General features: G+C 70.7%; 58 protein-coding genes (1 of these 58 running past the window's edge). 26 read left to right on the top strand and 32 right to left on the bottom strand.

The genetic code is table 11. The annotated features are described in order from the left end of the window. From BCF44_RS10555 to BCF44_RS10530, 6 genes are all read right to left on the bottom strand, one after another. Positions 1–191, bottom strand: partial view of a LacI family DNA-binding transcriptional regulator gene (locus BCF44_RS10555; protein ID WP_342775584.1) — the 5' portion only. It extends 838 nt beyond the left edge of the window; only the first 191 of its 1,029 coding nucleotides appear in the window; the start codon lies at positions 189–191; its stop codon lies beyond the left edge, outside the window. 48 nt (positions 192–239) lie between these two features. Continuing rightward, on the bottom strand, positions 240–1,319 hold the full coding sequence (locus BCF44_RS10550) for a GNAT family N-acetyltransferase (RefSeq protein WP_116173992.1): 1,080 nt from the start codon (positions 1,317–1,319) through the stop codon (positions 240–242). 52 nt (positions 1,320–1,371) lie between these two features. Next, positions 1,372–1,722 carry a hypothetical protein gene (locus BCF44_RS54705; protein ID WP_147328456.1) on the bottom strand — a complete coding sequence of 117 codons (351 nt, stop codon included), beginning with the start codon at positions 1,720–1,722 and terminating at the stop codon, positions 1,372–1,374. A 114-nt stretch (positions 1,723–1,836) separates the two neighbouring features. After that, positions 1,837–2,880 (bottom strand): ABC transporter substrate-binding protein, encoded by a 1,044-nt coding sequence (locus tag BCF44_RS10540; RefSeq protein WP_116173990.1) that lies wholly within the window; start codon positions 2,878–2,880, stop codon positions 1,837–1,839. Next, positions 2,877–3,740 carry an ABC transporter permease gene (locus tag BCF44_RS10535; RefSeq protein WP_211352971.1) on the bottom strand — a complete coding sequence of 288 codons (864 nt, stop codon included), beginning with the start codon at positions 3,738–3,740 and terminating at the stop codon, positions 2,877–2,879. The genes BCF44_RS10540 and BCF44_RS10535 overlap by 4 nt, the downstream gene beginning before the upstream one ends. Then, positions 3,715–4,554 (bottom strand): ABC transporter ATP-binding protein, encoded by an 840-nt coding sequence (locus tag BCF44_RS10530; protein WP_116173989.1) that lies wholly within the window; start codon positions 4,552–4,554, stop codon positions 3,715–3,717. Before BCF44_RS10530 ends, BCF44_RS10535 begins: the two co-directional genes overlap by 26 nt. 139 nt (positions 4,555–4,693) lie before the next feature. Here BCF44_RS10530 and BCF44_RS10525 point away from each other — a divergent pair, with 139 nt between their 5' ends. Further along, positions 4,694–6,271, top strand: a complete 1,578-nt coding sequence (locus BCF44_RS10525; RefSeq protein ID WP_246014932.1) for a sensor histidine kinase — start codon at positions 4,694–4,696, stop codon at positions 6,269–6,271. Continuing rightward, a complete protein-coding gene (locus BCF44_RS10520; protein WP_116173988.1) occupies positions 6,268–6,924 on the top strand; it encodes a response regulator transcription factor in 657 nt (218 codons plus the stop codon). Before BCF44_RS10525 ends, BCF44_RS10520 begins: the two co-directional genes overlap by 4 nt. A gap of 1 nt (position 6,925) precedes the next feature. Here the strand turns inward: BCF44_RS10520 and BCF44_RS10515 are convergent, their stop codons facing one another. After that, a complete protein-coding gene (locus BCF44_RS10515) occupies positions 6,926–7,336 on the bottom strand; it encodes a hypothetical protein (RefSeq protein ID WP_147328455.1) in 411 nt (136 codons plus the stop codon). A gap of 43 nt (positions 7,337–7,379) precedes the next feature. Between BCF44_RS10515 and BCF44_RS10510 the strand changes: the two genes are divergently transcribed. Beyond that, positions 7,380–8,207: a serine hydrolase domain-containing protein gene (locus tag BCF44_RS10510; protein WP_116173986.1), complete on the top strand. Its 828-nt coding sequence runs from the start codon at positions 7,380–7,382 to the stop codon at positions 8,205–8,207. On the opposite strand, the gene BCF44_RS10505 is transcribed toward BCF44_RS10510, so the two are convergent. The 4 genes from BCF44_RS10505 to BCF44_RS10490 all read right to left on the bottom strand — a co-directional run bounded on the left by BCF44_RS10505 (position 8,187) and on the right by BCF44_RS10490 (position 11,366). Beyond that, entirely contained in the window at positions 8,187–8,663 is a 477-nt protein-coding gene (locus BCF44_RS10505; protein ID WP_246014931.1) for an ANTAR domain-containing protein, read from the bottom strand. The genes BCF44_RS10510 and BCF44_RS10505 overlap by 21 nt on opposite strands. A gap of 153 nt (positions 8,664–8,816) precedes the next feature. Beyond that, positions 8,817–10,082, bottom strand: coding sequence for a nitric oxide synthase oxygenase (locus BCF44_RS10500; RefSeq protein ID WP_116173985.1), 1,266 nt, complete (start codon positions 10,080–10,082; stop codon positions 8,817–8,819). A gap of 168 nt (positions 10,083–10,250) precedes the next feature. Continuing rightward, entirely contained in the window at positions 10,251–10,667 is a 417-nt protein-coding gene (locus BCF44_RS10495; RefSeq protein ID WP_116173984.1) for a hypothetical protein, read from the bottom strand. Positions 10,668–10,784: 117 nt separating this feature from the next. Beyond that, positions 10,785–11,366 carry a bifunctional DNA primase/polymerase gene (locus tag BCF44_RS10490; protein ID WP_116173983.1) on the bottom strand — a complete coding sequence of 194 codons (582 nt, stop codon included), beginning with the start codon at positions 11,364–11,366 and terminating at the stop codon, positions 10,785–10,787. A 128-nt stretch (positions 11,367–11,494) separates the two neighbouring features. Here BCF44_RS10490 and BCF44_RS10485 point away from each other — a divergent pair, with 128 nt between their 5' ends. The 4 genes from BCF44_RS10485 to BCF44_RS10470 all read left to right on the top strand — a co-directional run bounded on the left by BCF44_RS10485 (position 11,495) and on the right by BCF44_RS10470 (position 15,393). Further along, a complete protein-coding gene (locus BCF44_RS10485) occupies positions 11,495–12,919 on the top strand; it encodes an aminotransferase-like domain-containing protein (protein ID WP_116173982.1) in 1,425 nt (474 codons plus the stop codon). Next, positions 12,916–13,317, top strand: a complete 402-nt coding sequence (locus tag BCF44_RS10480) for a hypothetical protein (RefSeq protein ID WP_116173981.1) — start codon at positions 12,916–12,918, stop codon at positions 13,315–13,317. Before BCF44_RS10485 ends, BCF44_RS10480 begins: the two co-directional genes overlap by 4 nt. 87 nt (positions 13,318–13,404) lie before the next feature. After that, positions 13,405–14,106, top strand: coding sequence for a hypothetical protein (locus BCF44_RS10475; protein ID WP_116173980.1), 702 nt, complete (start codon positions 13,405–13,407; stop codon positions 14,104–14,106). A gap of 39 nt (positions 14,107–14,145) precedes the next feature. Continuing rightward, the gene (locus BCF44_RS10470; RefSeq protein WP_170217458.1) at positions 14,146–15,393 is read left to right on the top strand and encodes a lipase/acyltransferase domain-containing protein; all 1,248 of its coding nucleotides are present in this window, start codon (positions 14,146–14,148) and stop codon (positions 15,391–15,393) included. On the opposite strand, the gene BCF44_RS10465 is transcribed toward BCF44_RS10470, so the two are convergent. After that, on the bottom strand, positions 15,390–15,998 hold the full coding sequence (locus tag BCF44_RS10465) for a TetR/AcrR family transcriptional regulator (RefSeq protein ID WP_379798218.1): 609 nt from the start codon (positions 15,996–15,998) through the stop codon (positions 15,390–15,392). The two genes, BCF44_RS10470 and BCF44_RS10465, sit on opposite strands and share 4 nt — an antisense overlap. 105 nt (positions 15,999–16,103) lie before the next feature. Between BCF44_RS10465 and BCF44_RS10460 the strand changes: the two genes are divergently transcribed. Further along, positions 16,104–17,228, top strand: a complete 1,125-nt coding sequence (locus BCF44_RS10460; RefSeq protein ID WP_116173977.1) for an acyl-CoA dehydrogenase family protein — start codon at positions 16,104–16,106, stop codon at positions 17,226–17,228. Beyond that, positions 17,225–18,331, top strand: coding sequence for a CaiB/BaiF CoA transferase family protein (locus BCF44_RS10455; protein WP_116173976.1), 1,107 nt, complete (start codon positions 17,225–17,227; stop codon positions 18,329–18,331). Before BCF44_RS10460 ends, BCF44_RS10455 begins: the two co-directional genes overlap by 4 nt. Positions 18,332–18,426: 95 nt before the next feature. On the opposite strand, the gene BCF44_RS10450 is transcribed toward BCF44_RS10455, so the two are convergent. Continuing rightward, positions 18,427–19,329 (bottom strand): LLM class flavin-dependent oxidoreductase, encoded by a 903-nt coding sequence (locus BCF44_RS10450; RefSeq protein WP_116173975.1) that lies wholly within the window; start codon positions 19,327–19,329, stop codon positions 18,427–18,429. A 3-nt stretch (positions 19,330–19,332) separates the two neighbouring features. Continuing rightward, positions 19,333–19,770 carry a winged helix-turn-helix transcriptional regulator gene (locus BCF44_RS10445; RefSeq protein ID WP_116173974.1) on the bottom strand — a complete coding sequence of 146 codons (438 nt, stop codon included), beginning with the start codon at positions 19,768–19,770 and terminating at the stop codon, positions 19,333–19,335. A 159-nt stretch (positions 19,771–19,929) separates the two neighbouring features. On the opposite strand from BCF44_RS10445, the gene BCF44_RS10440 reads away from it, so the two are divergent. After that, positions 19,930–21,207, top strand: coding sequence for a GGDEF domain-containing protein (locus tag BCF44_RS10440; protein WP_116173973.1), 1,278 nt, complete (start codon positions 19,930–19,932; stop codon positions 21,205–21,207). Between the two features lie 296 nt (positions 21,208–21,503). Here BCF44_RS10440 and BCF44_RS10435 read toward each other — a convergent pair whose 3' ends face one another. The 5 genes from BCF44_RS10435 to BCF44_RS10415 all read right to left on the bottom strand — a co-directional run bounded on the left by BCF44_RS10435 (position 21,504) and on the right by BCF44_RS10415 (position 26,715). After that, positions 21,504–23,990: a lantibiotic dehydratase gene (locus BCF44_RS10435; protein ID WP_116173972.1), complete on the bottom strand. Its 2,487-nt coding sequence runs from the start codon at positions 23,988–23,990 to the stop codon at positions 21,504–21,506. After that, complete coding sequence (locus tag BCF44_RS10430; protein ID WP_147328454.1) at positions 23,983–24,912, bottom strand: thiopeptide-type bacteriocin biosynthesis protein; 930 nt, start codon at positions 24,910–24,912, stop codon at positions 23,983–23,985. Before BCF44_RS10430 ends, BCF44_RS10435 begins: the two co-directional genes overlap by 8 nt. A 118-nt stretch (positions 24,913–25,030) precedes the next feature. After that, positions 25,031–25,744, bottom strand: coding sequence for a hypothetical protein (locus BCF44_RS10425; protein WP_116173970.1), 714 nt, complete (start codon positions 25,742–25,744; stop codon positions 25,031–25,033). A gap of 27 nt (positions 25,745–25,771) precedes the next feature. Continuing rightward, positions 25,772–26,302, bottom strand: coding sequence for a DUF3558 family protein (locus BCF44_RS10420; RefSeq protein ID WP_170217456.1), 531 nt, complete (start codon positions 26,300–26,302; stop codon positions 25,772–25,774). Continuing rightward, positions 26,233–26,715 carry a pyridoxamine 5'-phosphate oxidase family protein gene (locus BCF44_RS10415; protein WP_116173969.1) on the bottom strand — a complete coding sequence of 161 codons (483 nt, stop codon included), beginning with the start codon at positions 26,713–26,715 and terminating at the stop codon, positions 26,233–26,235. The genes BCF44_RS10420 and BCF44_RS10415 overlap by 70 nt, the downstream gene beginning before the upstream one ends. 127 nt (positions 26,716–26,842) lie before the next feature. Here BCF44_RS10415 and BCF44_RS10410 point away from each other — a divergent pair, with 127 nt between their 5' ends. Both BCF44_RS10410 and BCF44_RS10405 read left to right on the top strand, forming a co-directional pair. Then, the gene (locus tag BCF44_RS10410; RefSeq protein WP_246014930.1) at positions 26,843–28,228 is read left to right on the top strand and encodes an FAD-binding oxidoreductase; all 1,386 of its coding nucleotides are present in this window, start codon (positions 26,843–26,845) and stop codon (positions 28,226–28,228) included. 31 nt (positions 28,229–28,259) lie between these two features. After that, the gene (locus BCF44_RS10405) at positions 28,260–29,504 is read left to right on the top strand and encodes an SAM-dependent methyltransferase (RefSeq protein WP_116173968.1); all 1,245 of its coding nucleotides are present in this window, start codon (positions 28,260–28,262) and stop codon (positions 29,502–29,504) included. Positions 29,505–29,570: 66 nt separating this feature from the next. Here BCF44_RS10405 and BCF44_RS10400 read toward each other — a convergent pair whose 3' ends face one another. Further along, on the bottom strand, positions 29,571–30,485 hold the full coding sequence (locus BCF44_RS10400) for a nitrilase-related carbon-nitrogen hydrolase (RefSeq protein WP_116173967.1): 915 nt from the start codon (positions 30,483–30,485) through the stop codon (positions 29,571–29,573). Positions 30,486–30,939: 454 nt separating this feature from the next. On the opposite strand from BCF44_RS10400, the gene BCF44_RS10395 reads away from it, so the two are divergent. Genes BCF44_RS10395 through BCF44_RS10385 form a run of 3 tightly spaced genes read left to right on the top strand, consistent with a single transcriptional unit; the run spans position 30,940 to position 33,704 of the window. Then, a complete protein-coding gene (locus BCF44_RS10395; protein ID WP_116174288.1) occupies positions 30,940–31,794 on the top strand; it encodes a glycoside hydrolase family 16 protein in 855 nt (284 codons plus the stop codon). A 36-nt stretch (positions 31,795–31,830) separates the two neighbouring features. Beyond that, positions 31,831–32,772 carry a glycosyl hydrolase family 18 protein gene (locus tag BCF44_RS10390; protein ID WP_246014929.1) on the top strand — a complete coding sequence of 314 codons (942 nt, stop codon included), beginning with the start codon at positions 31,831–31,833 and terminating at the stop codon, positions 32,770–32,772. Then, entirely contained in the window at positions 32,769–33,704 is a 936-nt protein-coding gene (locus tag BCF44_RS10385) for a chitinase (RefSeq protein WP_246014928.1), read from the top strand. The genes BCF44_RS10390 and BCF44_RS10385 overlap by 4 nt, the downstream gene beginning before the upstream one ends. Positions 33,705–33,978: 274 nt before the next feature. On the opposite strand, the gene arfA is transcribed toward BCF44_RS10385, so the two are convergent. Genes arfA through BCF44_RS10365 form a run of 4 tightly spaced genes read right to left on the bottom strand, consistent with a single transcriptional unit; the run spans position 33,979 to position 38,297 of the window. Continuing rightward, positions 33,979–35,478, bottom strand: coding sequence for an arabinosylfuranosidase ArfA (arfA, locus tag BCF44_RS10380; RefSeq protein WP_116173966.1), 1,500 nt, complete (start codon positions 35,476–35,478; stop codon positions 33,979–33,981). Between the two features lie 7 nt (positions 35,479–35,485). Continuing rightward, positions 35,486–36,265: a carbohydrate ABC transporter permease gene (locus BCF44_RS10375; protein ID WP_116173965.1), complete on the bottom strand. Its 780-nt coding sequence runs from the start codon at positions 36,263–36,265 to the stop codon at positions 35,486–35,488. Further along, positions 36,262–37,104, bottom strand: coding sequence for a carbohydrate ABC transporter permease (locus BCF44_RS10370; RefSeq protein ID WP_116173964.1), 843 nt, complete (start codon positions 37,102–37,104; stop codon positions 36,262–36,264). Before BCF44_RS10370 ends, BCF44_RS10375 begins: the two co-directional genes overlap by 4 nt. Continuing rightward, entirely contained in the window at positions 37,101–38,297 is a 1,197-nt protein-coding gene (locus BCF44_RS10365; RefSeq protein WP_211352970.1) for an extracellular solute-binding protein, read from the bottom strand. Before BCF44_RS10365 ends, BCF44_RS10370 begins: the two co-directional genes overlap by 4 nt. Before the next feature lie 100 nt (positions 38,298–38,397). Here BCF44_RS10365 and BCF44_RS10360 point away from each other — a divergent pair, with 100 nt between their 5' ends. The 6 genes from BCF44_RS10360 to BCF44_RS10335 all read left to right on the top strand — a co-directional run bounded on the left by BCF44_RS10360 (position 38,398) and on the right by BCF44_RS10335 (position 44,506). After that, the gene (locus tag BCF44_RS10360) at positions 38,398–39,420 is read left to right on the top strand and encodes a LacI family DNA-binding transcriptional regulator (RefSeq protein WP_116173963.1); all 1,023 of its coding nucleotides are present in this window, start codon (positions 38,398–38,400) and stop codon (positions 39,418–39,420) included. Between the two features lie 120 nt (positions 39,421–39,540). Further along, positions 39,541–41,001: an ABC transporter substrate-binding protein gene (locus tag BCF44_RS10355; protein ID WP_116174284.1), complete on the top strand. Its 1,461-nt coding sequence runs from the start codon at positions 39,541–39,543 to the stop codon at positions 40,999–41,001. After that, entirely contained in the window at positions 41,001–41,942 is a 942-nt protein-coding gene (locus BCF44_RS10350; RefSeq protein WP_116173962.1) for an ABC transporter permease, read from the top strand. Before BCF44_RS10355 ends, BCF44_RS10350 begins: the two co-directional genes overlap by 1 nt. Beyond that, on the top strand, positions 41,939–42,754 hold the full coding sequence (locus tag BCF44_RS10345) for an ABC transporter permease (RefSeq protein ID WP_116173961.1): 816 nt from the start codon (positions 41,939–41,941) through the stop codon (positions 42,752–42,754). Before BCF44_RS10350 ends, BCF44_RS10345 begins: the two co-directional genes overlap by 4 nt. Beyond that, positions 42,735–43,697 carry an ABC transporter ATP-binding protein gene (locus tag BCF44_RS10340; RefSeq protein ID WP_211352969.1) on the top strand — a complete coding sequence of 321 codons (963 nt, stop codon included), beginning with the start codon at positions 42,735–42,737 and terminating at the stop codon, positions 43,695–43,697. Before BCF44_RS10345 ends, BCF44_RS10340 begins: the two co-directional genes overlap by 20 nt. Beyond that, entirely contained in the window at positions 43,694–44,506 is an 813-nt protein-coding gene (locus BCF44_RS10335; protein WP_116173960.1) for an ATP-binding cassette domain-containing protein, read from the top strand. Before BCF44_RS10340 ends, BCF44_RS10335 begins: the two co-directional genes overlap by 4 nt. Here the strand turns inward: BCF44_RS10335 and BCF44_RS10330 are convergent. Beyond that, positions 44,496–45,413 (bottom strand): serine hydrolase, encoded by a 918-nt coding sequence (locus BCF44_RS10330; protein WP_116173959.1) that lies wholly within the window; start codon positions 45,411–45,413, stop codon positions 44,496–44,498. The genes BCF44_RS10335 and BCF44_RS10330 overlap by 11 nt on opposite strands. A 146-nt stretch (positions 45,414–45,559) precedes the next feature. Here BCF44_RS10330 and BCF44_RS10325 point away from each other — a divergent pair, with 146 nt between their 5' ends. Then, positions 45,560–46,348 carry an alpha/beta hydrolase family protein gene (locus BCF44_RS10325; protein ID WP_116173958.1) on the top strand — a complete coding sequence of 263 codons (789 nt, stop codon included), beginning with the start codon at positions 45,560–45,562 and terminating at the stop codon, positions 46,346–46,348. Here the strand turns inward: BCF44_RS10325 and BCF44_RS10320 are convergent. Further along, positions 46,341–47,096: an SDR family oxidoreductase gene (locus BCF44_RS10320; RefSeq protein WP_246014927.1), complete on the bottom strand. Its 756-nt coding sequence runs from the start codon at positions 47,094–47,096 to the stop codon at positions 46,341–46,343. The two genes, BCF44_RS10325 and BCF44_RS10320, sit on opposite strands and share 8 nt — an antisense overlap. 135 nt (positions 47,097–47,231) lie before the next feature. Here BCF44_RS10320 and BCF44_RS10315 point away from each other — a divergent pair, with 135 nt between their 5' ends. Further along, positions 47,232–47,843 (top strand): class I SAM-dependent methyltransferase, encoded by a 612-nt coding sequence (locus BCF44_RS10315; protein ID WP_379797951.1) that lies wholly within the window; start codon positions 47,232–47,234, stop codon positions 47,841–47,843. Then, the gene (locus BCF44_RS10310) at positions 47,833–48,423 is read left to right on the top strand and encodes a DedA family protein (protein ID WP_116173955.1); all 591 of its coding nucleotides are present in this window, start codon (positions 47,833–47,835) and stop codon (positions 48,421–48,423) included. The genes BCF44_RS10315 and BCF44_RS10310 overlap by 11 nt, the downstream gene beginning before the upstream one ends. On the opposite strand, the gene add is transcribed toward BCF44_RS10310, so the two are convergent. From add to BCF44_RS10290, 4 genes are all read right to left on the bottom strand, one after another. After that, positions 48,370–49,386, bottom strand: a complete 1,017-nt coding sequence (add, locus tag BCF44_RS10305; RefSeq protein WP_116173954.1) for an adenosine deaminase — start codon at positions 49,384–49,386, stop codon at positions 48,370–48,372. The genes BCF44_RS10310 and add overlap by 54 nt on opposite strands. Beyond that, positions 49,387–50,043 (bottom strand): response regulator, encoded by a 657-nt coding sequence (locus BCF44_RS10300; protein ID WP_211352968.1) that lies wholly within the window; start codon positions 50,041–50,043, stop codon positions 49,387–49,389. A 70-nt stretch (positions 50,044–50,113) separates the two neighbouring features. After that, positions 50,114–51,289, bottom strand: coding sequence for a sensor histidine kinase (locus BCF44_RS10295; RefSeq protein ID WP_246014926.1), 1,176 nt, complete (start codon positions 51,287–51,289; stop codon positions 50,114–50,116). A gap of 19 nt (positions 51,290–51,308) precedes the next feature. Further along, the gene (locus BCF44_RS10290) at positions 51,309–51,797 is read right to left on the bottom strand and encodes a hypothetical protein (protein ID WP_116173953.1); all 489 of its coding nucleotides are present in this window, start codon (positions 51,795–51,797) and stop codon (positions 51,309–51,311) included. A 139-nt stretch (positions 51,798–51,936) separates the two neighbouring features. Here BCF44_RS10290 and BCF44_RS10285 point away from each other — a divergent pair, with 139 nt between their 5' ends. Next, complete coding sequence (locus BCF44_RS10285; RefSeq protein WP_116173952.1) at positions 51,937–52,386, top strand: NUDIX domain-containing protein; 450 nt, start codon at positions 51,937–51,939, stop codon at positions 52,384–52,386. 126 nt (positions 52,387–52,512) lie between these two features. Continuing rightward, on the top strand, positions 52,513–53,532 hold the full coding sequence (locus tag BCF44_RS10280; RefSeq protein WP_116173951.1) for a DUF4192 domain-containing protein: 1,020 nt from the start codon (positions 52,513–52,515) through the stop codon (positions 53,530–53,532). Positions 53,533–54,155: 623 nt separating this feature from the next. On the opposite strand, the gene BCF44_RS10275 is transcribed toward BCF44_RS10280, so the two are convergent. Both BCF44_RS10275 and BCF44_RS10270 read right to left on the bottom strand, forming a co-directional pair. Next, on the bottom strand, positions 54,156–55,178 hold the full coding sequence (locus BCF44_RS10275) for an LLM class F420-dependent oxidoreductase (protein ID WP_116173950.1): 1,023 nt from the start codon (positions 55,176–55,178) through the stop codon (positions 54,156–54,158). Continuing rightward, positions 55,175–55,660: a nuclear transport factor 2 family protein gene (locus tag BCF44_RS10270; protein WP_246014925.1), complete on the bottom strand. Its 486-nt coding sequence runs from the start codon at positions 55,658–55,660 to the stop codon at positions 55,175–55,177. Before BCF44_RS10270 ends, BCF44_RS10275 begins: the two co-directional genes overlap by 4 nt. Positions 55,661–55,829 lie beyond the last annotated feature (169 nt).

Raw genomic sequence — 55,829 nt, 5'->3', positions numbered from 1 at the left:
GTGACGAGGGTCCGGGCGGCCTGGTTGGGCTGGTAGCCCAGCTCCAGCACGGCGGAGTTGACCGACTCCAGGGCCGAGGGGCTCACCTTGGGCGAGCCGTTGAGCACCCGGGACGCGGTCGCCCTGGACACGCCGGCCTTGGCCGCCACATCCTCCAAGGTGGGACGGGAGTTGGGGCGGTGCACGACCACGTCTGCTCCTCACGAGCCGCCACAGACTGGCGGCTTTCGTCAAGAAGCTTAACGCGAGAAGGGGTCCGTGGAAGCGCTCACACGGGTTACTGAACCGGTTCTGCGGAGTGTCACCGCCACCCTGAGCAACCCGTCCTCCACCCGCTGTCGCGAAGCGAGGCCGGCCCGGGCGGCCGTTCGGACGAGCGCGTCCTCGGCCGGCAGGCACCAGCCCACGAGCTCGTCGAAGTCTCCTCCGCGTGCCACGGCGGCCAGGTGCGTCAGCAGCGCGGCGCCGACGCCACGGCGCTGCCAGGCGTCCTCGACGAGCAGGGATACCTCGGCGACGCGGGGAGTGGTGGTGCCGATCAGCTGCCCGATTGCGATGACCTCGCGGCCGGCCAACGCCACGAAGGTGGTACCTCGTGGCGGGCTGAGCAACCGGTGCAGCCATCGACGCGGCACGGTCCGCACGCCGGCGTGGTAGCGGGCGAACAGGGTCCGCATCGAGCAGCGCTGGTGCAGGGCGGCGACTGCGTCGGCGTCGGACGGCTGCCCGAGCCGCAGCACGAGCCCGGCGCCGTCGGACGTGACGACGGCCCTGGGCGTCGGCACACCGGCCGTACGGAGCACCTCCAGCAGCGCGAACGCCCGGGCCAGCTCGGAGTCGGTGAAGGGTGCCCACTCTCGGCGTACGAGAAGGGCGCCGCCACCCGGAAAGCTGACCACGAACTGGTGAGGGTCGAGCGCCGACACACCCCAGCCGGCCATTTCCGGGCCGGATGTCACCGGAGAGACGGAATCCGCGCCCAGCACGGACCGCAGCGCCGACGCCAGCTCGGCGGGATCGGCCAGCACCCGGCCGGCGGCCCGCAGCGCGGCCGCCCGGTCGTCGACGAGGTCGTGCATCTCGGCGGGGGCGATGGACACGTCCCGGGCGCCCTCGCCGTGCACCAGCGACACGATGTCCGCCGGCTGCAAGCGGTCAGGAGCGGCGACGACGAGCTCGTCGACCACGCCGTCGGGCACGGGCAGCACGGAAAGCGCCAGCACGTTGCAGTTCTGGTCGGCCAGCCGGACCGTCAACCGGGCCAGCACGCCCGGGCTGTCGACCAGCCGCACTCGCAGTCGCCATGTGGAAGTGGCCATGACCCCACCCTGCCCGCGCGCTGTTTCCGACCGGTTTCGGTGGCGTGAGACCTCAGTGGGTGCAGAAGATCAGGCACGTCGTGGTGGTGGTCGCCGGCGGCGGCGCCGTGGTCGTCCGCGGCGGCGGCACGGTGGTCTTCGTGGTCGGCGGCGGGTTCTTGGTCGGCGTGTTCTGGTGGGTGTCCACCGGCGCCGTCGTGGTCGTCGTGGTCGTGGTGGTCGGCGTGACCGTGACGACCACGGTGGACACCTGGGTGCTCACCGTGGCCGGCACGGACGACACGACGGTCGGCGCCGGGTCCGCCTTGGCATCCAGCTCGTGCAGGTAGGCGCCGAGTAAACATCCGACGAGCGCCGACGCGCCGACCGCGACGGCCGACGACGCCACCAACGCGCGAACCACCGATCCTCCCTTGCACCCCAGGATTGAGCCGACAGTGCGCCGAGCGGAGTTACCGCTTGGTACGTCACGACTCCCCATAAGCTAGTCGGCCGGTCAAGTCCTGGGCTGAAGGCGTCAGGGCGTCGCCTTGGCCACGAACTCGGTGGTGTAGGTCTCAGTCAGCCGCACGCTGTCCTGCTTGCCCTTGACGTTGGGGGAGAACTGGCTCAGCACCTTGAGCACGTTCGCGGCCCCGTCGGCAGGCATCTTGCCATCGCTGTTGAACATGGACTTGGTGTCCGAGATGGCCTTCTCGTACAGGGACTTGTCGCTGCCGGCGTAGTCGGCGGGCATCTTGGCGGCGATCTCCGCCCCCGAGTGCGACCCGATGTACTGGAGCGTCTTGACCAGCGCGTTGGCCAGCTTCTGCACGACCGGCTTGTGCGCGTTGACGTAATCGCAGCTCATGTACAGCGAACTGGCCGGGTACAGCCCGCCCAGCGCCGCCGTGGTGCCCTCCTCGGTGCGCATGTCCAACATCACCTTGCCCTTGCCGGTGGCCACCAGCTGGGCGACGGTCGGGTCCGTCGTCATGCCGGCGTCAATTTGGCCGTTTTCCAGCGAGGCGACAAAAGTCGAGCCGGCGCCCGCCTTCACCTCCGTGTAGTCGGTGCCGGCGTGCAGACCCTGCCGCTGTCCCAGGTACTGGGTGAGGAAGTCGGTGGACGAGCCGAGGTCGGTCACGCCGAGCTTGCGGCCCTTGAAGTCGGCCGCGGACTTGATCGTGCCGGCCTGCGCCGGCGACACCATCTCGACCTCGCCGGGGATGTTGGCCAGCTGCACCACGCTCTCCAGGCACTTGCCCTTGGTCTGGAGGTCGATGGTGTGGTCGTAGAAGCCGACCACGCCCTGCACGTCGCCGGAGATCAGCGAGTTCTCGGCGCTGACGCCGGCCTGCTGGGTGGCCAGATCGACGGTGACGCCCTGCTCCTTGAAGTAGCCGAGCTGGTCGGCCAGCTTGGCCGGCAGGTAGATGACCTTGTCGATGCCGCCGACCATGATCCGCACGTGGTCGGCGCCGCCGGCCGACGCGGTGTCCGTGCGGGAGTCGCGGCACGCGGCCAGGCCGAGCACGGTCGCGGCGGCGACGACCAGCGTGACAGGGGTACGCAGGTTCATAGCTGGGCTCCTTGCTCGTGCGCCGCGGTCGGCCGCCACTTGAGCAGCCGCTTCTCGAGTGCGGTGAGGATCGCCTCGGCCAGCAGCGCCAGCACGGTGATGACGATCATGCCGGCGTAGATGCCGGGGGTGTCGAAATTGCCCTGGGAACGGGAGATGAGCAGGCCGAGGCCGGTTTCCGCGCCGACGACCTCGCCGACGACGGCGCCGATCAGGGCGAAGCCGAAGGCGGAGTGCAGCGAGGCCAGGATCCAGGACGTCGCGCTGGGCAGCACGATCGTGGTCAGCACCTGGAGCTTGCTGGCGCCCAGCACCCGGGCGTTGTTGATCAGGTTCCGGTCCACCTCGCGGGCGCCCTGGAAGGCGTTGAAGAAGACCGAGAAGAACACCAGGATGAAGGCCGTCGCGATCTTGGACTGCATGCCGAGGCCGAACCAGATCACGAACAGCGACGCCAGCACGATGCGCGGCACGGCGTTGAGCGCCTTGATGAACGGCGCGCAGATGTCCGACAGCAGCGGGCTGCGGCCGAGCAGCACGCCGAGCACGATGCCGGCCAGCGCCCCCAGCACGAAGCCGAGCACGGCCTCCTGCATGGTGGCGGCGATGTTCGTCCAGATCGAGCCCTGGCTGGTGCCGACGGTGAACCAGTCGACCAGCTTGGACCACACCTGGCTGGGCTTGGAGTAGAAGAACGGGTCGATCCAGTACGTGGCGGCCAGCTCCCAGCTGCCCAGCCAGGCCGCCACCAGCACGACCCGGATCGACCACACCTTGATGCGGCGGTTGCGCGCCGCGGTGGCGGCGCCGGTCAGCTCCCGGGCCGGCGGCGCGTCAACCGGCGACAACACTGCGCTCACGGGCCTTGTCCACCTCTTCCCGCAACGATTCCCAGATCTGCCGGTACATGAGCTGGAACTCCGGCGTCATCCGGATCTCCTCGACCAGCCGCGGCCGCGGCAGGTCCACCTCGAAGCTGGCCTTGATCGTCGCCGGGCTCGCCGTCATCACGATCACCTTGTCCGCCAAGGCGATCGCCTCGTCCAGGTCGTGGGTGACGAAGATGACCGAAGACCTGCTCGCAGGGTCGAGCGTTGATCCATCGGCGTTGGAGCCCGACCACAGGCGCAGCAGCTCGTCCTGCATCAGGGCCCGCGTCTGCACGTCCAGGGCGCTGAACGGCTCGTCCATCAGCAGGATCGACGGCTCGTTGACGAGCGTCGCCGCCAGCGCGACGCGCTTGCGCATGCCGCCGGAGAGCTGGTGCGGGTAGTAGCCCGCGAACGTGCCCAGCCCCACCTTGTCCACCCAGGCCCGGGCCTTCTCGCGGGCCTTGGCCTTGGTCATGCCCCGGTAGCGCGGGCCGGCGGCCACGTTGTCCAGCACGGAACGCCACGGCTGCACGGCGTCGTTCTGGAACATGTAGCCGATGCCGTCGGGGATGCCCAGCACGGGCTCGCCCCGTACCAGGGCGACGCCGCTGGACGGCGGTTCCAGGCCGGAGACCAGGGACAGGGTGGTGGACTTGCCGCAGCCGGTGGGCCCGACCACCGCCACGAATTCGCCCGGCTGCACGGACATGGTCAGTTCGCGGACGGCGGTGTGCACGCCGCCGGTGGCGCCGCGGAAGCGTTTGGTCGCGGCCCTCAGTTCGATGACGGGTCCGGTCGTCATTGGCCAGCTCCTCTCATTGGCGCAGGACCGTAGGTGGCCGGCGTCACGGTGCGAACCCTTGTCGCGGTTGTTCGTCCATCGCGCGTTTCCCGTGTTTCGCACGTTCTGCTCACGGGGGTCGGCGGCGTAGGGTCCCGCCATGGCGCCGCCCCGGATGCGGTTCGCCCGCCAGGTGCTGCTGCTTCAGATCGGCGTGGTCGTGCTGGTCGTCGGAGTGGGGTTTGCCCTGGTCGGGTGGCTGCTGTACAGCAACTTGACCGATCAATACGAGCAGCGGGCCCTGGCCGTGGCCCGCTCGGTCGCGGCCGACCCGGTCGTCGGCGACGCCGTCGGCGCGGCCGACACGAGCGGTGTCGTGCAGACGCGCGCCGAGGCCGTGCGGGTCCGTACCGCGGCGCTGTTCGTGGTGGTCACGGACCGGAAGGGGATCCGGTACTCGCACCCAAACCCTGACGAGCTGGGGGAGGAGGTGAGCACCGACTTCAGCGAGGTCGTGGCCGGCAAAGAGGTCTGGAACATGGACGAGGGCACGCTCGGGTATTCCGCGCGGGGCAAGGTGCCGTTGAGAGACCACAGTGGAGCGATCGTCGGCGAGGTGAGTGTCGGCTTCGACGCCAGCACGATCTGGGACGCTTTGCTGAAGGCACTTGGGTACTGCGCGGCCGGTTTGGTCGGGGCGCTGGCTCTGGGTGTTGCCGGTTCGGCGTTGCTCAACCGGTTGCTGAAGCGGCGGACCCTCGGCCTGGAGCCGCACGAGCTGTCGGAGCTGGTGCAGCAGCGGGAGGCCGTGCTGCACGGCATCGGCGAGGGGGTGCTGGCCGTCGATCCCGCCGGTCGCGTCTCCGTCTGCAACGACGAGGCGGCGCGACTCCTTGGCAGCGCGCCGTCTCCGGGCACCGCTATGTCCACTTTGGAGCTGCCGGCGCGGATCGGCGAGGCGGTGGCGGACGGTTCGCCGGTGGACAACCTGATCGCGGTGGCCGGGGACCGGGTGCTGGTGGCGACCTGTCGTCCCGTCCGGCGGGACGACATCGACCTCGGTATGGTGCTGACGCTGCGGGATCGGACGGATCTGGAGACCCTGACCCGGGAGTTGGACTCGGTGCACCGGCTGACGGACGCGTTGCGGGCGCAGCAGCACGAGTTCGCCAACCGCCTGCACACGCTGTCCGGGCTGTTGCAGACCGGCCACCACAACGAGGCCGTCGACTATCTCCAGGCGCTGTCGGACACGCCGATCGTGCCGCTGGGGCCCTCGGCGGTGCCGGATCCGTACCTCCAGGCGTTCGTGTCGGCGAAAGGCGTTGCCGCCGCGGAGAAGGGCGTGACGCTGGAGGTCGGCGAGGCGAGTTGGGTGCCGACGAAGGTGATCGCGCCGGTCGAGGTCACGACCGTGCTCGGCAACCTCGTCGACAACGCCGTGGAGGCGGCGCGGGTCGGCGCCCGGCGGCCCGCCCGCGTCGAGCTGGACCTGGTCGCCGACGGCTCGACCCTGCACGTCTCGGTGGCCGACAGCGGCGACGGCGTGCCGGAACGCCTGCGTGACAACGTGTTCCTGGAAGGTGTGTCCACGAAGGACGGACCCGGCCACGGCCTCGGTCTCGCCCTGACCCGGCAGGCCGCCCGCGCCCTCGGCGGCGACGCCCGGCTGGCCGATCCCGGCGGCCCCGACCACGGCGCCGTGTTCGCCGCGACCCTGCCGGAGGTGTTGGCGTGATCAGAGTCCTGGTCGTGGAGGACGATTTCCGCGTCGCCCAGGTGCATTCGGCGTTCACCGAGCGCGTGCCCGGCTTCGTGGTGGTCGGCTCGGCCCGCACCGCCGCCGAGGCGTCGGCGCTGATCGACGACCTGAGACCGGACCTGGTGCTGCTGGACACGTACCTGCCGGACCGGTCCGGGGTCGACCTGCTCGCGGAGATCTCCGTCGACACGATCATGCTCACCGCCGTCTCGGAGGCGGCGTCGGTCCGCGCCGCCTTCGCCGCCGGGGCGTTGAACTACCTGGTGAAGCCGTTCACCGCCGAGCAGCTGGCGGAGCGGCTGATGGCGTATTCCCGGTACCACAACCAGTTGTCGCCGGGGCGGGCGCTGACGCAGGAGGAGATCGACCGCGCCGTCCGCACCCTGCACGACGGCGATCATCCGCACGCCCCGAAGGGACAGTCGCCGGTGACCGCCAAGCTGGTCGCCGACGCCCTGCGCACCGCCGACGGCGCCTGCTCGGCCGCCGAGATCGCCGCCGGCCTGGGCATCGCCCGCGCCACCGCGCAGCGCTATCTGGCGGCGCTGGCCCAGGAGGGCGCGGCGACGATGAGCCTGCGCTACGGCCTGACCGGCCGCCCCGAGCACCAGTACGAGTGGCGCGCCTGAACTACTCGGCGGTGGAACCCTCGATCGTGTTCATCAGACCCACCGACGACACGACCTGCGCCAGCATGCACGTAGTCGACGGGTCGCTGAGCTTCGGCGTGTAGATGACCTCCACGACCTGCCCGGTGACGAGCTGCGCGGCGAACCCGCACATGGGGCCGGCACTCTCCATACGGGACGGCGGCACGCCGAGCTTCGCCGCGGTGGCCTTCGTGCGGGGAACCTGTGTGGGCAGGGAGGAAGGCCCGCCGGTGGCGCCGGTCAGCAGCACGTCGACCACGGCGGACGAGGCCTGGTACTTGCAGGTGGCGCCGGCGGAATTGCTGCCCTGCTCAGGGTTCTTGTCCTCCAGGTCCCGGGCGTGGCACACGGCGCGGCAAGGGTTCTTGCCGCTGGCAAAACGCGAGGTCACGCCCGTGCCGAGCGCTACTCGACCGGGTGACATACTCGCCGTCATGGATTCGCTGTCGACGATCGACACCTGGTCGGCCGAGCACGCGGCGGTCGCCGTGGTCGACGCCGACGGCACGGTCCTGGGCACGTACGGGCCGCTGGACCACCGGTTCGCGCTCGCGTCGGTGACCAAGCCGCTGGTCGCGTACGCGGTGCTGATCGCCGTCGAGGAGGGCGCGGTCGAGCTGGACGACCCCGCCGGCCCGCCCGGGGCCACCGTCCGGCACCTGCTCGCGCACACGTCCGGGCTGGCCTTCGACGACCGCCAGACGGTCGCCGCGCCCGGGACCCGCCGCGTCTACTCCAGCGCCGGCTTCGAGGTGCTCGCCGACACCGTCCAGGCCGCCACCGGCATCGCGTTTCCCCAGTACCTCAAGGAAGCCGTCTTCGAGCCGCTGAAGATGACGTCCGCCGAACTGGTCGGCCCGGCCGGCTCCGGCGCGGAGGCGTCGTGCGCGGACCTGATCCGGTTCGCCGTCGAACTCCAGGCGCCGACGCTCGTCGCGCCGGAAACGCTCGCGGCGGCCACGAGCGTCGTTTTCCCGAATCTCGATGGTGTGTTGCCGGGATTCGGCAATCAGCGGCCGAACGACTGGGGACTCGGATTCGAGATCCGCTCCCGGAAATGCCCGCACTGGACCGGCGACCGCAACTCGCCCGCCACGTTCGGCCATTTCGGCGCCGCCGGCACGTTTGCATGGGTCGATCCGGCGGCCCGTGTGGCGACTATCGCGCTGACCGACCGGCCGTTCGAGCAGTGGGCCACCGAGGTGTGGCCGCCGTTCAACGACGCCGTGCTGGCCGAGGTGTCAGCTCTCCGCGGCCAGTAGCCGCTCGCACAGCTGCCGGCTGGCCGCGACCACGTCGTCCCGCCGGCGATCCCAGTCGGGCGTGCCCTCCGCCTTGACCAGCTGCTGGTGCGCCCGCACCAGCAGCCCGGTGGCGTCCAGCAGCTCTGGACCCTGACCGGCGCCGACCAGCGTCGCCGCCCGGCGCGGCCCCAGCTCGGTGGACAGGTCGACCACCTGCTGCGCGAGCGTGTGCAGCTTGACGTTGTACTGCTGGGAAAGCTCGACCAGCAGCTGGAATCCCTGCTGCGGCCCCTGTTCCCCGACGGCCGCGAGCAGGCCCGTCGCCTGCGCGATCACGGTCCTGGTCCGCAGCGCGCGGCGCAGCCCGTCGATCTCGCTCTCCAGCTCGGCGATCCGGGCGCGCAGCCGGTCTTCCCCGGATGGCGGTGCGACGGTCACGCCCGCCCCGCTGTCGATCTCGCCACTGGTCCGCACCTCTCGCCGTCGTCTGCACAGCGCGAGGACACGGAGCGGCCGCCAGGGAACCAGCGAGCAAGCCCGGGCGCGAATCCGCGCCTCGCGTGGAGCTTGCGGCTGGTGTCTCAACCGCGATGACGATCACCGTAGCATCGGCGGCCGGCGGTCGATTCAGGGCACGGGAACCGGCGTGCGCCGGGTGAACCAGCTCAGCCGCCGGATCCGCGGCAGCTTCGGCGGTTCGGGCGCGACCGGCTCGGGGAATGCCCGCGGCGCGCCGGTGGTGCCGCGCAGCCGGGCGTCGTCGTCCAGCACGAACTCGGGGCGCAGCCGCTCGGTGTCGTAGTAGCGGTGGAACACCGGCGTGAGCGCGCCGGACATCGGCGGCACGATCCAGCTCCAGTCGGCCGGGCACGTGCGGCCGGCGTCCTCCTCCTTCTGGAGGTGGGTGAGGAAGCGGGCGGATTCGGTGTGGTGGTCGGTGATCGTCACCTCGGCGCGTCCGAACGAGTGCAGCACGGCCCGGTTCAGCTCGACCAGCGCCCGGTCCCGCCACAGCGTCTGGTCGCTGGAGGTGTCCAGGCCGAGCCGATCGGCGACCTCCTTGACCATGTCGTACCGGTCGGCGTCGGCGAGGTTGCGGGCGCCGATCTCGGTGCCCATGTACCAGCCGTTGAACGGCGCGGCCGGGTAGGAGACGCCGCCGATGGACAGCCTCATGTTGCTGATCGCCGGCACCGAGTGCCAGCGCAGCCCGAGCCCCGCGAACCAGCCGTGGTCGGGGTGGCCGAGCTCCACCTCGTGGATCGCGGCCCGCGGCAGCTCGTGCAGGGTGACGCCCTCCTCGGGCGTCTCGACGACGAGCGGCAGCACGTCGAACCGCGTGCGCTGCGCCGGCGGCTGCCAGCCGAGCCGGGTCACGACGTCGGTGAACTCCAGGTACCGCGGGTCGCCGATCACGCTGCCGGTCTCCGCGTCCCAGTAGCCGGCGTACCGGATGAGCTGCTCGTTCCAGATCCGTGGCGCGGGCTGTTTCGGCGTCTCGGGGGCGAAGATTGTGACGGTGGGCCGGATCCGGCCGCCGTTGGTGGCCGACCGCAGGTGCTCGGCGCACTGCGCGGCGATCGCGCCGGCGTCGCGGACCCTGCGCATGTCCCGCACCCGCAGGCTCTGCCAGTAGAGGCGTCCGATGCAGCGGGCGCTGTTGCGCCACGCCACCCGCGCGCCGAAGGCCAGCTCGCCCTCGGTGTGCCGGTACGTGCCGGTGTCGTCGATCTCGGCCAGCACCTGGGTCAGGCGCGGCTCGACGGGGCCGGCCTTGGGGTGCTCGCCGTGGAACAGGCGGAGGAACTCCTCGGCCTCGGCCCGGATGTCGCCCGCCGGCTCCGGTTCCGGGGCATGGCCGTGGGCGACGGGGCAGCCAGTGGGGGCGGTCATGGCGAGTGAACCTATGCCCGGGTCACGGGTCACAAGCACCGCCAGAACGGTTACCAACTTGATGCCGGAAAATCAGCCGTTCCGGGGATCAGTGACGTTCCGTGCGCGGTCTCGGCCCTTCCCTCGGGTGACTTGAGCGCTGGATCGTGTAGTTGACAAAGGCCGTGATCACTGCATGCGCAGGATTTCCTCACGCAGGTCGTCCAGCGCCATGGTCAGCGCCGCCGCCTGCTCGGCCTGCGCCGCCACCCGCGCCAGCACCAGGCTCGCCCCGCACAGCCCGGCCGCGATCACCGCGCCGGTCAGGTGCCAGGTAGGCGCGTCGCCCGTGCACGCGAACATCGGCGACGGCTTCGGCGCCGCGCAGGTGGTGAACGGCACCGTCGCCAGCGCGATCGCCGCGGCCGCGGTGCCGCCCAGCAGGGCCGAGCCGAACGTGCGCATCAGCGGGAACGCCGCGTTGCCGGTGCCGACGGCGGCCACCACGAACAGCAGCGGCACCGGCGACGGGAACGGCCCGGCCGCGGCGGCCGCCACCATCAGGCCGGCGATCACCACCTGCCCGACGGCGATCGACCGGTTCATGACTTCGCCTGCCGTGTCACCCGGTGCACTCTGCCCCCAGCGGCAACACAAAGCCAGTGCCTACGGTTGCGATGGTGCAAATGGTTCCGCGAGGCCGCGCCGGCGCCTGGACCGCGGCTAAGACACAGCGTCCAGGGCCTTGGCCAGGTCTTCGTGCGCGAGGATCCCCCATTCCGCCTGTTCCGGCGGCAGCGCCCAGTGCATCGGTCCGCGTCGGGTGGGTGTGGGCGGCGCCGGCACCCAGCCGCCCTCGCCGCGGATGCGAGCGTTCATCGCGGTCAGCCGGTCGTCGGCGGGCAGTCCGGGGTTCACCCAGAACAGCCGCACGCCGCGTTCCCGCCACACCGCGATCGGCGTCGGTGTGCCGTGTTCGACCAGCGCCCCCTGTACCCGGACGGCGGCCGGCTCGGGGAGTTCGACCACGTCGAACACCGCGCCGGTGGGCAGGGCCACCGCGAACGAGAAGAGCCGGTACCAGCTGGCCACGACGTCGGGGTCGGAGCTGGCGCGGCCCTGCCAGAGCCGCCACACGGGGTGCGGACCGTCCTGCACACAGTCCGCCTGCACACAGGCGTACCGTGTGCCGTCGAAGAATGCGGCCGGCACAACCGGCCATCCCTGCGCCGCGTAGCACAGCGCGGCCTGCCTGAGGGTCCGCTGCTGTCCGGGATCGGCCGGACGCAGCCGGGACCCGCTCACGACCCGGTCTCGGCGCGACCGGTGGACACCATGATCATCTCCTCGGGGTTGGCGATACCGTCATGGTCAAGACTCGCCCGATTACGGCCGCCTGGGTGAGTCCAATTCAGTGAAAGTGGACACCGTTCGTGGACAACCCCAGAATCGGCGAGACCGCGTTGGCCCGGCTGTTGGACGGCTGGTGCACGGACGCGCGCGAGTCGCTGCACCGGCAGCTCGCCGCCGCGCTGACCGCGTTGATCTCCTCCGGCGAACTGCCGCCGGGCACATTGCTTCCGTCCGAACGGGCACTCGCGAGCACACTCGCGGTCAGCCGCGGCACATTGGTCACCGCTTACACCACACTGCGCTCACTGGGTTTACTGGATTCGAGGCAGGGCAGCGGAACCCGCGTCCGCGGCAACTCGCAGCCCCGGCTGCCCGGCTCGGCCGCCCGGCTCAACCCGTTGAGCGACACGGCCGACAGCGCCGTCGCCGACCTGTCCAGCGCCGCACTGCCCGGCCAGGACTGGGTTGCCGAGGTGGTCGGCGCGGTCAGCCCGCAGGATCTGCGGCACTGGGTGCGCGGGCACGGCTACTACCCGGCCGGCCTGCCCGCGCTGCGCGCGGCGATCGCCAACCACTGCACCGACGACGGACTGCTGTCCGACCCGGATCAGGTGCTGGTGACAAGCGGTTCGCAGCAGGCGTTGCAGCTCATCGCCACCGCGATGCTCGCGCCCGGCGACGAGGTCCTGGTGGAGGATCCGACGAACTGGGGCGCGCTGGACGCGTTCCGGGAACGCGGCGCGCGGCTGCGCACGATCCCGTTGCGTGACGACGGCCCGGACGCGGACGTGTTGGTGCGGCTGCTGCGCAGCCGTCGGCCGCGACTGTTGTACCTGGTGCCCACCGTGCACAATCCCGTCGGCGTCACCATGCGTCCCGCCGTGGCCAAGGTGATCGCCAGCGCCGTGGCGGAGACCGGCACCACGCTGATCGAGGATCTGTCCTCTGTGGACACCTTGTTCAAGGGTCCGCCGCCGCCGTCGATGGCCGCGCTCGCCCCGGACGCGCCGGTGCTGTCCATCGGGTCGCTGTCGAAGCTGTTCTGGGGCGGCATCAGGGTCGGCTGGATCCGGTCCACTGTGGACTTCGTCCGGCAGCTGGCCACCTACCGGTCGTCGGCGGACATGGGCAGTTCGGTGCCGAGCCAGCTGGCGGCGCTGCGGCTGCTCGGCTATGTGCCGCGGGCGCGGCGGGCGCGGGCCAGGGAACTGCGGGCCAGTTACGAATGGACGGCGGAGCTGCTGGTCACGCACCTGCCGGACTGGACGTGGGTGGAGCCGGACGGCGGCGCGTCGCTGTGGGTGCGGCTGCCGGAGCCGAACGGCCTGACGGTGGTGGAATCCGCGCGGCGCGCCGGCGTGCTCCTCACGCCGGGATCGGTGTTCTCCGCGGCCGACGGGCAGATGGACCGGATACGGTTGTCCTACGCCGCCGGGCCGGACACCGTGTTGGAAGGCGTGCAGCGACTGGTATCGGTGTGGCGGGGCGGGCGGAGACTGCGATGAGCGACGCGGCGGCGCGGTTACGGGAATTGATCAGCCACTACGACCGCCTGCTGATGGGCCAGGACGAAATCGTCACCCCGGAACGCGTGGAATTGGCGCGAATGACCGCGGCCGCCGGGCGGCTGCTGTTTCGGCACAAGGGCTGGGACGACAGCCATCCGGTGGCGCGGACGCTCGCCGCGGCCGACGCGTTCGTCGCCGGTCCGAGCGACGACACATATTCGGAATACGTCCGGGTGGCAACGAACTCGTATCCGTTCGGGGCCGGCGACGGCTGTTTCAAGCTGCCCGGATACGACAGCTGTGAACCGGGTTCCGGCTGCACGACCGGCGCCGGTTCGCTGTGGTCCATCGCCTCGGTGATCGGTCACGAAACGACCCTGATCGTAATGTCCTGACGGGTCAGGGAATTCCCCATGCAACCGGCTGGCGGTGGCGGCGTCCTCTGGTGGACAATGATTCCTGACAGGGGGAAAAGAACCGTGATGATCAAGCGCCTTTTTCTTGCCGTGCCCGCCGGACTGCTCGCACTGACGGCCTGCTCGCCGTCGGTCGCGACGCCTCCGCCGCCGGTGGTCACCACGACCGCCGCCAGCGCCGCCGCGCCGACCACGACCACCACCAGCGCCACGCCCGCGAGCACAACGACCGCCACCGCGACCCCCGTGGCCTCGGACAACGGATGCAAGCCGAACCCGGCGACCGCGCCGGTGCCCACCGCGGATCCGTACGGGTCGGTGCCGGCCGCGGACCAGGTGCGGGTCAGCCTGAGCGGCGCGCCGTCGGGCACGGTCAAGGTCGACGGCGCGCCGGTCGAGGTCGACATGACGGTGTGCAACAACTCGCCGGTCTCCTACCCGAACGTCGGTTTCGTGCTCGTGCTGGACCACTGCACGTGCGTCGCCGGCCCGTTGCCGTTCGCCCACGGCGTCGTGCAGCGCTACGACCCGGCCACGCTCAAGTACGTCGACGTGCCCCTCTCGTACGCGGGCGGCGGCATGGACTTCCTCAGTGCCTACACCGCCCAGCAGCCGCTGCCCAAGGGCAAGTCCGTCACCTTGCGCTACTGGTTCGTCTTCGCCCAGGACACGATCAGCGGCAAGGGCGGGGTGCGGGCCGACGTCGTGACGCCGGACGGCCCGCACGACATCGGCGGTGCCAAGCTTTCCTTCACGGTCAGCCACTGAGCACCGCTCGCGATGCCGGCCGCCGCTAGGTTGGCGGGTATGAACCTGAGGTTCCTGCTGCGCGCGGGCGTCGCCGCCGCCCTCGCGCTGACCGTGCTGCCGGGCGTCGCGGCGGCATCCGCATCGGGGCGGACGCCGGTCGTGCTGTTCCCGGCGTTCCACCTCACCAAGCTCCAGGTGACGGTGCGAGACCAGACCACCGACCCGAACTGCCCGCGCTCGGGCAGCTTCCAGGACTGGTTCCAGAACCCGCAGACCAGCGCCTTCAGCCAGGTCTGCCAGGACGAGCTGGAAACCCTGCGCTACGACCCGAATCCGACCAAGCCGATGCCGCTCCGGTTCGCCGAGCAGCCGGGCGTCAGGGTCAGCGTCATCGACTACGGCAGGACCGACAGCGCCCCGTTCTACGAGCAGCTGTACAAGACGCTGGAATCCGCCGGCTACCAGCGCGACAAGGACATCCGGGTGGCCGGCTACGACGCGCGGCTCACCCCCGACCTCGGCGGATTCCTGGCGCGGGCCGTGCGGTTGGTCGAGCAGACGTACCACGACAACGGCAACCGGCCGGTGCAGTTGGTCGGGCATTCCAACGGGCCGCTGTACGCGCAGTACCTGCTCACCCACACCAGCCAGGCGTGGCGGGACACGTACATCCACGGCTTCACCCCGCTCGCCGGCAACTTCCCGGGCCAGGGCCTGCTCTATTCGGTGTTGTTCACGGGTCTGAACGTGCCGGATTTCGGCTATCCCAAGACGGTCGACAACGCCGTGAGCAGCGCTCGGATGTACCTGACCGCGCCGTCCACGTACATGAGCGCCTCCGATCCGGCGGTGTTCGGCGACCGGGAAACCGTCATCAAGGACACCTCCACCGGCCGCAGTTACACGCCGCGCGACTGGCCCCGTCTGCTCTCGGACGCCGGTCTCACCGCCGAACGGCAGATCGCCCAGTACTACATCGGATTCGTCAAATTCCGAACGCCACGGTATTTCCCGGACGTGGACGTGACCGCGGAGAAGGGCTCCGGGCTGCCGACCATCGTCGGCGCGACGCTGCCGAACCTGAAGGTGGGGCAGCTGGTCGACCAGAGCCAGTTCATCTTCCTCAGCGGCGACAGCAATCAGGAGGACATCACCAACAACGCCAACCGGGTGTGGTCGGCGATGAAGTGCCACAGCTACGTGCTCAGCGACAACCCCGGCGTGGACCACTTCTCGCTGCCGAGCAACCCGAACGTGCTGAACCGGCTGCTGGCGACCCTGAAGGCCCCCAGCCACCACTGCTAGGCGCCGTAGGTCTTCACCGCGATGGTCTTCCACTCCTGGAGGAGCTGGTCCTGGCGGGCCGGATCGCCGCCGATCATCGCGTCCAGGGCGAGACCCCGGATCAGGTTCACGGTCAGCCACAGCGGCAGATCGCGCTGGTCCGGGGTCACCTGGTCGCCGAGCATGTCGCGGAACAGCTCGGACGTGCGGCGGGCCAGCGCCTTGTCGATGGGGTGCATCGCCGCGCGCAGCTCGGGGTCGGTGCGGGCGGCCACCCACAGCTCCATCACGGCCGTCGAGAGCGACCCCGAGTAGCCCTGCCAGAGCAGGTCGATGCCCATCGCGACCCGGTCCGGGCCGGGCAGCGAGGCCGGCGGCTGCTCGCTCATCCGGGCCAGCAGCTTGGTCACCAGGTGCTCGATGGCGTGCGCCATCAACTCCGCCTTCGTGGCGAAATGGTGCTGCTGGGCGCCCCGCGACACGCCGGCACGGCGGCAGATCTCGTTGGTGGAGGTGCGGGCGTAGCCCAGCTCGACCAGGCAGTCGATGGTGGCGTCCAGCAGCAGCTCCCGGGTGCGTTCGGTGCGCTCCTGCTGGGTCAGTCGTGGCCTGGTCACACGGCCGATGCTAGCGAGGTCTTCACAAACAATCCAGGCTGCCGGTAAGTTTACCGGCAGCCCTGATTGTTTCTTCGGGAGGTCAGCACCGTGCCCCAGCACCGCTCGTCCTGGATGACCGAGGACCTCGACCAGCTGCGCCGCCTGGCGCGGGACGTCTTCGCCAAGGAGCTGACCCCGCACCAGGAGCGCTTCGCCGAGCAGCACTCGGTCGACCGCGACCTGTGGCGGCGGCTGGGCGAGCTGGGGCTGGTCTGCATCAGCATCCCCGAGGAGTACGGCGGCGGGGGCGGCACCTTCGCGCACGAGACCGTGCTGCTGGAGGAGCAGGCCCGGGCGCTGGACAGCTCCTGGGGCAACAGCGTGCACAGCGGCATCGTCGCCCACTACCTGCTCAACTACGGCACCGAGGAGCAGAAGCACCGCTGGCTGCCGCGGCTGGCCAGCGGCGACCTGGTCGGCGCGATCGCCATGAGCGAGCCGGGGGCCGGCTCCGACCTCCAGTCCGTGCGGACCCGAGCCGTGCGCAGCGGCGACGAGTACGTGATCAACGGGGCCAAGACGTTCATCACCAACGGCTCGCAGGCCGACCTGGTCATCGTCGTCGCCAAGACCGACGCCGACCAGGGCGCGCACGGCATCTCGCTGATCGTGGTGGAGACCGAGCTGGTCGAGGGCTTCCGCCGCGGCCGGGTGCTGGACAAGCTGGGGCTGGCCGGGCAGGACACCTCCGAGCTGTTCTTCGACGACGTGCGGGTGCCGGTGTCCAACCTGCTCGGCGGGCAGGAGGGGCAGGGCTTCGTGCAGCTGATGCAGCAGCTGCCGCAGGAGCGTCTGATCATCGCCGTGGCGGCCGTCGCCGGCATGGAGATGGCGCTCGAGCTCACCCTCGACTACGTCAAGCAGCGGCAGGCCTTCGGCCGGGAGCTGATCAAGTTCCAGAACACCAAGTTCGAGCTGGCCGAGTGCGCCACCGAGGTGGCCGTGGCGCGGGCGTTCATCGACCAGTGCGTCGAGCGGCACCTGGTGGGGAAGCTGGACGTGCCGACCGCCGCGATGGCCAAGATGTGGGCCAGCGAGCGGCTCTGCCGGGTCGCCGACCGCTGCCTCCAGCTGTTCGGCGGCTACGGCTACATGAAGGAGTACCCGATCGCGCGGATCTGGGCGGACGCGCGGGTGCAGAAGATCTACGGCGGCACGAACGAGATCATGAAGGAAATCATCGGGCGGTCGTTGTGAGCGGCCCTCTCACCGGCCTCCGGGTCATCGAGCTCGCCGGGCTCGCGCCGGCCCCGTTCGGCTGCATGGTGTTGGCGGACATGGGGGCCGAGGTGATCCGGATCGACCGGCCGGGCGCGCCGCCGGCGGTGCCGAACGATCCGCTGACCCGCGGCCGTCGCTCGGTGTCGCTGGACCTCAAGAAGCCGGCGGCCGTCGACGCCGTGCTGCGACTGGTGGAACGCAGCGACGTCCTGGTGGAAGGGTTCCGGCCCGGTGTGACGGAACGGCTGGGCATCGGGCCGGCCGACTGCCACGCGCGCAACCCCCGCCTGGTCTACGCGCGGATGACGGGCTGGGGCCAGCACGGTCCGCTCGCCGACTCCGCCGGGCACGACATCGACTACATCGCGGTCGCCGGTTCGCTGGAACCCATTGGGCAGAACGGGGGTCGCCCGGTTCCACCGCTCAACCTCGTGGGCGACTTCGCCGGCGGCGGGCTGCTGATGGCCACCGGCGTCCTGGCCGCCCTGTACGAACGCGAGCGCTCCGGACGCGGCCAGGTGATCGACGCCGCGATGGTCGACGGCGCCGCGCTGGTGGCGACCTTCGTGCACGGCATCAAGGCTGCCGGCGCGCTGTCGTTGCCACGCGGGGGAAACCTCCTCGACGGCGGCGCGCCGTACTACGACACGTACGTCACGGCCGACGACAAGTTCGTGGCGATCGGCGCGCTGGAGGAGAAGTTCTACGCCGAACTGGTGACGCTTCTGGAGCTCGATCCCGCTGCGCTGCCGGCCAATCGGCACGATCCCGCCAACTGGCCGGCGCTGCGCGCGCACATCGCCGAGGCCGTGCGGCGGCGCACCCGTGACGAATGGGCGGCGCTGTCGGTCGGCAGCGACGCCTGCCTCGCGCCGGTGCTGGCCCCCGACGAGGCCGCCGACCACCCCCACAACAAGGCGCGGGAGAACTTCGTGGAGCTGGCCGGCGTCGTGCAACCCGCGCCCGCGCCACGGTTCGACCGCACCCCGTCGGGAACGCCCGGCCCGCCGGCGTTTTCCGGCGAGCACACGGCGGAAGTGTTGGGGGAGTTGGGGTTGACGGTAGACGACGTCAGCTGACCGCCGCCACTTTTGTGCCACATGCGCTTCCTACTTGTCACCAGGGCGCAAATAGGAAGCGCATGTGGCAAAAGAGGGCGGCGTCGGGCCGGGGCTCAGTTAAGCTGCGGGAGCACCTCCGCGACCAGCCGCTCCATCTGCTCGTGCTCGTCGAACATCGGGTTGAGCAGGATCGTCTCCGCCCCCGCGTCGGCGACCTCGCGCAGCCCGCGCACGACGTCGTCGGGGGTGCCGTAGACCGCCACGGACGTCAGGTCGCCGAGCGGGAATCCCGCGTACAGTGCGCCGAGGGCCTCGCCGATACGGTCCCGAGCCCGCGCGGCGTCGTCGTCCACGGCCAGGTACACCCGCTTGGCGATCTTGAAGTCGGGACGGTCGAACTCGGCCATCGCCTCGCGGGCCACCTTCACCTGGTCCACGAACCGGGCGGTGGTCGAGGATCCGGCGCCGATGAAGCCATTGCCGAGCTTGACGGCGCGGCGCACCGCCTTGGGGTGATTGGCGCCGAACCAGATCGGCGGGTGCGGCGACTGCACCGGCTTCGGCTCCATGTGGGCGTCCTTGAGCTGCCAGAACTGCCCGTCGACGGTCACGGACTCCTCGGTCCACAGCCGCTTCATCAGGTCCAGGTGCTCGGTGAAGCGCGTGACCAGGTGTTCGGGGCCGGAGTCGAACGCCGCGAACGGCCGGAACTTGCCGCCGGTGCCCACGCCGACGTCGATCCGGCCGCCGCTGAGCTGATCGAGCGAGGTGATGGACTTGGCCAGGTGCACCGGGTTGCGCAGCGGCGTCACGAACACCGCGCAGCCCAGCCGGATCCGCTCGGTGCAGGCCGCGGCGTAGGCGAGCAGCTCCAGCGGGCTGATCACCGGTTTGCTGCCGATGATCTGCTCCTGCGTCCACGCGCCGTCGAAGCCGAGCTCCTCGGCGCGGGTCAGGAAGCGCCGCACCTCGCGCGGGTCGACGGCGAACTGCGGGATGGCGACGGCGAAGCGCATGGCCTACCTCTCGACGGGTCGTCCACCGAGCCGCACCGCCCGGCTGTCCCCAAGTTCTACCTCCTGGCGGCAGTGCGCGCAGACGACCTGGGGGCGCAGCTCGTGACCGCAGCTGTGTTCCCACACCGTGGGCGGCGGGCCGGCGGTCACGTGGTCGTTGCCCCACGCCATCAGCGTCAGCAGCACCGTGTGCAGGCTCTGGCCGACCTCGGTGGGGTGGTACTCGTAGCGCGGCGGGTGCATCTCGTACTGGCGGCGCTCCAACAGGCCGACCTCCACCAGCTTGCGCAGCCGGGTCGCGAGGATGTCCCGGCTGGCGCCGGTCTGCTGCACGATCTGGTCGAAGCGCCGGTTGCCCAGCAGCACCTCGCGCAGCGCCAGCAGCGTCCAGCGCTCGCCGATCACCTCGAGGGCGTTGGCGATCGAACACTCACGGGCCATGGTCCGAGCCTACCTTGTGGGTCTGGTTTTCCAACCTGCGCGAACTGGCCGCGTTGCGGGCACGGAGGGTCACGTCTTCCAAGATCTGGTTCCGCGCCAGCCGGGCGCCGCTAGCGTCGGGGCCGCGGGCCGGACCACGACCGGGGGCGGTGTTGCGGGATGGACGACGGCGGCTGGTGGCGGGTTCCATCGTGGCCGCTGTGGCAGTTGCCGGCGCCGGCGGTGGCGTACGTCCTGACGGTGGAGACGGCGGCGATCGCCGCGGCGGCGGCCATCGCGACGGCCGCGCCGGTGCACTCCCAGGACCTGCTCACATTCGGTGTGCTGGCGGCGTGCTCGGTGGTGCACCTCCAGGCGTCGCGGCGGATCGAGCGCGTCCGCCGCGTGACGACCGGCGGCCCCCAGGTCGACCTGACGTCGATCTGGCTCGTGGCGGCAGTGTGTTGTCTGCCACCACTTCTGGTGCTGGGCATGGTCGTGTTGACGCGGGGTCAACGCTGGCTCGCCTTCGATCGCCCGCCGCACCGGAACTGGTTCTCGGCGGCGTCGATCACGTGTGCGGCGTGCGCGGCGAGCGGGGTGCTCGTGGCGGTCGGTCACCGGCCGCCGCCGATGACCGACGTGCCGGGTTCCCTCGCCGAGCTCGCCGTCCTGACGGCCGCGAGCGTCGTCTACTGGGTGGCGCAGCTGGTGCTGGTGGGCGGCGCGATCGGCCTGACCACGCCGCGGGCGCGGCTCGTGGACCTGGTGGGCGATCTGGAGTTGAACGCGATCGACGTGGCCACGGTGTGCCTGGGCGTGCTGGTGTCCATCGCGTTGACGCACGCGCCGCTGGTGATCCTGTTCGGCGTGCCGGTGGCGGTGGTGCTGCACCGCGCGATCCTGGTGCGGCAGTTCGAGAACGACGCCCGCTGCGACGCCAAGACCGGGCTGGCCAACACCGTGCACTGGCGGCAGATCGCGCGCAAGGAACTCGCCACCGCCGCCCGTCGCGACGACGGCGTCGGGCTGCTGATCATCGACTTGGACCACTTCAAGCACCTCAACGACCGCTACGGCCACCTCGCCGGCGACGACGTGCTGCGGGCGGTGGCGGACGCGCTGCGCGCGGAGGTGCCGGACTTCGACTTCGTGGCCCGCTTCGGCGGCGAGGAGTTCAGCATCCTGGTGCCGGGCGTGCACAGCCAGACCTCGTTGCTGCACACGGGCGAACGGATCCGGCGAACGCTGGAGCGGCTGACCGTCGCGGTCACGGGTGACCGAGGTGATCCGGCCGTGGTGGGCGTGACCGCGTCGGTCGGCGCGGCGATGTTCCCGGACCACGCGCTGAACCTGGACGATCTGCTGCGCACCGCCGACACCGCGCTGTACGCGGCCAAGCGCGGCGGCCGCAACCGGACGTGCCTGGCCGCGGATCCGTTGCGGCGACCGGCGTGACGCAGACAGGGCGAGACCCCCGTCCCAGAGGGGGGAGGTGGACGGGGGTCTCGCTAAACCCGCTACCGGGGGGAGGAGTAGCGGGGGGCTCTTCGGGTTGTCCTGCGGTGCAAGATCGTTGTTACTAGAACCGCACCGTTTACGGACTCTACGTTACTTCGACGCCGGCTGAAAGGCCAACCGCCGAAAGTGTTGCGGGTTGTCCGTCACGCGCACGTTCTGACCAGGCGATTCCGCCCCGGTATGAGTCACGTTTCGCTCGGATGGCTGTTGAATGTGAACGTCCGTCGCGGGCCTCACACCGGCACCGCGCTGCCCGCGTTGTCACGCTGTCGGGGGAGTGCCCGTTCCTGCTCGGCATTGACGACCCCGTTCCACGCCAGCATCGCCCGCGCGGCCAGCCGTCCCGGCGTGGCGTCCACCGGCAGCCGCGCCAGCAGCTGCCCGGCCACCGGCTCGCCGTCGGCGTCGCGCAGCGGCAGATGATGGGGATCCGGCAGCATCTCCTCGAACACCAGGCCGGATTCCGGGTCGTCGGCGAGGAGTTTGTCCAATGCCCGCACCGCGGACAGGCAGTCCAGGTCCACCGGCCGCGGCTGGTGGCCGCCCTGTGAGCGGGCGAACACCCAGCGGGGGATGCCGGTGCCGATGCGCAGCGCGGCGATCGCTCGGATCCGTTCGTCCGATGGCAAGTCCGCCGCCGGCAGCTGCTCGCGGGGGATCCGCCACTGCGCCCCGGACAGCACCAGCCCGCCGGCGAGAACGAGGCGTGGCAATCGATTGCGGTCGGGCAGCGCCGCCAACGGGTTGCCCAGCACCAGGGGGCCGGCCAGCCGCCGCACCGGCGAAGCGGCCGTCAGCAGCGTCACGAGTAAGCCCCACGGCGCCAGCGGGGCCCGCGCCGAGTGGTACATCGGCCACAGGGCAAGGCCATCGGGCGCGTCGGTGTCCTCGGCCACGATCCGGTCGCCCACCCGCCGCACGGTGATCCGGTCCAGCGGCAGGTGCCGCCCGCCGGCCGGCTGGTAGGCGGACGAATCGGCCTCACCCGTCCACATCGGACACAGGCGGGGCCGGCGGACCGCGCCGACGGCCTGCGGGTCCTGTGGTGGCACCAGGATCTCCACGGTCTCGGCACCGCAGCGCCGGCCGAGCTCGTCCAGAAACGTCCGGTACGCGGTCACGTGCGGCAGTTCGCCGTGCAGGTGGCGAAGCGCTTCGACGAACCGGGCGTCCACCACGCCAGCCGGCGCCGCGCCTTCCAGCACTGCTCCGTGACCGCCACCGACGCCGATCGGCCGCACCAGGCAGTCCACCGGCCAGGCGGGGGTTGCCACCGGTGGCGCGCCGATCTCGTCCAACAGTTGCGGCGTCAACGTGACCTGGTCGGCGTCGGTGTCCAGCAGCGCCAGCAGCCGGCCGTACGGTGTGTCCACATCGGACGGTGGGGCCGGCCAGCCGGGCCGCTGCCGCGGCACGCCGCCGTCCCACTCGTGCAGCGCCGGCTCGCGGGAGTCCTCGTGGGCGCCGAGGAACTCGGCCAGCACCTCGGTCACCGGCCGTGGCTGCGGGCCGACCAGCGCCAGGATCGGGTGCTCGGGGGCGGGCGCGGCGGCGGCCGCCAGCACCGCGCCGACTCGGCCGGCCTGCGCCAGCAGGTTCTGAAGCCGTGAGGCGGCCTCGGTCGGCATGGTGCCGCCCGCCCGGCGGTACACGTCGACGAGGCCCGGCTTGGGCGGCGCGGCGGCGGTCGGACCCCAGCCGGTGAGCTCGCTGCTCGGCGGCGCGGACACCGTCAGCACGCCGAGCCCGGCCAGGTGCCGCAGGTAGCCGCGCAATACGTCCGGGGCGTCGGACGACAGCCGCATCACCAACTCGTCCGCCTCGCAGGCGCCGGTCGAGAGGGCCCGTCGGATCGCGTCCAACGCCGGCGTGCGGCGGATCTTCAGCCGCCGCATGGTGCCGCCGTCGACGGCGTCGACCACCCAGCAGCACAGGTGGTCGCGGTCGATCCAGTTGAGTCCGGTCATCGCCACGGTGGCGCCGACGAGGTCCGGCAGCGCGCGGTCGCCCCGCGTCGCCGCGACCCGGTTGGCCGCCGACTCGCCGACCGACGTCCACGCGCCGGACCGCTCGCCGACGGCCAGCAGCGCCACGTGACCGAGCCAGTCCCGGGGCGCCGGCTTCGCAGCGCCGCGGGCGAGCACCCGCAGCAGGTAGTCGGACCGGTGCCGCAACCGTTTGCTGTCCCAGGTTTCGCCGAACGACAGCCGGCGCCTGATGTCGTCCACCATGCCCGGGGCGGCCTCGGTGACCGCACGCATCGCGAACTCCGACGAGTTCACCAGCCGCCAGGGAAGATCGGAGAGGCGCTCACGTTCTGCGTGGAGGGCGCTTTCCGCCTGCGCCAGGCGGGCGACCATCGCGGTCGACCAGTCGCCGGCATGCGTGAGGTCGTCGGCCAGCTCGGCGTTCAGGCCGGAGACCGCGCCGGCCACGCGGTAGCAGTCCTCCTCCGGAACCGGTTCCCCGCGGTGCAGCAGACGGCGCAGCGCCAGCAGTTCCGCGCGCTCCTCCGGTTCGAGGTACGGGTGCGGCACCAGCTCGGCGCCCAGCCGCTCGGCCAGAGTTTCCGCGAAGCGTGCGTACGAGGACCGCTCGCAAGTGCGTTCCCGGAGCAGGGTGAACAGCTCGGGGTTGCCGACGGCGGTCCACAGCCGGGCCGGCAGGCCGGCGACGCGCAGCAGGCCGCCGGCGCCGATGGTGAGGGCGTCGTCAGGCACGGCGACCGACCAGTGCGTCCAGGATCCGCGCCTGCCGCGCGGGTCCGAGCTTCGCTCGGTTCCAGTGCTGCACGACGTGGTACGCGGCGGCCTCGCGCGGCCCGACCCGGGCCAGATCCGTCGCGAAGTACTCGGTCCGCCACCGTGTCAGCACCGGCGCGACCCGCCGCTCGTGGTCCGCCAGCAGCTCGCGGGTGGGCTCCGGCAACCGGGCCAGGAGCTCCTCGTCGCCGTCCCACCAGCCCGCCAGCTCCGCCGAAACCGGTCCCGGCTCGCCGCCGACGATGTCGCGCACCCGCGCCCACACGTCGCGGTCCTCCCAGCCGGCGACCTGAAGTCCCTCGAACACGGCGCGCAGCATCCGCAGCGACACCACCCAGGCCGGTGTGCTGTCGCCGAGGGACCCACAGGAATTGGCACTGTGATGGCGCAGCCACGTCACCGAGTCGACGGTGAACAGCTGATAGGCGTGGCGCATGGATTCCGGGCCGCCGAACAGGTGCGCCTCCGGCTCGTACACGCCGGGCACCGCCTCGGTCACCAGCCCGCGCCGCCGCCAGCGCGCGGCCAGCCGGCGCACCTCGGCCCGCACCTGCGTCGCCCGGCCCGGCGCGGCGGCGAACCGCACCCGCATGCCCGGCGACCCGTGCGTGAACAGGAAGTCGGTGATCTCGCCGTCGGCGAGCAGCTGCTCCACCGCGTCGAGGAGCGCCGGGTACAGCCGCGGCGCGAGGCCGGCCAGGCCGACCTGCGTCCAGCGCGGCGCGCCCGCCGTGCGCAGCGCGTCAAGCCCGCCGGCCAGGAAGGTCAGCCGGGCCGCGACCAGCTCCTCGTCCCCGGCGGGATCGAGGCAGTCGGCGACGAACTCGGCCAGCGGCACGCGCCGGCCGGCCACCGATACCATGGGTTCGATCGACCCCACCCGCACATCACCTTTCTCGTCACCCCGTGATGACGGTAAGTGATGTCCGCTGGATGGGGTCGTTCCGTCAGTCGAAAGAGTTGCCGGGCGCCCACTGGAGAGGGTGACCCGTGGTCCGTCACGTCTCCGGTTCGCGGCGGCGCCGGCGCTGGTCCCGCAGCCGCGCCGCCTGCTCCACGGTCACGCCGTTGGCCCGGTGGCCGGCCGCCTCGTCCGGCCCCAGCCCCGCGCCCAGCCAGTCGGCGACCTCCTCGAACGGGATGCCGACCCGCCACCACTCGCGCAGCTCCGCCACCGGCCGCCGGCCGGCCCGGGCCAGCTCGCCGCCCTCGGCCGCGGTCAGGCCCAGCTCCCGCCAGCCCATCGCGTCCGCCGCGTCCACGCCCTGCCGGGCCCACTCCAGCGCCTGCTCGTCCAGCCACTGCCGCAGCAGGTACGAGCTGAGCACCGGCCCCGCCACCCCGGCCTCCCGGAACCGCCGCACCACCTCGAGGTCGGCCGGGCTGTCGGTGCCGTGCGTGCGCTGTGACCACGCCTGCTCCGGCGTGACGCCCCGCGCGCGGAACTCGGCCGCCGCCCGCAGACCCACGCCGAACTCGTGCCAGCGCACCGCGTCCGCCGGGCTGATGCCGGCGTCCCGCCAGCCGGCCACCGTGCTCGGCGTGACGCCGGCGATCGCCCACTGCGCGGCGGTCAGACCGGTCGTGACGCCGGCCGAGATCCAGGCCCGCGCGGTGGTGACCGTGAACCCCCAGCGGCGCCAGACGGCGGCCTCCCCCCGGGCGAACCCCGCGTTCACCCAGGTGTTGAGGTCTTCCGGTCGAGGCTCCACAGCGGTCCCATCATCCCCCAGACGCGGTCACGGATTGTTCCGTTTGATCGTCCCGATGGCCGAAGTCGCAACGTTCTCCGCCAAATGGCAGCTGTTCGTGTTCGGCCCGGCCGCGACCACGCCGATCTGCTGCGTGCCCGCCACCTGCACTCCGACGGCGCAGCCGATGTCGCTGGTGGTCTCCTCAGCCGGATAGCCAGCGATCTTGATCGGTGTGCTCGGGTATTTCGGCCGCTTGACCGCCACGGTGAGCCGGACCGTGCCGGTCGGCGTCGGCAGGGCGCAGGTCCCGAAGTCGCCGCTCTGCTCGGCGACGCCCGGCCCGGTGATGCCGAGGTTCGATCGCTGGTCGGCGTCGAGCAGGGTGCAGGGCTTGTCCATGTAGGGCTGCACGTTCAGATCGTCGAGCTTGACCGGTGGTGGCGCGGCCGACGTCGAAGAGCAGCCGGCCAGCGCAAGGGCGGTTAGCCCGAACAGCAGGAGGCCCTTCACACGCGCCACGAGGCTGCCTTCTTGCCGCCCATCAGCTGCTCGCCCGTCAGCACCCGCACCCGCCACGGATCCAGGCGTAGCACGGAGAACGCCGGCGAAGAAGGCCCGTCCCAGCCCGGGACGCCGATGCCTCCGGGGTCGTAGCCGAGCGGTTCGGCGGCGTCGGCGAACAGGTGCCAGACGCGTTCCTTGGTCGCCGGGTCCTGTTCCCATTCGGCCCGACATTCAGCCAGACAGGTGTCATGGTTCGGCGCCCAGTAATTGCACGCGGTGAATGCGCTGTGCGTCAGGTGAGCCTTCTTCGGGCCCGTCTGCATGGTGGCGATCCAGCCGGTCAGCCGGTTCCCGTCCCATTCCCAGTACGGGTGCAGCACCCGGGAGCGGGGCCGGTTGGAGCCGTCCACGGTCGACACCGTGCACCACACGATCCGGTGAGCCATCTCCACGAATGCCGGTGCGATCTCACTGAGCGCAAGCATGCCGACGAGTATCGCAGCTGGCGCAGCCGCCGTGGGCCGTCCGGACGGGCAGCGTGTGTCGAGGATCCCAAATGATCGGTTGGTTACGACGTGACGCCGGGCACTCCGGCCAATAGAGTCGGTTGCCGTGGGCAACCAAGCAGGTGGGACGGCGGTTTCCGACGAGCACGAGGCCGAGGTGGCGGCGCTGCGGGCGCAGTACGCCGCGTTGCCGCCGGGCACCCCGGTGCGGCTGGCCAAGCCGACCTCCAACCTGTTCCGCTTCCGCGACGCGAACGCCCATCCCGGCCTGGACGTGAGCCGGTTCAACCGGGTGCTGCGGGTGGACCCGGCCACGCGGACCGCGCAGGTCGGCGGCATGACCACGTACGAGGACCTGGCCGACGCGACGCTCCGTCACGGACTGATGCCGCACGTGGTGCCGCAACTGAAGACCATCACGCTCGGTGGCGCGGTGTCCGGGCTGGGGATCGAGTCCTCCTCGTTCCGCAACGGGCTGCCGCACGAGTCCGTGCGCGAGATGGAGATCCTCACCGGCGACGGCCGCGTGGTCGTCGCCCGCGCCGACAACGAGCACGCCGAACTGTTCTCCGGCTTCCCCAACTCCTACGGCACGCTCGGCTACTCGCTGCGGCTGGAGATCGACCTGGAGCCGGTCAAGCCGTACGTGCGGCTGCGGCACATCCGCTTCGGCAACGCCCACGACTGCGCCGCCGCGATCGCCGAGATCTGCGCCGACCGCTCCTACGGCGGCGAGCCCGTCGACTTCATCGACGGCACCGTGTTCAGCCGCGGCGCGATGTTCCTGACCCTGGGCGACTTCGTCGACACCGCGCCGCACACCAGCGACTACACCGGCCAGCAGATCTACTACAAGTCGATCCCGTTCAAGAAGGTCGACTACCTCACCGTGCGGGACTACCTGTGGCGGTGGGACACCGACTGGTTCTGGTGCTCCAAGGCGCTGGGCGTGCAGGACCCGTGGGTGCGGCGGCTGGTGCCGCGCAAGTACCTGCGCTCCGACGTGTACCGCCGGATCGTGGCCATGGACCGCCGCTACGGCCTGAGCCGGCGGGTTGAGACCCTGCTGACCGGGTATCCCAGCGAGCCGGTGATCCAGGACATCGAGGTGCCGGTGGACCGGCTGCCGGAGTTCCTCGACTTCTTCGCCAAGGAGATCGGCATCAGCCCGGTGTGGCTGTGCCCGCTCCAGGTGACCGACGACCGGCCGTGGCCTCTGTACCCGCTGGACCCGAAGACCCTGTACGTGAACGTGGGCTTCTGGTCGGGTGTCCGGCTGGGGTTCGGCGAGGAGGAGGGCGTCTACAACCGGCGCATCGAGCGGGTGGTCGCCGAGCTCGGCGGGCACAAGTCCCTGTACTCCGACTCGTACTACCCGCCGGAGGAGTTCTGGCGGTTCTACAACGGGGACGCGTACCGGCGGCTCAAGCGGGACTACGACCCCGCGAGCCGCCTGCCCGATCTGTACGACAAGTGTGTCCGAGGGCGCTAGCACCCGGGGGCGTGGAAGAGAGGGGTCGCGCATGCGGCTAGCGGAGCTGTTCAGCCGGACGCTGAAGGCGGACGAACGGATCCAGTTCGTCGGCTACGACGGCAGCCGGAGCGGCCCGGCCGACGCCGAGGTCCGCATCGAGATCAGGTCCCCGTTCGCGCTGTCCTACCTGGCGTCGGCGCCCGGCGAGCTGGGGCTGGCGCGGGCGTACGTGACCGGGCACCTGGAGGTGGTCGGCGACCTGCACCGGACGTTCCACCTGCTCGGCGACATCGAGCTCGGCAGCCTGGACAACAAGACCAAGCTGGAGCTGGCCGGGCTGCTGGCCAAGCACCGGTTCTGGTGGCCGGTCAGCCCGCCGCCGCAGGAGGCGCGGCCCAAGGGCTGGCGGCACTCCAAGAGCCGGGACGCGCAGGCCATCTCGCACCACTACGACGTGTCCAACCGGTTCTACGAGTGGGTGCTCGGGCCGTCCATGGCCTACACCTGCGCCGTCTACCCGACCGACGACGCCTCGCTGGAGACCGCCCAGTTCACCAAGCACGACCTGGTCGCGCGCAAGCTCGGGTTGACCGAGGGCATGCGCCTGCTCGACGTCGGCTGCGGCTGGGGCGGCATGGTCATGCACGCCGCCGAGCACTACGGCGTCAAGGCGCTGGGCGTGACGCTGTCGCGGTCGCAGGCCGAGTGGGCGCAGAAGGCCATCGTCGAGCGCGGGTTGCAGGACCTGGCCGAGGTCCGGTTCATGGACTACCGCGACGTGCCCGAGACCGGGTTCGACGCGGTCAGCTCCATCGGCCTCACCGAGCACATCGGCGGCGCCAACCTGCCGGCGTACTTCTCGGCGCTGTACTCGAAGCTGCGCGACGGCGGCCGGCTGCTCAACCACTGCATCACCCGGCCCAGCGACGACTTCCCGTTCAAGGCGGGCGGCTTCATCACCCGCTACATCTTCCCGGACGGGGAACTGGAGGGGCCCGGGTACCTGATGTCCCGGATGAACGATGCCGGCTTCGAGATCCGGCACTCGGAGAACATCCGCGAGCACTACGCCAAGACCCTCGACGGCTGGTGCGCGAACCTCGACGAGCACTGGGACGAGGCCGTCGAGGAGGTCGGGCTGCCCAAGGCCCGCATCTGGCGGCTCTACCTGGCCGCCAGCCAGTGGGGTTTCGACGTCAACAACATCCAGCTGCACCAGATCCTCGGTGTGAAACTGGACGGCGTCACCTCGCACATGCCGCTGCGCCCCAACTGGGAGCCGCCGCAGGCCTGACCTTCATGCAGGGAAGGACGCCTTACCCTCGTTCAACGCGGGTAAGGCGTCCTTCCCCGCATCGGGTCAGAAGCGGACCGCGGCGCGGGGCGACTCGTCGACGCTCAGCGAGAAGACGTCCGCGCGGGCGTAGTGCCCGACGGCGTCGAAGTCGAAGCGGGCGCGGGCGATGTCGTCCAGGTCGAGATCGGCGGCGAGAATGCCCTCGCACTCCCGCAGCGGGCCGGCGAGGACGTGGCCGAGCGGTGAGACGATCATCGAGCCGCCGCCGATCAGCACGTGGTCCATGTCGTCGGTCCGAAGGTCCGCGGGCAGGCCGTCGCGGCGCAGGAACTGGTTGGCGCTCAACACGAAACAGCGGCCCTCCAGCGCGATGTGCCGCATGCTGGCCTGCCACTGGTCGCGATCGTCCACGGTCGGCGCGCACCACACCTCGACGCCCTTGGCGTACATGGTGGTGCGGAACAGCGGCATGTAGTTCTCCCAGCAGATCGCCGCGCCGAGGCGGACCGCGCCGGTGTCGATCACCGGGAGCGTGGAGCCGTCGCCCTGGCCCCACAGGTAGCGTTCCGCGGCCGTCGGCATCAGCTTGCGGTGCAGGCCGAGGTAGCCGGTCGGGCCGAAGAACAGGGCCACGCAGTACAGCGTGCCGCCCTGGCGCTCGACCGCGCCGACCACCGCGTGCACGCCCAGTTCCCTGGTCACCGCCGCCAGGGCCTGCACCTCCGGCCCCGGCACCTCGATCGCCGCCGCGTGGTACCGCCGGAACAGTTCGCGGCCCGCGTCGGTCCGCCGGCCCACGGTGATGTCGAAGTCCAGGCCCTTGGGGTAGCCGCCGAGGAACGCCTCCGGCAGCACGATGACCTGGGCCCCGTTGGTCCTGGCCGCCTCGCGGATCAGCCCCTCGGCCCGGGATAACGCCGCGGGCGTGTCGAACAGGGGCGCGGACGCCTGCACGACGGCGGCGGTCAGGATAGCCATGCCCGCGACGGTATGAGCCGCCCGCCGGCTTGGCAATGTCCGGACGGGACATGATCGGCCGTTCGGTGGACCGGGCCCTCCCGAAAATCACCGCCCGGCCGTCGGTGCGGCGGCCCTCCACAATGACCGCCCGCGCTCGCCCCTACGCAATCACCAGCCTGCGCCCGGCTTTCGCATCACGTGTCTGCGCTTGCCCGCGCGTGGACCACCTGACCGCTCCCGCTTCACCGTCCGCGTTTGCTCAGCGCTGACCGCTCGGCTCTCGTACCACCTGCCTGCGGTCGCCTCTCCTGTCGCCCCCGCGCGCAATGTACTCCCTCCCCGCAGTTTCCGCGCGACTTGCACGAAGCCCCTGAGAAACCCTTGCCTCGATGGTCTAGACCTCGGATACTCCCTGGTACCGCCGCCACGCCGATCATGAGGGAGCATCGGAAACAAGAACTGAGAGGTGATCATGACTGTGACGCCTTCCCTGCGGCGCACACGTCGAATCCGCATCCGAGTCCGCCTCGCCGCCCTGGTCGCGGCCGCGCTGGCCGTGACGATCCTGCCCGTCACCGCCGCGTCGGCCAGCCCGGCCGGCGCCTCGTTCACCGACGACTTCGACGGTCCGGCCGGCGCGGGTGTCGACACGTCCAAGTGGCACTTCGAGACCGGCGACAACGTCAACAACCACGAGCGTGAGTGGTACACGTCCGGCACGGACAACGCCGCGCTCGACGGCCAGGGCAATCTGGTCATCACCGCCAAGAAGGAGAATCCCGGCAACTACCAGTGCTGGTACGGGCCGTGTGAGTACACCTCGGCCCGGCTGTCCACGGCGGGCCAGTTCACCCAGGCGTACGGGCACTTCGAGGCCCGCATGAAGATCCCGCGCGGACGTGGCATGTGGCCGGCGTTCTGGCTGCTCGGCGACAACATCGGCTCGGCCGGCTGGCCGCAGTGCGGCGAGATCGACATCATGGAGAACGTCGGCAACGAGCCGAACACCGTGCACGGCACCATCCACGGCCCCGGCTACTCCGGTTCGAACGGGGTCGGCGCGGCGGACAACGGGCCGGTCTTCGCCGACGACTTCCACACCTACGCGGTGGACTGGTCGCCGAACCAGATCAGCTGGTCGGTCGACGGCGCCGTGTACGAAACCCGCACGCCGGCGGACGTCAACGGCAACCAGTGGGTGTTCGACCACCCCTTCTACATCATCCTCAACCTCGCGGTCGGCGGCGACTGGCCCGGCGACCCGGACGGCAGCACGCAGTTCCCGCAGCAGCTCGTCGTGGACTACGTGCACGTGACGACCGGCTGAGAAATCCCCCTGCACCAACGCTTATCGGAGAGCACATTGCCCTGCACCCGGAAGACCTCCCTGCTGACCGGCGCGCTCGCCATCGCGCTCACCGGTCTCGCGGCGCCCCCGGCCCACGCGGCGTCCGCCGCGCTGCCGGCCCACTTCGCCGCTCCGTACCTCGAACTCAGCGATTCCAGCGCCGGCCTGATGGCCGACGACATGCAGGCCAGCGGCACCAGTCACTACACGCTTGCGTTTCTCATACCGGACAACGGATGCACCGCGAAGTGGGAGTCCGGCGGCACGCCGGTCGGCTCCTACTCGTCACAGATCAAGGATCTCCAGGCCAAGGGCGGTGACGTGATCATCTCCTTCGGCGGGGCCGAGGGCGGTGAGCTGGCCCAGACCTGCACGTCGGTGTCGGACCTGACCGCCGCCTACGCGAACATCGTCACGACGTACGGCATCACCCGGCTGGACTTCGACATCGAGGGCGGCACGCTCGGCGACTCCGCCGCCAACGAGCGTCGCAACCAGGCGCTGGCCGCGTTGCAGCAGCAGAATCCCGCGGTGCAGGTGGACTACACGCTGGCCGTCGCCCCGGATGGCCTGCCCGGACAGGAGATGGGCGTGCTCCAGGACGCCAAGTCCAAGGGCGTCAACGTGAGCGCCGTGGACATCATGGCCATGGACTTCGGCGACGGCGAGAACGCGTTGAACGACGCGCTTTCGGCGGCGAAGGCGACCAGCGGCCAGCTCGCCGGGCTGTACGGCATTTCCGGTTCCGAGGCGTACGGCAGGCTCGGTATCACGCCGATCGCCGGCAAGAACGACGACAACGAGACCTTCAGCCAGGACGACGCGTCCCAGTTGGAGGACTTCGCCGCCTCGAACGGCGTGCAGCTGCTGGCCTTCTGGGAGGTCGCCAGCTACGACAAGGCCACCGGATACGCGTATTCGACGATTTTCAACAAGATCTCCGGGGGTGCCGCGTGAAGCGACTGCTGCCCGCCGTCACCGCGGTTGCGCTCATCGGCTTGGCCGCGCCCGCCCATGCCGTTTCCGGCGACGGTTTCGCCCCGTACACCGACATGTCGAACTCGACGGAGTCGTTGCTGGACACCGCGATCGGCCAGCACGGCGTCAAGGCGTTCACCGCCGCGTTCGTCATCGGCCAGGGCTGCGACGAGATCTGGGGCGACACGTTGCCCGTGGGCAACGACCCGAACACCGATGCCGCCATAAGCAAGGCGAAGTCCGAGGGCGCCTCCGTGATCATCTCTTCCGGCGGCGCGGCGGGCGAGCCGCTGGCCTGGACATGCACCGACCAAGGAGCGATCGAGAATGGCTACCAGAAGATCATCGATTCCTACGGCGTGACCTCGCTGGACTTCGACGTCGAGGGCGCCGCCGTCGCCGACACCGCCGCGGCCGCGCGGCAGATGGCCGCGATGAAGGACCTCAAGGCCAAGAACCCTGGGCTCACCTTCTCGGTCACGCTGGCCGTGCTGCCGAGCGGGCTCACCCAGGATGGCGTCAACGTGGTCAAGGCCGCCCACGACGCCGGCGTCAAGATCGACAACGTCAACATCATGGCCATGGACTACTACGACGGCACCCAGGACATGGGCCAGGCCGCGATCCAGGCCGCGCAGCACACCCTGTCCCAGATGCAGGGCGTGGACGGCAGCTACGGCTACGGCAACGTCGGCATCACCCCGATGATCGGCACCAACGACGACAACTCCACGTTCACCTTGGACGACGCCAAGACCGTCAAGAGCTGGGCCGACTCCAACGGCATCGGCCGGCTGGCCTTCTGGTCCATCAACCGGGACCAGTCGTGCTCGGCCTTCGCGCCGCAGGCGTCGCCCACGTGCAGCGGCGTGAACCAGAGCCCTCTGGCCTTCGCCGACGAGTTCAAGTGACGGCCGTTCGAAGCAGCCTCCCCCTCGAGAATTCAACGCAGTAATCCAACCACAGGGGGCTGACAATTCGGGGTGGCCGCCGGTCCTGCACCGGCCGGCCACCCCGAATTGTCAGCCCTCCCCACTAGGATTGATTCGGGGGCTGCTCATTTCGATCATCAACGACCGATTTCGGGGCGGCGGCGGGCCGGGCGTCCGGGCGTCCGGGCGTTCCTCCCCTCGGATGCGATCGGCGACAACGTATCGCCGATCGCATCCTGTACACGGCCGTGTGTCACACGCTGCTCATCCTGATCATGTTCCACGACAGCGCCGGCAGCTCGGCCGTCAACTCGCCGTCTTCAATGGACGAGCCGCTGACCTGGCGCGGCCGGACCCGATCGGGCTCCGCCACCGTGTTGGTCAGCGACCGGTCGTCCTCGGCCAGCACGACGTGCTCGACCACCCGCAACCCCGGCAGGGCGCGGAGATTCGCGGTCAACCCCAGCGATTCCTCCACCGACCGGTTCACGGCGAACAGCACCACCTCGTCGCCGTCCTGGGTCGCCACGGCCTCCAGCAGCGGCACATCGCCGAACCGCGCCGTCTCGTAGCGCGGCGAGTCCGGCTCCACCCGCAGCACCCGCCCCCGGGCGTACCGCGCGGCGTCGGCGAACGGGAAGAAGATCGTCTGACGGCAGGAGCCGCCGCCCGGCTCGGTCAGGATCGGCGCGATCACGTTGGCCAGCTGTGCCTGGCACGCAACGGAAACGCGATCGGCGTGCCGCAGCAGAGTGATCAGCAGCGAGCCGACTACCACGGCGTCGGCGACGTGGTAGTTGTCCTCGATCAGGCGCGGCACCCGCTCGGCCGCCAGGTTCCGCTCGCCGACGAACCGGCTCATGTACCAGACGTTCCACTCGTCGAACGACAGCCGGATCCGCTTGCGGTTGCGCAGCTTCGCGCCGACGTGATCACACGTCGCCACCACGGCGCTGATGAACTGGTCCATGTCCACCGAGCTGGCCAGGAAGCTGCCGAGATCGCCGTCCCGCTCCTCGTAGTAGGCGTGCAGCGACACGTAGTCCACGTTCTCGTAAGTGTGCTCGAGGACGGTTGCCTCCCACGCCCCGAACGTGGACATGCCGCTGTTCGAACTCCCGCACGCCACCAGCTCGATGCCGGGATCGACAATGCGCATGGCCTTGGCCGTCTCGTTGGCCAGCCGACCGTACTCGTCCGCCGTCTTGTGCCCCATCTGCCACGGGCCGTCCATCTCGTTCCCCAGGCACCACAACGAAATCCCGTGCGGCTCGGGGTGACCGTGCTTGGCCCGCAGGTCGGAAAGCGCCGTGCCGCCGGGAAAGTTGCAGTACTCCACCAGATCCGCGGCCTCCCGCACGCCGCGCGTCCCCAGGTTGACGGCCATCATCGGCGTCACGCCGGCCTTGCGCGACCACCGCATGAACTCGTTGAGCCCGAACTCGTTCGACTCGATCTGCCGCCACGCCAGGTCGAACCGGCTCGGCCGCTCGCCCCGCGGCCCGACGCCGTCCTCCCAGCGGTAGCCCGAGACGAAGTTGCCGCCGGGATACCGGACCGTCGTCACGCCCAGTTCCCGCACCAGATCCAGCACGTCGCCGCGGAAGCCGTCCTCGTCGGCGGTCGGGTGCCCCGGCTCGAAGACGCCGGTGTACACGCAGCGCCCCATGTGCTCCACGAACGAGCCGAACAGCCGGGGGTCCACGTCGCCGACGGCGAAGCCGGGGTCGAGCGTCAGTCGTGCCTGTCGCACCGTGTTCTCATCCTTTGATCGCGGTCACCAGCTGCCGCTGGAACGCCAGGAACAGGGCCACCAGCGGCAGCCCGCCCAGCAGTGCGGCGGCCAGAACCTGGGCGTACCGGACTCCGTAGGAACTCTGCACGGTCGCCAGCCCCACCGGGAACGTCATCAGGTGCGGGTCGCTGACGGCCACGAACGGCCACAGGAAGTTGTTCCACGTGGTGACAAACGTGAAGATGGCGACGGCGGCCAGCGCGGGGCGGGCCAGCGGCAGCATCAGGCTCCAGTACACCCGCAGCCGCCCGGCCCCGTCGACCACCGCCGCCTCCTCCAGTTCCCTGGGCACGCCGTCGAAGAACTTCTTCAACACGTACACCATCGCGGGCAGGACCACCTGCGGGAGGATCAGCGCCCAGTACGTGTCGGCGAGGCCCAGCCCGACCATCTCGGCGAACAGCGGCACGATCAGCACCTGCGGCGGCACCAGGATGCCGGCGATCAGCAGCGCCAGCACGACCGACCGGCCGCGGAACCAGGTCCGGGACAGGCCGTAGGCGGCCAGGCTGGTCACGGCGACCGTCAGCGCCGTGACGGCGATGCCGACCAGCAGGCTGTTTCCCAGCCAGGCCAGGACGTCTCCGTCGGCGAAGACCCGACCGAACGCGTCCAGGCTCATGCCGTCGGCAAACCAGCTCACCGGGATCCGGGTTGTCTCCGACTCCGGTTTCAGCGCCGTGTCCAGCGCCCAGGCCAGCGGGATCAGCCAGATCGCCGCCAGCACGACGGCCAGCGCCCTCATCGTTTCACCAGCCGGAAGTGCACCAGGGCGACCACGGCGATCAGTGCGAAGAACACGTAGGAGATCGCCGAGGCGTAGCCGATACGGAACCGGGTGAAGCCGCTTTCGTAGATGTACTGGACGATGCTGCGCACGCCCGGGATGCCGCCCTGGCCGCTCAGCAGGTAGATCTGGTCGAACACCTTGAGCGAGGCGAGGACCTGCAACACGATCACCAGTTGGTGCGTGCGGGACAGCAGCGGCAGCGTGATCCGGCGCAACTGCTGGAACGGTGTCGCCCCGTCGAGGGCTGAGGCCTCATAGAGCTGGCGGGGGATCTCCTGCAATGCCGCCAGATAGAGCAGGAAGCCGAAACCGGCGGTCCACCACACGGTGGTGATCACGATCGACGTCATCGCCATGCCGTCGGTGGACAGCCAGCCGACCTCGTGCAGCCCCAGCCGGGTGAGGGCATCGTTGATCAGGCCGAATCCCGGCTGGTAGAGCCAGTTCCAGATCAGCACCACCACGGAAACCGGCAGCAGGTACGGCGCGAAGAACGCCAGCCGGTACAGCCACCGCTCCGGCGCCATGCGGTTGGCCAGCAGCGCCATGCCCAGGCCGACCAGCACGATCACCGGCGTGCTGGTCACCGTGAAGATCAGCGTGTGCCACAGCGAGCTCCAGACGGCGGGATCGCCGAACAGTTCGACGTAGTTGGCCGCGCCGACGAACCTCGCGTGGCCGGTGATGCCATCGTCGGTGACGCTCGCGCCCAGGCCGATGACCATCGGCACGATCAGGAACGCCACGTAGAGCACCAGGAACGGCGCGACGAACCAGAACCCCGACCGTTTCATGACGGCCTCGGTGTGTTCTGGAGGCGTACCAATGTCGCTTTCAGTGCGTCCAGCGCACCTTCTGGCGACATGGTGCCGCCCAGCACGGACCCGATCGTGGCACCCGCCGCGCTCTGGAGATCGGACGCCGCCCCCGCGAACCACACCGCCGGATCCAGCTCCACCTCCGCCGCCTCGGACCGGTAGTTCGCCTGCGGCAACAGCTTCAGGTACGCCGGCGAGGTCGCCACGGGTTGGTAGGCCGGGATGTGCCCGCCGCGGGCCCAGGTGAGGCTGTTCTCGATGAGTTCGGCGATGGCTGCCACGGTCCGCTCGGTCCGTTGGGGGTCGCGATTTCGCTGGTGCGGCAGGACAAACGCGTGCGAGTCGGCGTGCACCGCCGGCCGTTCGTAGACCTGAGGGAACGGGGCCACGTCGAACGGCATGTGCTGCTCCTGGAACGTCGGCAGCTCCCATTCGCCATTCCAGAAGAAGCCGGCCTGACCGCTGCCGAACAGCGCCACCGCCGCGTTGTTGTCGGTGAATCTGGTTGTGGCGCCGACTTTCGCGAGCAACCGCAGGGCGGTCAGTGCCTTGGCGTCGTCGAGCGGGCCTTCGCCGTTCTGTTGGCGGTAGAGCGTCCAGAACAGCCGCCACGGATTGACGTCCCGCGCCGCTGCGAGCGCGAGTCCCGCCTTACCGAACGCGTCGAGCAGTTGTTCGGGGCCGCGGATCGGTTTCAACCGGCCGTTCTCGAGAAGGCCGGCCTTGCCGCACAGTTCCGTGTTGTAGAAGAGGACCAGCGGATGCGTGTCCAGCGGCACCGCGTAGGTGCGGCCGTTGTGGCGCGCCCGGCTCCAGACCGCCTCCGGGAATCGGTCCGAGGTCAGGCCGTGCGCGGCGAGCAGGTCGCCGTCGAACGGGTCGAGCAGGCCCAGCGGCGCGAAGCCCGGCATCCGCGACAGGTGCAAGATCGCCAGGTCGGGCGCGCGGCCGCCGGCCGCCGCCATCGCCAGCTTGGTGTAGTACGGCGTGCCCCAGGCCAGCGTCACCGCGTCCAAGCGGGTGCCGATCGCGCCGACCATCTCCGTCATCCGGCTGCCGTCGCCGCCGCCGAACAGGTTCCAGTACTCCAGGCCCGCCGATCCCGAGCAGGCCGAGCCGGTCGTCGCGGCCAAGGCCGCCCCGGCCAGCAGGAACGTGCGACGGTTCACCGGCGGCCTCCTCTTTTGCAACGTTGTAAACCGACTCGTGGCGAGAGTAGCCGTACTGTCGGGTACCGGGGAAGATGGCGGCGGCAGGAGGAGGAGCGGGGTGGGCGCCAGCCTGAAGGACGTGGCCAGACTGGCTGGGGTCTCGGTCAAGACCGTGTCGAACGTGGTCAACGAGTACCAGCACGTCAGCGAGGCGACCCGCAGCCGCGTCCAGGAGGCCATCGACCAGCTCGGCTACCGGCCCAACCTGACCGCCCGGCACCTGCGCTACGGCCGGTCCGGCATCATCGGGCTGGCCCTGCCCGAGCTGGGCATCCCGTACTTCGCCGAGCTGGCCGAGGAGATCATCGGGGCCGCCGAGCGGGAGTCCTGGTCCGTGCTGATCGACCAGACCGACGGCCGGGGCGACCGCGAGCGGCTCACCTCGTCCGGCGCCCGGTCCCGCACCATCGACGGCCTGATCATCAGCCCGCTCACGCTGGACGCCGAGTACCTCGCCGGGCTGCGCGCCGACCTGCCGCTCGTGCTGCTGGGCGAGCAGGTGGGCCCCGGCACCGCCGACCTGGTCGCCATCGACAACGTCACCGCCGCCCGGGAGGCCACCGAGCACCTGCTGGGCCTGGGCCGGCGGCGGGTCGCGGCCATTGGCGACCAGCGGGTGTCACCCGGCGGCACTGCCACTCTGCGCCTCCAGGGCTACCGAGAGGCGCTCGCCGCCGCCGGCGTCGAGTACGACCCCGAACTGGTGGTGCCCGCCGAGTCCTACCACCGCCCCGATGGCGCGGCAGCCATGCGACTGCTGCTGTCCCTGGCCGACCCGCCGGATGCCGTGCTCTGTTTCAACGACCTGCTCGCATTGGGCGCTCTGCGCACCCTGCTCGCCGCCGGACTGCGGGTGCCGGCGGACGTCGCCATCGTCGGCGTCGACGACATCGAGGACGGCCGGTTCAGCACCCCCACCCTCACCACCATCGCCCCCGACAAGACCCAGATCGCCGAAGCGGCCGTGACCATGCTGCTGGAACGCGTCAACGGCCTGGCCACCCCACCCCGATCGGTCACCGCCCGCCACACCCTCCTCGTCCGCGAAAGCACCCACCTCCGCGGGCTCGCCCAGGAATGAAACACGGCCAGGCACATCGAACGTAGGTCTCGGGCGCCCGCGCGAATGTGACGAGCACACCAGGACACCGCACGTCACCCTGGCTAGGGTGATCACGTGGTCCGTGCGCTGCTCGCCATCATGCTGGTCGCCGCCCTCGCCGGCTGCTCGGCGGGCTCGACCGCCTACTCGTCGCCGAGCGCCGACGCGATCACCATCGGCTTCACGGCCCCGCCCGCGAACCTCGACTTCACCCGGACGGACGGCGCGGCGATCCCGCAGGCCCTGCTCGACAACGTCTACCAGGGGCTGGTGCGCCTGGACGCGAACGGCGCCGTCGTGCCGCAGCTGGCGACGTCCTGGACGGTCAGCCCGGACCGCCGCACCTACGACTTCCAGCTCCGGCCGAACGTCACCTTCACCGACGGCGAGCCGTTCACCGCCGACACGGTCAAGTTCAGCATCGACCGCGTCCACACCGACTGGACCATCTCGCTCAAATCCGCGATGGACGTGGTGGACCACGTCGAGGCGGTGAACCCGACGCACGCCCGCGTGGTGCTGAAGCAGCCCAGCAACGGCTGGCTGTTCACCATGGCCAGCCGGGTCGGCGCGATGTTCGCCCCCAACGGTGTCAAGAACCTCCCCACTACGCCGATCGGCACCGGACCCTACGAGCTCGACCGGTTCAATCGCGGCGATTCGATCGTGCTGAAGGCCAATCCCGGCTACTGGGGCCCGAGGCCGGCCTACGGACGCGTCGTGCTGAAGTACTTCCAGGACCCGACGGCCCTGAACAACGCCCTGCTGAGCAACGGGATCGACGTGATCAGCTCGGTGCAGGCCCCCGACTCGCTCGCCCAGTTCGCCAGCGACGAGCGGTTCACCACGATCCAGGGCACGACCACGGCCGAGGTCGTGCTCTCCTTCAACAACGCCAAGGCGCCGCTCGACGACAGGCGGGTGCGCCAGGCGCTGACGTACGGCATCGACCGGAAGGCGTTGCTGGACACGGCATGGGCCGGCAAGGGCCTGCTGATCGGCAGCATGGTCCCGCCCTCGGACCCCTGGTACGAGGACCTCTCCGCCGTCTACCCGTACGACCCGGCCAAGGCCAAGCAGCTCCTGGCCGACGCCGGCCAGCAGCACCTCACCCTCCGGCTGCGCATCCCGAACCTGCCCTACGCGGTCGACTCCGCGCAGGTGATCCGCTCCCAGCTGGCCGAGATCGGCGTCACCGCGACCATCGAGGAGCTGGCCTTCCCTGCGGTGTGGCTGAAACAGGTCTTCGCCGGCCACGACTTCGACATGTCCATCGTCGCCCACGTCGAGGCCCGCGACATCGCGACCTTCGGCAATCCCAAGTATTACTGGGGCTACGACAATCCGGCCGTCACCCAACTGCTCGCCGACGCCGACGCCGGTACGCCCGAGCAGCAGATCGCCGACATGAAGAAGGTCGCGCGGACGATCAACGCCGACGCCGCGGCGGACTGGCTGTTCCTGCTGCCCAACCTGATCGTCGCCAAGAAGGGCATCACCGGGCTGCCGCCGAACCAGGTCGGCGAGGCCTTCGACCTGTCGGCGCTGGGGAGGTCGTGATGGCGCTGCTGCGCAAGGCCGGCATCTTCCTGCTCACATTGGCGATCGCCTCCGTTCTCGTGTTCGCGTTCATGGCCGTGCTGCCGGGCGACCCGGCGCAGGTCGCGCTGGGCGTCAACGCCACGCCGGAGCTGCTCGCCCAGACCCGGCACGCGTTCGGCATCGACCGACCGCTGCCGGCGCAGTACACCGACTGGGTCGGCGGCCTGCTCACCGGGAACTTCGGCCGCTCCTACATCACCGGCGACGCCATCGGCCCGCAGTTGGTCGACCGGTTCGAGGTCACACTCTGGCTGGTCGGCGCGGCCACGGTGGTGGCGGTGATCGTCGCCGTGCCGCTCGGCACGCTCGCCGCGGCCAGGCACCGCAAGGCGTCCGGCACGGTCGTGTCCGGCCTGAGCCAGCTCGGCGCGGCGATCCCCGCCTTCCTGGCCGGCATCGTGCTCGTCGAGATCTTCGCGGTGTCGCTGAGAATCCTCCCCTCGGGCGGGTGGACGCCACCGGACGCCGATCCGGTCGCGTTCCTGAAAGGCCTTGTGCTGCCGGCACTCTCGCTCGGGCTCGTGCAGGCGGCGGTGCTCACCCGGTACGTCCGGTCGGCCGTCCTGGACGTGCTGCGCGAGGACTACCTCCGCACGGCCCGCGCCAAGGGCCTCAAGCCGGCGCAGGCCCTGGTCCGGCACGGGCTGCGCAACGCCGCCGTGCCCGTCATGACGGTGCTCGGCCTGCAACTGGCGACGCTGCTCATCGGCGCGGTCGTGGTGGAGCGGGTGTTCGTGATCCCAGGCCTGGGCAGCATGCTGCTGGACGCCGTCGGCAGCCGCGACCTGATCGTGGTGCAGGACGTGGTGATGGTGCTGGTGGCGGCGGTGTTGGTCATCAACCTCCTCGTCGACGTGCTGTACACGGTCGTCGACCCGAGGCTGCGGAGGGCGCGGTGAGGAACCTCGTCATCGGGGCCGTGCTGGTCGGGCTGATCGTGCTCGCGGCTCTCATCTCCTTTCTGTGGACGCCGTTCGACCCCACGCAGGTCGACGCGGCGCTGCGGTTGCAGGGCCCGAGCGGCGCGCACTGGCTGGGCACGGACCGGTTCGGCCGCGACCTGGTCAGCCAGCTCATGGTCGGTGCGCGGACCACGCTCTACGTCGGCATCGTCGCGGTCGGCGTGGCCGCGCTCGTCGGCACGCCGCTGGGCGTGTTCGCGGCCGCCGGCCCGCGCTGGCTCGGCGAGATCGTGTTGCGGGCCAACGACCTCGTGCTCGCCTTCCCCGCGCTACTGCTGGCGATAATGTTCGGCGCCGCGTTCGGGGCCAGCACGCTGACCGCCATGATCGCCATCGGCGTCGCCACCGTGCCGTCGTTCGCCCGCCTCGCTCGCGCCTCCGCGCTCCAGGTGCTGAGCACGGAGTACGTGCTGGCGGCGCGATCCGCCGGCCGGACCGGGCCGGCGATCTCCGTCCGGCACGTGCTGCCGAACATCGCCGGACTGATCATCGTGCAGTGCTCGGTGTCGTTCGGCATCGCCGTGCTGGCCGAGGCCGCGCTGTCATACCTCGGCCTCGGCACGCAGCCGCCGACGCCGTCCTGGGGTCGCATGTTGCAGGAGTCGCAGGAACTCCTGGCCGTGCAACCGAGGCTGCTGATCGTGCCGGGCGTCGCGATCGCCCTGGCGGTGCTCGGTTTCACGCTGCTGGGCGACGGCCTACGTGACCGGTTCGACCCCAGGCTGGAGGGTGCCCGTGCTCAAGGTTGACGGCTTGAACATCGCGGCCGGTGAACTGCCGTTGGTCAGTGATGTCTCCTTCACGGTGGCTGGGGGCGAACGGGTCGGCCTGATCGGCGAGTCCGGCTCCGGCAAGTCGTTGACCGCGTCGGCGGTGTTCGGGCTGCTGTCCGACGACGTGTCGGCCGCCGGCTCGGTGCGGCTCGAGGGCGTCGACGAGAATCTGGTCGGGGCCTCGGAAAACCTGCTGTCGAGCCTGCGGGGTTCTCGACTGGCGATGGTGTTCCAGGAGCCGATGACGGCGCTGAATCCCTCGATGCGGATCGTCGACCAGGTCGCCGAGGCCCGGCTGATCCATCGCACGGTGGGCGATCGCGCCGCCGCGCACCGGGATGCCTTGCGGCTGCTGGAACAGGTGCGCCTGCGGGATGTCGCTGAACTGGGAAGGGCCTATCCACACCAACTTTCCGGCGGGCAACGGCAACGTGTGCTGTTGGCCATCGCTCTCGCCAATGACCCGGATGTGCTGATCTGCGACGAGCCTACCACCGCGCTCGACGTCACGGTCCAGGCGCAGCTGCTCGACCTGATTGTCAAGGGAGCAAAGGAAAGGACGGCGGCGCTGTTGTTCATCACGCACGATCTCGCCGTCGTGGCAACGGTTTGCGAGCGCGTGCTGGTGATGTACGGCGGTCGGATCGTCGAGTCCGGACCGGTCGCCGAGGTGCTGACCGCCCCGGAACACCGCTACACCAAAGGCTTGCTCGACGCCTCCGACCTGGAGACTGTTGACGAAGGCGGCCGCTTGCACGCCATCGCGGGCGCCGTTCCGGCCGCCGGCAAGTTTCCCAGCGGCTGCGTGTTCCGCAACCGCTGCCCGCGCGCCGACGAGCAGTGTGAGGTGTCGCCGCCCTGGTTCGGCGAACCGGCGCACGGCCACGCGTGCTGGCATCCGGTCGGAGGCGACGCATGATCAAGCTCGAGAGCGTGAGTCGGGTCTACCGCCGGTCCCGGACGTCGGCGTTCGGGCCGCGCGCCGAGGTGCACGCACTGCGGGACGTGTCGTTCGAGATCGAGCAGGGCCGGCGGTTCGGCATCGTCGGCGAGTCCGGCTCCGGCAAGTCCACATTGGTGCGACTGATCGCCGGCCTCGACCAGCCGACCGCCGGCACCGTCACCTTCGACGGTCAGCGCGTGAACGGCCGGTCCGAGCGGCAGCTGTCTTTCCTCCGACGCGACCTCCAGGTCGTCTTCCAGGACCCGATGGGATCGCTCGACCCGCGGATGCGGGTGCGGGACATCATCGCCGAACCACTGGTGGCCCAACGGATTCCCGGCCAGGAGGGTCGGGTCGCCGAGCTGCTGGAGGCCGTCGGACTCACGGCCGACGCCGGCCGCCGGTTCCCGCACCAGTTCTCCGGCGGTCAGCGGCAGCGCATCTCCCTGGCCCGTGCGCTCGCACCGAAGCCCCGCGTCCTGGTCGCCGACGAACCTGTCAGCGCGCTGGACGTGTCGGTGCGGGCGCAGATCCTGAACCTGCTGGCGGACCTGGTCGACCAGTTCGCGCTGACGCTGGTCTTCGTCTCCCACGACCTGTCCGTCGTCCGCCACGTCTGCGACACCGTGGCCGTGCTGCGGGCCGGCGAGCTGGTCGAGATCGGTGACGTGGAAAGGGTCTACCGCTCGCCGGAGCATCCGTACACGCGGCAGTTGGTGCAGGCGATCCCGACGCTGCGCGGCGCCCTGTCCGGAGTGACGGCAGAGGATCTGATCAGGCCGTGAATGCGGCTTTCAGTGCACCAGCGGCAGCGGATACCGCATTCATACCGCTCTCCCATGACGTTCCCGCCGGCAGTTCGGTCATGATCGCGACCGCGTAGGGCATCGTCGGGCCGAGGCCGACCATGCCGGTGGTGTCCAGCACCGTCGTGGACATCAGCAGCATCCAGCCCTGCTTGATCGCCCACGACGAGCCGGCCAGGCCGGTCGGGATGCCGAAGTACTGCTGGAAGCCGTCGGCTGCGGTGGAGGCGGCCTGCGTCATGCCGGTCATCAGCACGTCCTGCGCCGCCGTCGGGATGTCGTCGCGGATGAACTCGTACGTGGTGACGACGTCCTGCGCGGACATCAGAGCCTCGCCCCACTGCGCCTCGTCGTCCGGCGCCTGCGTGCCGGTGAGCCCGATCAGCGACACCATCCGGGTGATGATCGAGTTCCCGCCGTCCTCGTCCCACAGGTCGTCGGCGATGTCGTCGTCGCTGTACGAGATCATCCGCTCCAGCTCCGCCGAGGTCCCGGCGTCCGGCGCCCAGTTCTGGCTGCGCAGCAGGTCGATGGCGATCAGCAGCTTCACCACGGACGCCGTGTACATCGGCGTGCCCGCGCCGTAGCTCGCGACGGCCTGCCCGGTGTCGGTGTCGACCGCCATGACGCCGACCTCGGTGCCCGGCACGACGGCGTTGGCGGCCTTGTCGACGATCTGGCCCATGTTCACGGGGTCCACCGCCGGCGGGGGCGGCGTTGTCGTCGTGGTGGTCGGCGGCGTCGTGGTTGTCGTCGTCGGGGTGGGCGTGGTGACGGTCGAGCGCTCCGCGGCCAACTTGGCCGTGGCCGGCGTCGCCGACAGCAGCACGCTCACCACCGCGACCGAAGCCGCGAGCAGGGCCAGTGTGACCGGAAGTCGCCTCATGCCTGGTCAAACGCATGCCGGCGCGGGAAATCCCCGTCTTCCGGAAACCGACAGAGTCATTTCACGATGCTCTTAGGAAGCGCGCCGGGCGGTGACTGAACGGCTACCGGTCCGGAATTGTCAGACCCCTCTGCAAGGGTGGGGCCATGGACGACATCATCCGAGGCACCGCCGCCGGGGTGCCCTTCCTGGCCCGGCCGCCGGAACGGCGGACGGCCACCGCTCCGTTGTTGGTCGGCTGGCACTTGATGGATCCGCCGCGCACCGCGGCGGCGATGGCCGCGGCCGTGCCGATGGCCGGCGTGCCGGCCTGGCGTGTCTACTTGGGACTGCCCGAGTACGGCGATCAGCGCGAGCTGACCCGTCGGGCGGCCGAGGACTACGTCCTCAGACTGATAGACCCGATCGTCAGCACCGCTTCGCGCGACTTCCCGGCGGCGCTGCACACCCTCCGTTCGACGCTGGGGACCGACGGTCCACTGGGCCTGTTCGGCGGCTCGGCCGGCGGCGCGGTGGCTTTGCAGATCCTCACCGAGCAGGACGTCGACGTGACAGCCGCGGCCCTGGTGAACCCGGTGGCGCGACTGGAACCCGTCGTCGACAGCGTGTCGGAGTGGTTCGGCTCCCCGTATCGGTGGAGCAACGAGTCGCGGGCCGTCGCCGCGCGGATGGACTTCGTCGCCCGTGCCGACGAGATCCGCAAACGGCGGCCGGACCTTCCCTTACTGCTCATACGCGGCGAGCAGGACGAGGAGGCGTTCCGTGAACCCATCGGGCAGCTGGCACGGGCGCTGGACGCCCGGTTGCTCGACGTCCCGGGCATGGAACACGCCTTAGCCGCGGAGCCGGGCACCGAGCCGGCGCCGCAGAACGACGACGCCCGTCGCGTGGACGAGGCGTTCGGCGACTGGTTCCGCCGACATCTGGCTATTTGATACCGCCGTTGCTGTGGAGCAGCTGGCCGTTGATCCAGCCGCCCTGCGGCGAGCACAGGAATGTCACCAGGTTGGCGCAGTCCTGCGGGGTGCCGACCCGGCCGAGCGGGGTGTCCCGCTCGACGTCGTTCAGCAGCTCCGGTGTCATCCAGCCGGTGTCCACGGGGCCGGGGTTGATCACGTTGGCCGTGACGCCCAGGTGCGCCAGCTCCCGGGCGGCGGCCAGGGTGATCCGGTCCAGCGCTGCCTTGCTGGATCCGTAGGGCATGTTGCCGGCGGTGTGGTCGCTGGTGAACGCCATGATCCGGCCGGCGCCGTGCGGGCCGTGGAAACGCTGCCCGAATTCCTTGATCAGCAGCCAGCTCGCCCTGGCGTTGACCGCGAAATGGAGGTCGAAACTCACAACTGAACTGTCGAGCAGCCCCGAGTCGACGCTCTCGGCGTGGCACATCACCAGTGCGGTGACGGCCCCCAGCTCGCGTTCGGCCGCGTCGAACAGCCGAGCCGGGGTGGCCGGATCGCTCAGGTCGGCCTCGATCGCCGCCGACCGTGCGCCGAAGGCCGTCATCCGGTCGGTCAGTTGTCGCTGCGCGTCGGCGTCGGCGCCCCACGGCATCTTCTCGTCGTAGGGCCGCCAGTGGCTGATCGCGACGTCCCAGCCGGCTTCGGCCAGGTCAAGGGCCACTGCCGCGCCGATCCCGATCGTCCGGCCGACGCCGGTCACCAACGCCACTCCGCGTTCGCTCATCCGGCCACTCTCGATCATGCGGACGGTGCGGGCGACCGGTTTTTCGCGGGTCCGACCTGAGGATGATCTCAGCCGGGCCGACGCGAGACCGGGGTTTGACGCGAGCCCAGCGCCGGACCGGGCACCATGGGCGGCATGACCACGTTCCACGACCTTCGGGTCTTCCTCGGGGCCGTCCGCCGCCAGCCGTCCGCCGTCGGCGCGATCGCCCCCAGCGGACCGGCGCTGGCCGGCCTGTTGGCCACCGTGGTGCCCAGCACCGGCGCGCCGACCGTGGTCGAACTGGGGCCCGGCACCGGGTCGGCGACGCGCGCCGTGCAGCGCCGGATCCCGGCCGGCGGCCGGCACCTGGCCGTGGAACTCGACGGCACGCTGGTGGAGCACCTGCGGACCACCTACCCGCGGCTGGACGTGGTGCACGGGGACGCCGCCGAACTGGGCAAGCTGCTCGCCGACCGCGGCGTCGAGCAGGTCGACGCGGTGATCAGTGGCCTGCCCTGGGCGCTGTTCCCGCAGGACCTGCAACGGGCCATCCTCCGCCAGGTGGGCACGGTGCTCACGCCGGCGGGCGCGTTCACCACGTTCGCGTACGTGCACGCGCTCGGCATGAAGCAGGCGCGGCAGTTCCGCGCGCAGCTGGACCGCAGCTTCGACGAGGTCATCGTGTCCCGGGTGGTGTGGGCGAACGTGCCGCCCGCGATCAGCTACGTCTGCCGCCGGCCGATCATGGCCGACGATGCTGGCTGAGCTGCTCGGCGGGCTGCCGGGACCGTTGTTCGTGCTGGTCGTCGCCGCGTTCGTGGTCGCCGAGGCGGCCCTGGTCATCGGCGTGGTGCTACCCGGTTCCAGCGCCCTGCTGACGCTCGGCGTGTTCTCGGACAACGGCCTGGTGCCGCTGCCGGCGGCGCTCGTCGTCGGCACGGTCGCGGCACTGGTCGGCAGCAACCTGTCGTTCGCCGCCGGCCGCTACCGGCCCGGGGCCCTGAGCAGCCGATGGCTGACCGGGGCCAAGGGGCGGCGGGCGCGATTGGTGCTGAGCCGGTTCGGCGGTTCCGCCGTGCTGGTCGGCCAGTGGGTCGTCGGCGGGCGGACGCTCACGCCTCGATTCGCCGCCGCGGCCGGGTTGTCCTACCGACGATTCCTGCCGTGGAACCTGCCGTCCGCGGCGGTCTGGGGCGTCGTGTGGGTGGTCGTCGGCTACGGCGCGAGCGAGGCGTACCAGCGCTGGTCCTGGCTGGCCGCGGTGGCCGCCGTGGCGCTGGTGGCCGTTCTGCTACTGCTCAGCCGCCGCGCGCTCGACCGCATCGATGCCCTCGAGCAGGCGTGACCTGGTCTGCGCGCCGCAGAACGCCGCCCGCGCCGCGTTGCGGGCCAGCTCCGCCAGTTCGCTCCGGCCGAGCCCGAACACCTCGTGGCACAACAGGTACTCGCGGTTGAGGTCGGTGCCGAACATGCCCGGGTCGTCGGTGTTCAGCGTGAGAGTGACGCCGGCATCCAGGAGCCGCGGCAGCGGGTGCTCGGCCAGCGATGGCACCGCCTTGGTGCAGATGTTCGACGTCAGCGACACCTCCAGCGGGGTCCCGGTCTCCACCAGGTGGTTCACGAGCTTCTCGTCGCGCACCGCGCTGACGCCGTGCCCGATCCGCTCGGCGTCGAGGTCCCGCAGCGCCGCCCAGATCTCTTCCGGCCCGGTGGTCTCGCCCGCGTGCGGCACGCTGCGCAGGCCGGCGGCGATGGCCTCCTGGAACACCGGCCGGAAGTCCGCTCGCCGGTAGGGCGCCTCGAGGCCGGCCAGCCCGAAGCCGACCGTGCCCTCTGGCCGCTGGTTGAGCGCGTAGTCGAGGGTGCCGCGGCCGTCCGGCTCGTCTGACGGCAGCGGCACATCGAAGATCCACGCCAGCTCGACGTCGTACTCCGCAAGCGCTTGCCGCCGGCCTGCCACCAGCGCTGCGGACAGGCCGTCGGGGGAGATGCGCGCGAAATGCGCGACCGCCGACACGGTCACCTCGGCGTAGCGCACATTGTTCGCCGCGAGGTCACGGGCGAGGCCGAGCAGGAGTGTCTGCACGTCCTCGGGCGTGGTGACCAGCTTGTTCACGGCGCTGTAGACGTTGATGAAGTGCGGGAAGTCGGTGAACTCGTAGTACCGCGCGAGCTCGGCACGGTCCGTCGGCACCCGGCCTGGATGGCGGCGGGCCAGCTCCAGCACCGTGTCCACGGAGGCCGCGCCGACCAGGTGGACGTGCAGTTCGGCCTTCGGCAGGGCGGCGATGAACTCCCTGACGTCCATTCAGTCCGTCACCAGGCCCGTCTTGTACGCGTACGCCACCGCCTGCGCGCGGTCCCGGAGATTGGCCTTGGCGAACAGGTGGTTCACGTGCGTTTTCACCGTCGCCTCGCTGACCACCAGCTTGCGGGCGATCTCCGTGTTCGACATGCCCGCGGCGATCAGCCGCAGCACGTCGATCTCGCGCGGGGTCAACCCGTCGGCCGGCTCCGCCGTCGCCTTGATCGGGGCGCCGCCGCCGGCCGCGGCCGCCACCAGACGCCGCTGGACCTCACCGTCCAAGGTGGACTGCCCGGCCGCCGCCGCGTGCAATGCGCGGGCGATCGCCTCGGCGTCGGCGTCCTTGGTGAGGAAGCCCCGTGCGCCCGCCCGCAACGCCGACAACACGCTCTCGTCGTCGGTGTACGTCGTGAGCACCACGACCTCGGTCTCCGGGTATTCGCTGCGCACGCGTCGGGTTGCCTCCACGCCGTCGCAGCGGGGCATCCGCAGGTCCACCAGCAGCACATCAGGTCGCATCTCCGCGACCAGCGCCACCGCCTGCTCGCCGTCCGCCGCCGCGCCCACGACCTCCACACCAGGCAGCAGCTTCAGCAGCGTCACCAGGCCCTCGCGGACCACCGTCTGGTCATCGGCGAGCACCACCCGCAGATCGTTCACAGCCACACCTCGCTGGCGCTCGGCGCGACCGCGAGGCTCGCTGTGTTCAATGGTGGACTCGCAAGCCCGTTCACGCCGGCACCACCAGGCGTACCCGCCACCCGTCCTCCATCGGTCCCGTCTCCAGTTCTCCGCCGATCAGCTCGGCTCGTTCCCGCATCCCCAGGAGACCGTAGCCGCCGCTGGTGGCGTGCGCGGGCGGCTTTCCCGGATGGTCGATGACGGTCAGCACCGTGCGCCCGTCCTCGAAGTCCAGCACCGCGTCCACCGGCGCGCCGGGCGCGTGTTTGCGCGCGTTGGTGAGCGCCTCCTGCGCCGTGCGGTACAGCGCCGTCGCTGCCTCCGCCGGCAGGTCACGCGGCTCGCCGTTGACGGTCAGTTCCGCCGGGGCGCCGGACTCCAGCCGGAAGGCCGTCACCAGATCGGCGATGGCCCGTGCGTCCGGCACCTTGTCGTCACGCAGCGCCGCGACCGCCCGCCGTGCCTCGGCGAGGCCGTCCGCGGCCAACTTCTGAGCCTTGCTCACCTGGTCGATGACTTCCTGCGATGCGTTGTCCCGTTGCAGCATCAGGCGCGTGCCCTGCAACGTCAGGGACAGGCCGGCGAGCGAGTGCGCCAGCACGTCGTGCACCTCGCGTGCGATCCGCGCCCGCTCCGCCAGCGCCGCCGCGCGGGCATGTTCCTCGACGACCTGCTGCCGGCGAGCGAGCAGCAGCTCCGCCTGCTCCAGGCGTTCCTCGCGGCCCTGCCGATTGAGCGTCAGCAGCGCCACCAGCAGCACGCCGAGCCCGATGCCCAACGCGGCCAGCCAGTTGAAGTCCCTGAACAGCTGCGGCAGCCCCGCGCCGATCACGGACAACGCGATCACGACGTAGCTCAGCAGGTTCGGACGGCGATAGCGGACCGCCAGCCGCGCCGTCCAGAACGGCAGGCCGTAGACGACGCCGTCCGGGTGCAGGACCAGGATCACGCCGGTGGTCACCGTGATGACCAGGAGGCCGATCTGCGACAGCAGCGCTGCCCGCCGCTCCGGCCAAGGCCACGGCAGCAGCATCAGGTTGCCCGCGACGACGACCAGCGCCAGCGCACCCAGCCACGGCCGCAGGTCCGCAGGGATCTGCTGACCGCCCAGGAAGAGACGCTGGGGCAGGAACAGCGTCAGCGCCAGGACCGCCGGCAGCATCCGGAACGCCGACAGGGCCCCGTACCGCCGGTCCCGGGGTACGAAGCCCTGATCGTCGAACATGGTCGTCATCATCGCAGGTCTAGCGGCGCGGCGCGGCCATCGCGAGCGGCAGCCGCTGCTGCTGCGACCGCAGGTAGATCACTACGTTCTGGGCGGCGATGGTGAGGCCGAACAGCAGCACCGCCGACGCCGTGGTCAGCGTGCCGTCCACGCCGAGCGTGTGGCCGAGGAAGCCGGCGCCGACGCGCACCGCGATCGTGGTCAGCCACAGCACCAGCGTCAGCGCGGTGCCCTTCTGGAACAGGCCGCCGTCGCGCAGGCTCAGCCGGGTGCTCGCGCCGCGGGCCAGGCCCAGCGCCACCACGACCACCGCGTCGAGCAGGAAGAACAGGATCTCGCCCGGGCGGGCGATGCTCACCGCGGTCGCCGCGGAGCCGAGCCCGATGACGATCAGGATCGCCGGCATGAGCACCAGCGACCTCGCGGTGACCATCGACCCCGTGAGCTGCTTGCCGAGCACCCGCAGCACCACCAGCGCACCGACCAGGATCAACACCAGCGTGGACATTGCACTCTCTCCTCGATCTCCGGGTGCCGCTCCGGCACAGCTCAAAGACTCGTCTCCGGTGGCGCGGATTTCGTCGGTCCCCAGGTGGGAGCCGGGTTGAATGCGGTATCAACCCGTGGGTGGACGGAGGAGGGCGCGGATGGCGAACGAGCGGTTGAGGGTGGCCGCGTACGCGGTCTGCGTGCGGGACGGCGCGGTGCTGCTGGCCCGGTGGGTGGGGCCGGAGGGCAAGCTGTGGACGCTGCCCGGCGGCGGCATCGACCACGGCGAGGACCCGTTCGACGCGGTGCGGCGCGAGGTCGAGGAGGAGACCGGCTACCGGGCGGACGTGCAGAGCCTGCTCGGCGTGCACACCATGCGCCGCCGGTACGCCCGCCGGTTCGGCGGCGAGACCGATTTCCACGCGCTGCGCATCGTCTACGAGGCCCGGATCGTCGGCGGCGAGCTGCGCGACGAGATCGACGGCTCGACCGACAAAGCGGCCTGGATCCCGCTGCCGGAGGTGGCCTCGCTGGCCCGCGTCGACCTCGTCGACACGGGCCTCGAGCTGCACCGATCCCGCCCGGCCACCGGCCACCTCGGCCGGTAGCACACACCCCCGACACAACCGGTCCGAAAAGCCCCGTCCGCCCCGCCCTGTGGACAAAATCCGAGTTGTCCACATCTCGATCTTCGCCGCCCCCGCCGCACCCCGGCACGCGAGCAGTGTGGCCGCATGGACACCGCCGCACACCCCACCCCGCACCGGACGGTCAAGCTCAACGACGCCGGCGCGCTCATCGCCGCGATCCCGTCGCTGATGGGCTTCCACCCGGTCGACTCGCTCGTCGTGTTGGCGATCAAGAGCAGTGGCCTGATCGGCCTCACCACCCGGTCCGACCTGGGACCGCCCCCGTTGCACGCCGCGCTCGTCGGCCGCCTGGTCAGACCCATGCAGCAGGTCGAGGCGGTCGCCGCCGTGCCCGTGGTCGTGTGCGCCGAGGCCAAACCGGAGCACAAGGACCTGGCACTGCGGACCGTCGCCGCTCTGGAGGGCGTGGGCCTGTCGATCGTGCACGCCCTGTGGACGCCATCGACCGCCGGCGGCGTGCCCTGGCACTGCTTCCTGCACGAGGACTGCGCGGGCGAGGTGCCCGAGCAGTCGGCCACCGAACTCGCCGCGGTGATGACCTACGCCGGCGCCGTCACCTACGGCAGCCGCGACGATCTGGTCCGCATGCTGGAACCCGTCGACACCCAGCGCATGATCCGGCTCAGCGGCCTGCTCGACGCCGCCATCCGCTGCGACGAAACGCCCGCGTCGGAGCACCTCGCCACCATGTCCGCCGCCGTCACCGCCGGCGCGTTGCCCACCACCGACGAAGAGCTGGTCCGGCTCGCCATGGCCCTGGCCGACTACCGGGTTCGCGACGCCTGCCTCGCCTTCGTCCTCGACCGCCAACTCTCTGCCGTCGCGGAGAAGCTGTGGCTCGAACTCACCCGTTGCCTGCCCCCGCCCGAACGTGCCGAGGCCGCCGTTCTGCTTGCCGTGTCGAGGTATGTCCACGGCGACGGCGCCATGGCCAATGTCGCCCTGGAGCACGCACAGGTCGCGCTGCCCGTGCACAACCTCGCCGGCATGTTGCGCGGCGCCCTGGACTACGGACTGCCGCGGGATCAGATTCGGCAGGTCCTCGCCGACGCCGCGGCCGACGCCCGCATCGAGATCGAGGAGGAGACCAAGATGCCCGGCTGACGCCTGATCCTGTACGCCTCCTGCCGGCCGCGCGCACCGGCAGGCGCCGCCCCGAACCGCGTACGCCGCGACTCCCAGCCGTCGCCGCGAACGGCCCGGGGCAGGCCGGGACCCGCCCACCCGCCGCGCGGGTCCCGGCCCCACAGCGACCAACGGTGAGCGGTGCTCACCCGTGAATGCCACTCTGCCGGATCGGCGAACCGGCAGATGCGGCCCCGAGTCCGTGACCGCCGGCTAACCCCTTCGCCGGCGCGTCAGGGCATCGGGGCGGGCGGGGATCCCGTCACTCGGTGGGGCACGGGATCCCCGCCATCTCACCTCGTGCCGAAATTCGGCCGCCCACAACGGCTTCTGCCGGTTTGCTCCACCGGCAGAAGCGCTCCGAGCCCGCGGGTCGCCGGTGACCCCCTGCCGGCGATGCGGTTCGGAGCCGGTGGGGATCCCGGGAATCAGTGGGCCGGGATCCCCACCACCTGACCACCGGGCCCGTGTGTCGACCACGGAATCCGGGACCGGCCGCCCGGCCGGGTGTCGCCACCGCTTTCCCCGGGTGGAGACGAGCCGGGGGCCGTCCGACGTGGACGGGCCCCGGGCAGGTACCTCGAAGCAAAGGTGGTGGTGCGTCAGGAGAACAGCTCGGCGACCTTGCGCAAGGCGGTCGCGTTGCCCTGCACCAGCAAGGTCGTGATCACGGTCTCCTCCCAGGCCGGCAGTTCGTCACGGATCTTGGCCGCGGGGCCGATCAGCGCCAGGTCCTCGACCATCCTGGTGGGCACGGCGGCGATCGCCGACTTCTTGTCGCCGGCCAGGTAGAGGTCCTGGATCCGGTCGCACTCGGCCTCGTAGCCGAGCCGGGCGATGGCGTCCCGGTGGAAGTTGGCGCCCTTCGCACCCATGCCGCCGATGTAGAGGGCGAGCATGGGGCGGATGAAGTCCGCGGCCTGCTCGACGTCGTCGTGCACCAGCACCGGCACGCTGGCGGCGACCTCGAAGTCGTCGAGGGTGTGGCGGGCGCCGGGGCGGGCGAAGCCCTCGGCGAGGGCGGCCCGGAAGAAGCCGTCCACCTTGGGCGAGTAGAACAGCGGCAGCCAGCCGTCGGCGATCTCGGCGGCCAGGGCCACGTTCTTCGGGCCCTCGGCGGCGAGGAAGATCGGGATCTCGGCGCGCAGCGGGTGCACGGTCGACTTGAGCGGCTTGCCGAGGCCGGCGCCGCCGGGATAGGGCAGCTGGAAGAACTCGCCCTGGTGCTCGACGGTCTCGCGGGCGACGACCTTGCGGACGATGTCGATGTACTCGCGGGTGCGCGCCAGCGGGCGCGGGTAGGGCTGGCCGTACCAGCCCTCCACCACCTGCGGTCCGGACGCGCCGAGGCCGAGCACGAACCGCCCGCCGGACAGGTGGTCCAGGGTGAGCGCGGCCATGCCGGCCGCGGCCGGGGTGCGGGCCGACATCTGCATGATGTTGGTGGCCAGCTTGATCTGGCTGGTCGCGGCCCCCCACCAGGCCAGCGGGGTGAGCGCGTCGGAGCCGTAGGCCTCGGCGGTCCACACCGAGTCGAAGCCGAGGCGGTCCGCCTCGATAACGGCCTCGGCGACGCCGGCCGGCGGCCCCGACGACCAGTAGCCGGTGTGATACCCGAGCTTCATCGCTGACCTCCCGCCGGGGCGTCGGCGCCCGGAGCCGGCACGACGCCGTCGGCGACCAGGCCCGCGAACACGGCCTCGCTGAGCGCGGCCGCCGCGGACTGCGGTCGCACCATGACCGTGAAGGTGGCGATGCGGCCCTCGTCGTCGAACTGGAGCATGTCGATGCCGTGGATCTGCTTGTCGCCGACCCGGGCGCGGAACACCAGCACGCGCGAGCCGGCGTCGCCCTCGACGTCGCCGGACAGGTTGCCGACGTAGCTGAAGTCCTCGAACGTGCGCAGCAGCACCGCGAACAGCGCGCCTACCGTCGCGATGCCCTCGAACGGGCGGAACTTCACCGGGCTGTGGAACACGATGTCGTCGCGGAACAGGCCGACGATCGCCGCGTGGTCCCGCTGTAGGACGGCGTCGTGCAAGCGGGCGACGGTCCGTGCCGCCGGGCTGTCGTCGTGCGTCTCGACCGCTTCTGAGGTGGTGGACACGGTGGGCCTCCATGGCGACCTTGCCTGGCCAAAAAACTGGCTAGTCATAAAATTGACTAATCGCAGTCTTGCCTAGGGTGGGGGCCGCGGTCAAGGATGTCTTGGCTGGTGGCTGGTGGCTGGTGGCTGGTGGCTGGTGGCTGGTGGCTGGTGGCTGGTGGCTGGTGGC

This window comes from Kutzneria buriramensis (assembly GCF_003387475.1).
In the GTDB taxonomy this organism is placed as follows: domain Bacteria; phylum Actinomycetota; class Actinomycetes; order Mycobacteriales; family Pseudonocardiaceae; genus Kutzneria; species Kutzneria buriramensis.
This window is presented reverse-complemented; position numbering and strand designations above follow the sequence as displayed.

Bases quoted from the DNA above. Each gene is read 5' to 3' on its own strand.
- BCF44_RS10315 (WP_379797951.1), top strand. From the start codon at position 47,232: ATGACCACGTTCCACGACCTTCGGGTCTTCCTCGGGGCCGTCCGCCGC.
- add (WP_116173954.1), bottom strand. From the start codon at position 49,386: ATGGACGTCAGGGAGTTCATCGCCGCCCTGCCGAAGGCCGAACTGCAC.
- BCF44_RS10460 (WP_116173977.1), top strand. From the start codon at position 16,104: ATGACCGAGGACCTCGACCAGCTGCGCCGCCTGGCGCGGGACGTCTTC.
- BCF44_RS10320 (WP_246014927.1), bottom strand. From the start codon at position 47,096: ATGAGCGAACGCGGAGTGGCGTTGGTGACCGGCGTCGGCCGGACGATC.
- BCF44_RS10470 (WP_170217458.1), top strand. From the start codon at position 14,146: ATGAACCTGAGGTTCCTGCTGCGCGCGGGCGTCGCCGCCGCCCTCGCG.
- BCF44_RS10275 (WP_116173950.1), bottom strand. From the start codon at position 55,178: ATGAAGCTCGGGTATCACACCGGCTACTGGTCGTCGGGGCCGCCGGCC.
- BCF44_RS10375 (WP_116173965.1), bottom strand. From the start codon at position 36,265: ATGAGGGCGCTGGCCGTCGTGCTGGCGGCGATCTGGCTGATCCCGCTG.
- BCF44_RS10475 (WP_116173980.1), top strand. From the start codon at position 13,405: ATGATCAAGCGCCTTTTTCTTGCCGTGCCCGCCGGACTGCTCGCACTG.
- BCF44_RS10540 (WP_116173990.1), bottom strand. From the start codon at position 2,880: ATGAACCTGCGTACCCCTGTCACGCTGGTCGTCGCCGCCGCGACCGTG.
- BCF44_RS10370 (WP_116173964.1), bottom strand. From the start codon at position 37,104: ATGAAACGGTCGGGGTTCTGGTTCGTCGCGCCGTTCCTGGTGCTCTAC.
- BCF44_RS10310 (WP_116173955.1), top strand. From the start codon at position 47,833: ATGCTGGCTGAGCTGCTCGGCGGGCTGCCGGGACCGTTGTTCGTGCTG.
- BCF44_RS10290 (WP_116173953.1), bottom strand. From the start codon at position 51,797: ATGTCCACGCTGGTGTTGATCCTGGTCGGTGCGCTGGTGGTGCTGCGG.
- BCF44_RS10480 (WP_116173981.1), top strand. From the start codon at position 12,916: ATGAGCGACGCGGCGGCGCGGTTACGGGAATTGATCAGCCACTACGAC.
- BCF44_RS10280 (WP_116173951.1), top strand. From the start codon at position 52,513: ATGGACACCGCCGCACACCCCACCCCGCACCGGACGGTCAAGCTCAAC.
- BCF44_RS10395 (WP_116174288.1), top strand. From the start codon at position 30,940: ATGACTGTGACGCCTTCCCTGCGGCGCACACGTCGAATCCGCATCCGA.
- BCF44_RS10450 (WP_116173975.1), bottom strand. From the start codon at position 19,329: ATGCGCTTCGCCGTCGCCATCCCGCAGTTCGCCGTCGACCCGCGCGAG.
- BCF44_RS10405 (WP_116173968.1), top strand. From the start codon at position 28,260: ATGCGGCTAGCGGAGCTGTTCAGCCGGACGCTGAAGGCGGACGAACGG.
- BCF44_RS10510 (WP_116173986.1), top strand. From the start codon at position 7,380: ATGGATTCGCTGTCGACGATCGACACCTGGTCGGCCGAGCACGCGGCG.
- BCF44_RS10415 (WP_116173969.1), bottom strand. From the start codon at position 26,715: ATGCTTGCGCTCAGTGAGATCGCACCGGCATTCGTGGAGATGGCTCAC.
- BCF44_RS10295 (WP_246014926.1), bottom strand. From the start codon at position 51,289: ATGTTCGACGATCAGGGCTTCGTACCCCGGGACCGGCGGTACGGGGCC.
- BCF44_RS10530 (WP_116173989.1), bottom strand. From the start codon at position 4,554: ATGACGACCGGACCCGTCATCGAACTGAGGGCCGCGACCAAACGCTTC.
- BCF44_RS10400 (WP_116173967.1), bottom strand. From the start codon at position 30,485: ATGGCTATCCTGACCGCCGCCGTCGTGCAGGCGTCCGCGCCCCTGTTC.
- BCF44_RS10335 (WP_116173960.1), top strand. From the start codon at position 43,694: ATGATCAAGCTCGAGAGCGTGAGTCGGGTCTACCGCCGGTCCCGGACG.
- BCF44_RS10495 (WP_116173984.1), bottom strand. From the start codon at position 10,667: ATGAACCGGTCGATCGCCGTCGGGCAGGTGGTGATCGCCGGCCTGATG.
- BCF44_RS10355 (WP_116174284.1), top strand. From the start codon at position 39,541: ATGCTGGTCGCCGCCCTCGCCGGCTGCTCGGCGGGCTCGACCGCCTAC.
- BCF44_RS10500 (WP_116173985.1), bottom strand. From the start codon at position 10,082: ATGACCGCCCCCACTGGCTGCCCCGTCGCCCACGGCCATGCCCCGGAA.
- BCF44_RS10325 (WP_116173958.1), top strand. From the start codon at position 45,560: ATGGACGACATCATCCGAGGCACCGCCGCCGGGGTGCCCTTCCTGGCC.
- BCF44_RS10525 (WP_246014932.1), top strand. From the start codon at position 4,694: ATGGCGCCGCCCCGGATGCGGTTCGCCCGCCAGGTGCTGCTGCTTCAG.
- BCF44_RS10440 (WP_116173973.1), top strand. From the start codon at position 19,930: ATGGACGACGGCGGCTGGTGGCGGGTTCCATCGTGGCCGCTGTGGCAG.
- BCF44_RS10550 (WP_116173992.1), bottom strand. From the start codon at position 1,319: ATGGCCACTTCCACATGGCGACTGCGAGTGCGGCTGGTCGACAGCCCG.
- BCF44_RS10330 (WP_116173959.1), bottom strand. From the start codon at position 45,413: ATGAGGCGACTTCCGGTCACACTGGCCCTGCTCGCGGCTTCGGTCGCG.
- BCF44_RS10350 (WP_116173962.1), top strand. From the start codon at position 41,001: ATGGCGCTGCTGCGCAAGGCCGGCATCTTCCTGCTCACATTGGCGATC.
- BCF44_RS10445 (WP_116173974.1), bottom strand. From the start codon at position 19,770: ATGGCCCGTGAGTGTTCGATCGCCAACGCCCTCGAGGTGATCGGCGAG.
- BCF44_RS10285 (WP_116173952.1), top strand. From the start codon at position 51,937: ATGGCGAACGAGCGGTTGAGGGTGGCCGCGTACGCGGTCTGCGTGCGG.